Source organism: Psychrobacter sp. YP14, assembly GCF_003209315.1.
GTDB lineage: Bacteria > Pseudomonadota > Gammaproteobacteria > Pseudomonadales > Moraxellaceae > Psychrobacter > Psychrobacter raelei.
Map to the genome: position 1 here is coordinate 2,422,201 of NZ_CP029789.1, position 57,671 is coordinate 2,479,871.

The following is a 57,671-nucleotide window of genomic DNA, read 5'->3' on the forward strand; positions in this document are numbered from 1 at the left end:
AGTAGCGCCCAATAGCCCCAATACCAAACCTATTGCAAGACTTGATAAAGCAAGTTTGATGGTAATCAACGAGCCACTAAGTAAGAGATGTCCAAAACCTTGCAAATCAAACACGTGAGAAGATACCTAAATAATGAGAAGTAGAAGGAAAGAAGCGCTGACAAGAGCCGTTAAACCGAACGCTCATTGACCCGTCTTCAATCTGGCGGCTGTCATTAAGCATGGAGAACACACTGAGACGAGTTTTTCATATAAAAAACATGCAAGCGGCGAATTCTAACATATTCTACTAGGGTTCGTTAAGTATAAGATGCGCTGACGATGGCGCTTATTTGACTGCTTAAGTCAATTTTTGGGCATAAAAAAGCCCCACTGCTTAGTGAGGCTGTCTTTGTTTTATATTAATTGTTCTAAATTAGCCCTAAAGCTTACGCACTTACTTGTCACTTTGGCTATTTATGTCACTGATTATTTGATCGAAAAATGCTTGTCTTTAATTTGATCATAAGTGCCATTGGCTTTAATCGCAGCCAACGCTTCATTGAGCTGCTCTTTTAGTGCATCTTGCTTGCGCACCGCAATGGCAAAGTTATCATCAATTTCGATATCCGCCCCTTTAACTTCAAACTGTGAGTTGTTTTTGCTTAACCATTCTATCGCCGGTAGTTTGTCAGAAATCATAGCATCAACACGATTAGACTCTAAGTCCAAAAAGGCATTGTTAAGGGTGTCATACAGCTGCATATTGGCCTTGGGATAGGTAGACTCTAACCACTGAGATGAGATGGTTGAGCGCTGAGCGGCAATCTTGCTGCTGGTTATATTATCGCTGTGACTGGGATCAAATGTGCTGTCTTTACTGGCAATAAACACCAAGGCATTGGTAAAATAAGGGTCGGTGAAGTCGACTTGTTGTGAGCGCTCTGGAGTCACTGACATGGCGGCCACAATGGCGTCGTATTTTTTGGCTTTTAAACCTGGAATAATGCCTTCCCAATCTTGAGCCTGAATCTCACAGCTCACCTTCATTTGCTCACATAAGGCGTTGGCAATATCGACATCAAATCCTTGTAAATTACCCTCAGCATCGGTGTAATTAAAGGGTGCATAAGCGCCTTCAGTGGCAATGCGCAGCACTTTTTGTTCTTCCTGTGCGCCCACAGCTTTATCGTCCGCTTCAGTCTGTTGATTATTACAACCACTCAAAAGTAGCGACAATGATAGTGTGGCCATGACAGTGGCGGTGCCTTTAAGCAAACGGCTTTTTTTGAATTGAGCCGCGGCAGGTAGTGAGTTAACCATCCTTACGTCCTTATAAAAATCTAAAAAAAGCTGGCCTGAAATCTTATCGCCTTATCTGCCCCATCAAAACCAGATGGCAAATTAAAAACTTACGATTTCAGCCAGCAATACCAGCACCTTGTCATTGCCTTAGGCGCTAACGTGCTTATATTGCTGTCTTACAATAGACAGCAATGGATAGAGATAATGGCCTATTGAGCAGCCGCTTTTTGGGCCGCAGCGGTGTTGCTGGTACCAAAGTAAGGCGCCGAAATCTCATCATATTTACCACTTTCTTTAATCGCGGCTAATGCTTGGTTGAACTTACCGGCCAGCGCATCGCCTTTACGCACAGCGATACCCATCGCATCATCGCTATTGAACTCTTCGCCTTTTTGTTCAAAAGCTTTGCCCTCTTCACTGGTTAACCAATAGGCGGCAGTAACTTTGTCTGAGAACAAGGCACGAATACGACCTGAAGTGAGATCTAGATAAGCATTTTCTTGGGTGTCATATAAGCTTACTTTAGCTTCAGGATGCGACGCTTCGATATACTGAGCGGCGATGGTGGCGCGCTGAGCACCGACTGGAATATTACTAAAATCATCTTTTACGCTAACGTTCTCACCTTTTTTAGCCACTAAGATAAGGCCGTTATTTAGGTAAGGGTCAGTAAAATCGACCTTTTCAAGACGCTCAGGGGTAATAGACATACCAGCGATAATGGCATCGAACTTCTTGGCTTGAAGCCCTGGAATTAAGCCATCCCACTCTTGTGAGCTGATATCACACTTGGCTTTCATCTCATCACATAAGGCATGGATTAAGTCGATCTCGAAGCCGATTAACTTACCATCAGCATCGGTATAGCTAAGAGGCTTATAGCTTGATTCGGTAGCGATACGGATAGTCTGACCTGCGCTATCAGCTGCCTCAGCTGCGCCAGTTTCGGCATCAGCAGGCGCTTGGCTGTTGTTACAAGCGGCCAGCATCAGACCAGATAAGGCCATAGATAATACAGCCCATTTACTTTTTGCTTTTGGGAAAGTTGTCATGATAAGTCCTAACTTTAGATAAAATTTGATAACCGTTTAATGGCTATTTAACAAGTGTCTCATAGCCATTGAATAATCTTTAATGCTCTGCGATAACTAAGTGGCTCAATTATTTGCCAAAATTAGCCGCTTCAATCTCAGCCAATTTGCCATTGCTACGGATGGCTTCAATGGCTTTGTCAAACTCAGCTTTTAGAGGGTCGTTTTTGCGCAGTGCAATCCCTAAGTGATCGTCGTTATCAATCTCTTCACCAATGACGGCGTAGTCAGGATTCTCAGGTAACCAGTCAGCTGCAGATACTTTTTCTGCCAATACGGCATCTACGCGCCCTGATTTTAGGTCAAGGTAGGCATTTTCATAGGTATCATATAAGTTAACCTTGTTGCCATCTTTGCCATCGAAGTTATCTAGCAAATACTCGCCTAAAGTGGTTGAGCGCTGGCTGCCTAAGTCTTTATTGGTCACATCATCAGGGCTAAAACTCCCGTCTTTTTTGGCCAACCAAACCATGGTATTTGAGAAATAAGGCGCACTAAAATCAACCGTTGCCGCGCGCTCTGGTGTGATGGACATACCGGCGATAATGGCATCGTACTTATTGGCCAATAGACCAGGGATAATACCGTCCCAGTCTTGAGCCACGATTTCGCATTTGGCTTTCATCTGTTCACACACAGCATTGGCCACATCAACATCGAAGCCGCCTAAGCTGCCATCATTATTGGTGTAGTTGAACGGAGGGTAGGCCCCTTCTGTCGCAATGCGAATGGTTTTACCTTCTGCTGAAGTGGCTTCGCCCGCTTTGGTATCTTCAGACTTTGAACAGCCCGTTAGCCCCACTACGGCGGCTAAGGCTAAAACAGACAAGCTCGTTCGTGATAACTTTTTTTCAAATAACTTCATGGGTTGTTTCTCCGAAGCCAACATTGGCTTATTGCTTATTTAATTGGCTTAACGTGATTAATTTGGATTAATTAAGCGCTCATCAAGCACGAATTAAGGGGTATCGATTATTAGATATGGATTTAGCCGAACTTATACCACTTGAGCCGTATAAAAAAAATAACTCACGACAAAGCGTATTACCTAGGCCAGATTACTAGATTTTCGTGGTACGACTGTGGTGAGACTGGCTATATAATGAAAAATAGTTGTGTAAAACTTTATAAACAAAAATAATACATGAGCAATGGGCTAAAAACAAATCATTTCGATGCTTTACTTCACTCATTCCAACCCCAGTTATGCCCGCAAAAAAAGCGGATGCGGCGCTCAAGCCTTGTATAAGCCAAAAAAAAGAATGCGCACTTTAAGAAGCACACACTCTTTTTTATTCATCTATCTAAAAAGCTGGGTTTACAGTCTGGGCCAATTAATTTAAAGGCAGCTTATTGGCATCAGCGCGATGTGAGGCCATAAACTCACGAACCCGAGCAGACTTTGGATTATCAAATACCTGCTCTGGTGTACCCGCCTCTTCTATACGGCCTTGATGCAAAAACACCACTTGTGAGGACACGTCACGGGCAAAGCGCATTTCGTGGGTCACAATCAGCATGGTGCGCCCTTCTGCTGCTAAATCACGCATCACTGCTAGCACCTCATTGACCAGCTCAGGATCCAGAGCAGATGTCGGCTCATCGAATAACAAGACTTGCGGGTTCATCGCCAGCGCACGGGCAATGGCCACACGCTGACGCTGACCACCTGATAAGTTGTCAGGGTAGGCATCTTTTTTATCCAGTAACCCAACTTTTTTTAACAGCTGCTCAGCCTCACTAATGGCCTGATCTTTGCTGATTTTTAGCACCTGTGTTGGGCCTTCGATGATGTTTTGAATGATGGTTTTGTGCGGCCATAAGTTGAAGTTTTGGAAAACAAAACCGACGCGCGCACGGAAGCTCTCAAGCTGGGCTCTGTTGGCTGCTTGTAGTTCGCCTGACTTACCCGGTACCAAATTAAGCGACTCACCCCCTAAGGTAATTGTGCCTTGGTTGGGCTTTTCGAGCAGGTTAATACAGCGCAGTAACGTAGACTTGCCTGAGCCTGATGAGCCCAAAATTGAGATGACATCGCCATCATAAGCGGTGAGGGAGACCCCTTTTAATACCTCAAGCGAGCCGTAGCTTTTATGAATATTTTGCAAATCAAGGGCAATGGGTCGATCTGAAGTAGTGTGTGGCATAACAGTGGCACGCATCCAAAATAAGTTTGAGAAGAGATTATAACACTGCAAGGCTTTTGAATAAGCAGATTAATAGACAATCGCCTCAAAAAATACGATGTATTAAAGCCTATAGCAGCTGTGATGATAAAAATGCTCAATTATGGGCGATCAAAATAGCCCAATAAAACTGCATATTGTCGCTTATTAGCCACACATAGGCAAATGTTGTGATGCCTTTATGCGGTGGATTATACCCAAAAATCACTGTCAAGTTTTGTGTGGTCACTTTACTATTAGGGACATCTGCTTTATGTTAAACCTCATCTTATTTTTATAAAAAACAACCCCAATCAATAAGCAAAAAAGCATCAGGAGACAACAATGACACAAGCCATCAGTGATATAAAAGCCTATATGCAGCAAGTTGGTAAACAGGCAAGAGATGCCTCAAGACAGTTAGCCGCCGCTAATACCGGTGACAAAAATGCCGCTTTGTTAATTATTTATGAGCAATTAAAACAGGCCAAAGACGAAATATTAGCCGCCAATAAAATCGATATGGACAAGGGCCGAAGCAACAACTTAGATGCCGCCCTACTTGACCGCTTGGCACTTAATGAATCTCGCTTTGAGGCGATGCTACAAGGCCTAAAAGATGTGGCCGCTTTGCCTGACCCTATTGGTGAAGTCACTGACATGACTTACCGTCCTTCTGGTATTCAGCTGGGTAAAATGCGGGTACCTTTGGGCGTGGTGGGCATGATTTATGAGTCTCGTCCCAATGTGACGTTAGAGGCCGCTTCTTTGGCACTAAAATCTGGCAATGCCATTATTTTACGCGGCGGCTCAGAAGCTTATGAGTCAAACCAAGCGATTGCCAAATATATCTTATCTGGTCTAAAACAGGCCGGTCTGCCTGAGCACGGTGTTCAGGTGTTACAGACCACAGACCGCGCCGCAGTGGGCGAGCTGATTACCTTAACAGAATATGTTGATGTGATTGTGCCACGTGGCGGCAAGGGCCTGATTGCCCGTATTAGCCAAGATGCGCGCGTGCCGGTTATTAAGCATTTAGATGGCAACTGCCACACCTTTATTGACAGTGACGCCGACCCTGAGATTGCTATTAAGGTCAGTGTTAATGCCAAGACGCATCGCTACGGCACCTGTAATACCATGGAAACCTTGTTGGTAGATCAAGCGATTGCTAATGAGTTGTTACCTCAGATAGCCGAGGCCATTGTCGCAGCCGATGACGCCATGCAGCTTCGCTTAGATGCCGCCTCAAAAGCCATTTTACAAGACAATGCTAAGCTTGCCGGCCACTTAAGTGATGCCACAGATAGCGACTGGGATACCGAATACTTAGCACCCATCTTAGCGGTCAAAATTATAGACGGCTTAGATGCCGCCATTGACCACATCAATACCCATGGCAGCCATCACACTGATGTGATTATCACTAATAACTATAGTAAGTCGCAGCGCTTCATTCGCGAAGTGGACTCAGCCAGTGTGATGATTAACGCCTCAAGCCGCTTTGCAGATGGCTTTGAATATGGCTTGGGTGCTGAAATTGGCATCTCAACTGACAAAATCCATGCCCGTGGCCCCGTCGGACTCAATGGCCTTACCTCTCAAAAATGGGTTGTCTATGGTCATGGCGAGGTGCGTAGCTAGGCTAGGATTGCCTAGCCCATTGGCTCAAGGTGGCCATTTTTGGGAGTAATTTGGTTGATAAAAGTGATTATGTTAATCAAACTCCATCAGACCCTTTATCAAAAACGTCAGCGAAATGCTGGCGTTTTTTTATGGCGCAGTTAGGTTAACTGGCTGCGAAATAATCTTATCAAATTCAGCCATTTAAGATCATTTATGACCTAGCTTGGCACTGAGTCTTGTGCGTTAAAATCATCACAAAACCCGCGTAGCTATTTTTTAAAAAGATAATTATGAGATAAAATGCGCCCTCTAAATAACGATCTAAATAAGTTTTAGAGTGATTTACAGCCGCATCTTTAGTAATATAGGCCTATCCTCTACAACCGGCAACGCTGATTGTGTGTAAAAGTGGGTCACGTGATCTGCTTAAGACAGATATTTGGCTTGTCGAACATATAGCTGCAACTCTCCTCAGGGATACCTAAAGTTTGTGGTTATCTTTTGTGGTTATCTACGGTTTACCGCTTCGGTAACATCTATTAGTTAGTGATTTTCTAATCTTTAACCATATACCTAAAGTCTTAATAGTTAGCCAAAAGATGTGGCCCAGTAGCGCTTATCATAAGCCAATAAAGCCCGTGCTCTGGCTAAATTAATGATTATTTTTTAACTACTATTTAAAGTCTAATGCACAAAGCAAACCTTATTTTGGAGCAGCTCATGCTGGAAGTCCAATGAGGGTAACTTTATTTTTATAAAAAGGAGCAACGAATGGAAGTTACTTTAAATGGCTACTATACGCTGATATTAGCCACACTCGTCCTACTCTTGGGACGGTTTTTGGTAAAAAGGCTGAAGTTTTTAGAAGACTTTAACATCCCTGAGCCTGTGGCAGGTGGCTTGGTTGCAGCCGCCATTGTTTATGCACTTAATATCATATGGGGGTATAGTTTTAACTTCCAGCAGGAGCTTCAAACCGCTTGTATGCTGATGTTCTTCGCCTCAATCGGTCTAAGCGCTGACTTTAGCCGCCTAAAAGCCGGTGGTTCCCCTCTACTAATCTTCACCATTGTGGTCTCATTATTTATCATTTTGCAAGACGTGGTGGGTGTGACCATGGCCAGTGTATTGGGGCTTGATCCTCTGCTAGGTCTGGTGACAGGCTCTATTGCGCTGACCGGTGGTCATGGTACTGCAGGCGCTTGGGGTATCACGCTTGAAGAGCAATACGGCGTGGTCGGTGCAACGACCTTGGGTATCGCTGCGGCCACTTACGGTCTTGTTGCCGGTGGTGTGATTGGTGGCCCAGTAGCTCGCCGTTTAATCAACAGATTGGGTGTAAAACCAGGCGAGGTTAACCCCAACCCTACCCCGACTGAAAAGCTGGCCGGTGAGCAATCTTTATATAGCACCAAGCACAATGAAGAAGAAGCTTATCGCAATAAAGAGATCTTTGAGAAACCAGACAACATTCGTCTGATTACTGCCTCCTCGACCATTGAGTCTTTGGCATTATTTGCAGCGTCATTAGCCTTTGCAGATATCATGACTAATTTGGGTCAAGGCACTTGGTTTGAGCTGCCCACCTTCGTTTGGGCATTGGCTGGCGGTGTTATCTTGCGTAACGTATTGACCATGGTGTTTGACTTCCATATGTTTGACCGCGCCATTGACGTGATTGGCAACGCTTCATTAAGCCTATTTTTGGCAATGGCATTGTTGTCACTAAAACTTTGGCAGCTGACCGACCTTGCCGGCCCTGTATTGATTATCTTAGTCGTACAGACCTTAGTTATGATCGGTTATGCCTACTTGGTGACCTTTAGAATTATGGGTAAAGACTATGATTCTGCCGTTTTAGCAGCAGGTCACTGCGGCTTTGGGATGGGTGCGACCCCGACTGCCATTGCCAACATGCAAGCGGTCACCGATCGTTATCAGCCTTCGCACAAAGCTTTCTTAATTGTGCCTATGGTAGGTGCTTTCTTTGTGGATATCGTCAACGCTACCGTATTACAGATTTTCACTAAATTACCGTTTATGTAAGAAAGTTTAGTACACGCTTAAATAACCTAAAAAAGGGGGAGATTTGCTTTAATCTCTCCCTTTTTTTATCTATTACGTTAAATCTATAGCCTGATCGATTAACGTTTCAATAAAGCCAATACTATCAATCAAAGTGGCATTGTCTGTGATGTCCACCCCTATCATATTAGCAAGCTCACTAGGTGTTTTTGAACCACCTGCTCGCAATACAGCCAGCCAATCATCAATCACATCCTCGCCTTGACGCAGCTTTTTAAACAGCTGAGTGGCGATACTTAGACCAGCACTATAGGTGTAAGAATACAAACCTAGATAATAGTGCGGCTGACGCATCCAAGTCAGCGCCGCATCATCATCAATCTCTACCGCATCACCCCAGAACTGCTGCAATGTGGACTGCATCAACTGATGTAAATCCTCAGTACTCAAGTTCTTGCCAGCATCGACCGCACGATATACCTCACGCTGAAAATGCGCTTCTAGATAATGAGTCACAAAATTATGATAATAGGTGTTCGATAACAGTGATGACACCACATAACGCTGAAACGCTTTGTCATCTATGTTTTGCTGTAATAAATGATGGCCGAGTAACAGCTCATTACAAGTAGACGGCGCTTCAATAAAGTACAGTGACGGCTCATAGCTTAAGTAATTTTGATGCTGACCGGCATTATAAAAATGCCCAGCATGTCCAATCTCATGAATTAAGGTAAACACATCACCTAAGTTATGCGTCCAAGACATCAACACATACGAGTGCTCACCATAAGGAGAGGCACAAAATCCGCCCGTGCTCTTACCTTGGTTTTGGGCAAAGTCATACCAGCGCTCATCAAACGAGCGCTTTACCATCTCAGTATAATCGGTGCCCAATAACGATAAAGCATCCACGCAATACTGTTTAGCCTCTTCAATACTCACCTGCGTCACAAAGTTGGCATCCAGCGGCACTTTTAAATCAGCAAAGGTCATTTTGTCGATATCATTAGCCGTTTGCAGCAGCTTGGCGTAACGGCGCATCGGCGGTGCAAGATGCTGCATAACGGTATCGATGTGCTCGTCATACATGGCGCGCGATACTTTTTGATCGTGCAGTAAATAATCAAATACTGAGTCATAGCCACGCATATCGGCCATGATTTTCTCTTTTTTGACTTGGGTTAAATAGTTGCTAGCAATGGTGTGCTGTGATTCACGCAACCGCTTTGAAAACGCCTTAAAAGCATTACGGCGAAACTCGGTATCGACTGCGGTTTCGTATTCATTTTCAAACGCCGAAAAGCTTAACGGATAGGTTTGACCATTGGCCTCAAAATCTGGGAAAGTCATATCAGCTAATTTGCACTGCTCGTAGTTTTGGTACGGCAAGTCTAATACCGGCGATAGCGACATCAGCGCCGTCTCTAACTCTAGGCTTAAGGTATAAGGCTTTTGCTCTAATAAATCAGATAAAAACGCACGATACTTGTCATTATCGGCCATCGCTTGCTTAATCAGCGTTTCATCGGCTTGCTTTAAGGTTTGCGCCACTATCGCAGTCTGGCTGTTTAATCTAGCGACTTTTGAATCAAAATCTCTGGCTCTGATTTGTAGCTCACTGTCACTCATATCCACCGCACTTTGTGCGCCGGCATACGTACCTGCCTTAGATAAAATAGTCAAATAAGCTTCGTAAGTCTGTAGTAGATGTACGATGCTGGCGGCATCAGTGAGACTCAGCATCGACTCCGAAGTTAGTTCATCGGCAAGTTTGCTCGCTTTGTCTAGGTCTGCGTAGAAATCTTCTGGCGTGGCATACAGTGCTGTCATATCCCAAGTCAGATGTACAGGCACGTCTTTACGATGTGGCAGTGACTGACCTTGTTTTTCCGTCGTATCGAGAACTTGAGTCATAAATGTCCTTTAATTTTTTGTCTTTAGTAAGATGATTTAGCGATGATAAGGCTACCATCCTTCTAAATGGCTTTTATATGTTGCTTTGTCATCGCTGGCTTTAATGTTCATAATTTAATAATCATAAATAGTACCACACCCTGCCTGAGCCTTAAGTTATCCTTACGTGCTCTACTCATAAATAATAACTGAGTCAATTATGAAAAATAAAAAGCTATTGCAACTAGATAAAGAAGAGGAAGAGCTTCTGCTCGATGAGCTGCGAGATTATATGAGTGATGAGCTTGATATGGATATGGGCAACCTGCCAACTAAGTTATTACTAGATTATATGGTGAATTTAATTGGACCCAAGATTTACGACCAAGCGATTAATGATGCTGAGCCTTGGCTATATGAGCGCTTTACTGGGATTTTAGAAGACTTGGCTGTTTTAAAAAAAGACTAGCCATTTTTATTCGCATAAAAAAACCGCTTAGCCAAAAGCTAAGCGGTTTTTTTTGGTTTAAGCGTATAAGTACTTACTCACACACCTATAATCAATTAAATCTAAATGTACGACAAGGCAACCGACTGCTAGTACTACGAAAGTAGGCCAAGCGAGGTTAATACAGTCGTACCTTACGATTTAGAAGACTGTAATTACTGATTACGCTCATATACTGGCAACTCTGCACAGATTTTCTCAACTTTAGCACGAGTATCTGCCAATACTTTTTCATCACCACGGCTGTCTAACACATCACAAATCCAGCCCGCTAGATCAGCAGCTTGTGCTTCGTTGAAGCCACGAGTGGTGATGGCTGGTGTACCGATACGGATACCAGAAGTTACGAATGGTGATTTAGGGTCGTTTGGTACGGCGTTTTTGTTCACAGTGATACCCGCGTCGCCCAACCATTTGTCCGCTTCTTTACCCGTCATTTCTTGCTTAACTAGGCTGATTAGCATTAGGTGGTTTTCGGTACCGCCAGAGATGATTTCATAGCCACGCTCTTGGATAACTTTTGCCATTGCTTTGGCATTTTTAACCACTTGCTGCTGGTAGGTTTTGAAGTCGTCCTGAAGCGCTTCTTTAAAGCACACCGCTTTAGCAGCGATAGCGTGCATTAATGGCCCGCCTTGGTTGCCTGGGAATACCGCTGAGTTTAGCTTCTTAGCTAACTTGTCATCACGAGATAGGATGAGACCTGAACGTGGACCACGTAGGGTTTTGTGCGTGGTGGTGGTGACCACATCAGCAAAAGGTACTGGGCTTGGGTATACGCCAGCAGCAACAAGGCCTGCAACGTGTGCCATATCAACAAATAAATAGGCGCCAACGCTGTCTGCGATGTCACGGAAACGCTGCCAATCGACCACTTGTGAGTACGCTGAGAAACCAGCAATGATCATTTTTGGCTTATGCTCTTGAGCCAAACGCTCCACTTCGTCATAGTCAATAAGACCCGTCTCTTCTACAAGACCGTATTGAACCGCATTGTAGTTGATGCCTGAGAAGTTCACGTGTGCGCCGTGAGTCAAGTGACCACCAGCGTCTAAGCTCATGCCCAGTACCGTATCACCCGCTTCTAATAGAGCTAAGAAAACAGCAGAGTTGGCTTGGCTACCTGCATGGGGCTGTACGTTGGCGTACTCAGCACCGAACAATTCTTTAGCACGGTCAATGGCCAATTGCTCAACGATATCCACATACTCACAGCCGCCATAGTAGCGTTTGCCAGGATAACCTTCGGCATATTTGTTAGTTAAATCAGAACCTTGCGCCTCCATTACTGCTTGTGAGCAGTAGTTTTCTGATGCAATAAGCTCGATGTGGCTTTCTTGACGCTTGGTTTCTGACACCATGGCTTGATACAAGTCAGGGTCATAATCTTTAATGCTAATATCTTTAAACATAGTTTTATCCTATTAATCAGTCACATACAACATATAAAAAATACAAGCGCTAAACCAGCCCACCCCTAGGTCTTGTGAAATTTGAAACGACAAACATCAGGCAATGCCATAAAGACATTGTAAGAGGCAGCAACTTCGCACATTAAGCAATAAGTGTAACATGAAATGTCATTGACTATAGCGAAAAAACACCCCAAAAAGCGGATGTTTTTTCAGCTATTTTTGACGCCAATTATAGGATGGATACTTTGCCCTTATTTGACCAAAAAAAGCTCAGGTAAAAAGGTTTCGCTAATAATAAGTGAGCGGCCATGCCAGTCATAAACGGTACTGCGCCGCCAGCCCGCTTTAGTGGGCTCAATAAGGCGCCGATTGGGTAAGGTTTTTTGGCGCTTAAATAGCACATACCCGATGGGCGTACCCTGCAAATGCTGTAAGCGCTTGGCCTCTCCCTTTAGACTTGGTAGCGGAAAAATGCTTTGCGCAGCGACCCATGGCTGCAAGCTATTGCCAAAAAGCAACACCTCACGTACCCACGCCAACATCGGACGATTTAATTTTATACCTTTATAACCCAGCTGTTTTTTTTGCGCCATGCTCAGCAATCTATAGCCCTCAAAAGTACGTTTGACCTGCAGCGGTTGACCAGATTTGGCCTCCAATAGTGCAGTCAACGAACCATCAGAGGTTATCCAAGCTTTTTGGCTTTCATCAAGAGTTTTAAAGGCGGTAAAGGGGATACAATCTTTGGGAAATGCACGCATAAAAAGACAGCTTATAGAAGGTTTGTGCCGGTATTTAGCCTTTAAACGCCGGCATATTATCAATATTAAAAGGCAGGGCTTCATGAGCCTGTTGCCGATACTGCTGCATATAATGACGGTCTTCGGCACAGAAATTGGCTATGGCCGGCTCAAAACGCGGATCATAAATGCGGTGTAATGAGTGAGTCTTGGTTGGCACAAAGCCACGAATCAGTTTGTGCTCGCCTTGGGTACCCGGATCAAAGTACGCCAAACCTTTATCAATAGCAAATTCAATGCCCAGATAATAACACAGCTCAAAGTGTAGGCTATCATACTCCTCTAAGCACCCCCAATAACGGCCGTATAAAGTGGCGTTTTTTTGTTTTGGATCATCATAAAAGAACAAACTACTGGCAATAATATCACCGCCCTCATCTAGAGCCTGCGCCAGCATCAGATGCTCCGGCATACTTTGTGCTATTTGCTCAAAAAACTCTGCGGACAAATAAGGATGGCGACCACGCACTGCGTAAGTCATCGCATAGCATTGGTAAAATATATCCCAGTCATCTGAGCCAATATCATGCCCAGTTTTGATACGGCATGTTAGCTTTTGCTTGGCAATTTTTTTACGCTCAGCTCGAATATTTTTACGCTTTTTGGCGGTAAGCGTCGTCAAAAAATCGTCAAAATCTAAAAATGAGTTGATACCCTGCACCGCCGAGGTGTCCTCTGTGTTGTTATCTGTATGGTTATCCGCGGCGGCAGTCAGCTTTTGATTGTGCCACAAAAACTGACAGCCTTGACGCTCAAGTAGCTGCGGGCTCATTGAAGATAAGGGTTTGGCTGCGGTTATTTGCTGGTGCTGCATAAATAAGCCATGCCAACTTGACGCACCCGTCTGCTTGGCTACCTCATCAATGGCCGCAATCGCTGCTTGCCAAATCTCAGTCGTTAAAGCAGCGCCTTTTGCTAACCAAAACCGCTGGCCGCTTACGGGCGTATAAGGCACAGCGGTGACCAATCTGGGGTAATAGTCTGCCCCATAACGGGCATAAGCCTCGGCCCATGCATGATCAAACACATACTCACCTTGATGATGCCCCTTTATAAATAAAGGCATCACAGCAACTAAGTTCTCAAAAGTATCCGTTTTAGGCAGGTTTTGTGGCAGGTTGTCTTGATAATTATTGGACGCATCCCCATTTTCGTTGTGCCGCGGATTTTTGTAAATCAGCACATACAGCGGCACCCACCCCGACTGTTGCCCAATAGCACCAGTGTCTGTCAGTGCTTGCCAATAGGCATAGGACATAAAAGGGGTATCGGGCTGTTGCCAGTTAATAGCAGACTGCCAAGTTAAGTCTTGAGTTAGGGCATATGAATAGGTCATAAGGTCTATTTATGGTTTTAATGGCTTATTAGATTAGCAAATACAGAGCTTTTTTGCGGTCACAATTTGCAACCAGTTAAATGCGCCGTTTTTTTTCACTACTTAGGTAGGGATTAGTACTTAGGTAGGCATTAATAAGTTATGTAGGCGTTAATAAGCGCTCAAGCAGGCTGCTTTAGGCATAAAAAAAGCCATCTACACGCCCATAGATGACTTATTTTGCTATTTTGTATTTTCAAAAAACAACAATTGTACGTAAGGGATGATATCCACGCCAATCACTGGTAAAATATACCCTAAATAGCTTAATATAATTTGTATACAGAGCATATTGGTAAAAATAGTATACTTAGTTCATCCTATACAATTGACATCATATCGAATTTATAGTTGATCGACTATAATACCTCTGTGAGTCATTAGTTGAAACTGGCTTAAATCAAAGAAAGGTTGAGACCCCTCGTTCAGATTACGCTGTTATGGGTGATAACTGATCGAAAATATCTTGAAAAACTGCCCCATGGGGACTTCCCCCTTTCATAGCTCATTGTTGCCCATCACAATTGAGCTATTTGACAATTTAAGCTTTCTTATTCACTACAGCCTAAAGGAACCTATTACTATAATGTCAAAAATTATTTATACCAAAACCGATGAAGCGCCAGCGCTTGCCACGTTATCACTGCTACCTATTGTTGAAGCCTTTACGAAGACAGCAGGTATTTCTGTTGAAACCAGCGATATTTCAGTTGCTGCGCGTATCCTAGCTGAATTCCCAGACTATCTAACCGAAGAGCAACGTGTTCCAGACAATCTAGCTGAGCTAGGTCGCCTGACCCAAGATCCTAATACCAACATCATCAAACTGCCAAATATCAGTGCCTCAGTACAACAGCTTAAAGCAGCCATTAAAGAGCTTCAAGACAAAGGCTATGCGATTCCTGATTTTCCAGAAGACCCAAAAACTGAAGAAGAAGAAACGCTGCGCAAACGCTATGGTAAAGCTCTTGGTAGTGCCGTAAACCCAGTACTTCGCGAAGGTAACTCAGATCGCCGTGCACCAAAAGCGGTGAAAAACTACGCGCGCAAACATCCGCATTCAATGGGTGAATGGAAGCAGTGGTCAAGTACGCACGTCTCACACATGCACAGTGGTGACTTCTACCACGGTGAGCAGTCTATGACGCTAGACAAGGCGCGTAACGTACGTATGGAGCTACAACTTGACGATGGCTCAACCAAAGTACTTAAGCCTGAGATTGCGTTAAAAGACAAAGAAATTATCGACTTAATGTTCATGAGCAAAAAAGCTTTGCTTGAGTTCTATGAGCGTGAAATGGAAGACTGCCGCGACGCAGGTATCTTGTTCTCTTTACACGTAAAAGCGACCATGATGAAGGTATCTCACCCCATCGTATTTGGTCATGCAGTACGTATTTATTATAAAGAAGCCTTCGAAAAACATGGCGAGCTGTTCGAAGAGCTTGGTATTAACGTAAACAACGGTATGGCCGATCTTTACGAGAAGATCAAAACATTGCCTGCCTCTAAGCGCGAAGAGATCGAACAAGACTTGCATGCCTGCCAAGAACATCGCCCCCGTCTGGCCATGGTAGACTCTTCAAAAGGCATCACCAACTTCCATTCTCCAAGTGACGTTATCGTAGATGCTTCAATGCCTGCTATGATTCGTAACGGCGGTAAAATGTGGGGTGCTGATGGCAAGATGTATGACTGTAAAGCGGTCATGCCTGAGTCAACTTTTGCGCGTATCTATCAAGAGATGATCAACTTCTGTAAATGGCATGGTAACTTTGACCCAACCACTATGGGTACGGTACCAAACGTGGGTCTAATGGCTCAAAAAGCAGAAGAATACGGCTCACATGACAAAACCTTTGAATCAAGTGATGCAGGCATGGCTCGTATTGTCGATAATGAGACAGGTGAAGTACTGCTTGAGCAGCATGTTGAAAAAGGCGATATCTGGCGTATGTGTCAGGTGAAAGATGAGCCTATCCAAGACTGGGTAAAACTTGCCGTTCGCCGCGCTCGTGAGTCAGATACTCCTGTGGTCTTCTGGTTAGACCCTTACCGTCCTCATGAAAATGAGCTGATTAAAAAAGTAAAAACTTACTTAAATGATCATGACACGGAAGGTCTACGCATCGAAATCATGTCACAAGTACGTGCAATGCGTTATACGCTAGAGCGTGTGGCCCGTGGTCTAGACACTATTTCAGCCACAGGTAACATCCTACGCGACTACCTGACTGATTTATTCCCAATTTTAGAGCTGGGCACCAGTGCGAAAATGTTATCCGTGGTACCATTAATGAAGGGCGGCGGTCTATTTGAAACCGGTGCTGGTGGTTCTGCGCCTAAGCACGTTCAGCAATTGCTAGAAGAAAACCACTTACGTTGGGACTCTTTGGGTGAATTCTTAGCGTTAACTGTGTCATTAGAGCACTTGGCCAACAACGATGACAATGCCAAAGCTAAGCTATTGGCAGAGACGCTAGACCGAGCCATTGAGACGCTGTTAATTAACAACAAGTCACCTTCTCGCTCAACGGGTGAGATTGATAACCGTGGCAGTCACTTCTATCTGGCCATGTACTGGGCTCAAGAGCTTGCTGCTCAGGACAAAGATGCTGAGTTAAAAGCTCAATTTACGCCTGTAGCTGAGCAGCTTACCAATAATGAAGCAACCATCATTAAAGAGCTTAATGAAGTACAAGGTAAGCCTGTAGACATTCATGGCTACTATTTTGCTGATGAAGATTTGGCTCAAAAAGTTATGCGCCCAAGCAAAACTTTTAATGAAGCTATCGCTTCTATCTAAGTTTAGGTACTTATTTAAGTATTTTTCACAGCTTAAGGCTAAGCCCATTTAGTTAAAGCGATTCTGCTTTATCTAAAAAAATACCCTAAGAGCAGTCTCTTGGGGTATTTTTTTTGGCTAAAATTTAAAATCACAACCGCTCATAAGTGATGACAGATACGATTTGTAAACTGACTATTAAGTCCGCCTTTTAGTATGATTAAACTTAAGCAGATTAAAACCTTTTGCTCACAACCCCAAAAACAAATCTTTTTTTGAGCCGTCAGAATATCTTTCGCCATAACAAAACACGGCCTCAGTCATAAAACAATAAAAAGGAATGCATACCATCATGTCAAAAATTATATATACCAAAACCGACGAAGCCCCAGCGCTGGCCACGCAGTCATTTTTACCCATTGTACAAGCATTTACGCATAGTGCCGACATTGAAGTTGAAGTCAGTGATATCTCATTAGCCGCCCGTATTTTGGCACTTTTTCCAGAGTATCTAAGCCCCGAGCAGCAAGTGCCTGATGCACTTACCGAGCTTGGCCAATTAGTGCTAAAGCCTGACGCCAATATCATCAAATTACCCAATATCAGCGCCTCTATTCCTCAGCTAAAAGCAGCCATTAAAGAGCTGCAAGACAAAGGCTTTGCGGTGCCTGACTTCCCAGATACCCCCAGCACCGATAAAGAAAAAGAAGTGCGGGCCCGTTTTGATAGAATCAAAGGCAGTGCGGTAAATCCAGTACTACGTGAAGGTAACTCCGATCGCCGCGCCCCAAAAGCGGTTAAGGCCTATGCCCGAGCCAATCCACATGCCATGAAGCCTTGGCGCCGTGACTCAAAAACCCATGTATCTACCATGGCACATTGTGACTTCGTTGATGACGAAAAGTCAGTGACCATCGATAAAGAAACCAAGTACCGTGTGGTCTATACCGATGAGACCGGTACAGCTACCGAGCTTAAATCGCCTGCTCCGCTATTAAAGGGGGAGCTGATGGACACCTCTATCTTATGTTTTGATGTGCTAAGCAATTTCTTACAAGAACAAGTGCAAGATGCCAAGGCACAGGGCCTGTTATTCTCTATTCATCTAAAAGCGACTATGATGAAAGTGTCTGACCCAATCATCTTTGGTGAGGCGGTGCGAGTTTATTTTAAAGACTTGTTTGCCAAACACGGTGAGACTTTTGACAAGCTCGGTGTCAACGTCAACAATGGCTTTGCCCAGCTGCTGTCCAAGATTCAAGAGCTGCCAGATGATCAGCGTCAACAGATAGAGGCAGATATTCAACAGGTATATGATACCAATCCGCCACTGGCCATGGTCGATTCAGACAAAGGCATTACCAACTTGCATGTGCCAAGTGATGTCATTGTCGATGCCTCTATGCCAGCGATGATCCGTAACGGTGGTCAAATGTGGGGCCCTGATGGCAAGCTACATGATGTGAATGCAGTGATCCCCGACAGCAGTTATGCCGCTCTTTATGATGAGACCATCCGCTTTTGTAAAGAGCATGGTGCCTTTGACCCCACCACCATGGGCACTGTACCCAATATTGGCCTTATGGCTCAAAAAGCCGAAGAGTATGGCTCGCATGACACCACTTTTCAGATGCCAGGCAAAGGAAAAATCCAAGTCATCGATGCCGATGGCAACGTGCTGACTGAGCATGCGGTCAAAAAAGATGACATCTGGCGCATGAACCGTGTCAAAGATGCCCCTATCCAAGACTGGGTAAAACTTGCAGTGACCCGTGCCCGAGCCAGCGGCATGCCGGCCGTTTTCTGGCTGGATAAAAACCGGGCTCACCACGCCGCCTTAATCGAAAAAGTCGAGTTGTACCTAAAAGACCATGACACCGAAGGCTTAGAAATTCATATCATGCCCATTCGTGAAGCAACCCGATTTACGCTTGAGCGTCTGATCGCTGGCAAGGATACGCTGTCAGTCACCGGCAACGTATTGCGTGATTATCTGACCGATTTATTTCCCATCCTTGAGCTGGGTACCAGTGCTAAGATGCTATCTATCGTGCCGCTTATGAACGGTGGCGGCCTGTTTGAAACCGGTGCTGGTGGTTCAGCGCCCAAACATGTGCAGCAGCTGCTGGAGGAAAATCATCTACGCTGGGATTCACTGGGAGAGTTTTTGGCATTGACTGTGTCACTTGAGCACGAAGCTGAGCATGGCACCGCACAAAACCCAAAAGCGCAAATCCTAGCCGATACTCTAAGCGATGCCACCGAGAAGCTCCTGCTAAACAACAAGTCACCTTCACGTAAAGTGGGTGAGTTGGACAACCGCGGCAGCCATTTTTACTTGGCCATGTACTGGGCTCAAGCATTGGCCAAGCAAGATCAAGATGCCAGCCTACAACAAAGATTTGCGCCACTGGCTAAAGCACTTGCCGATAATGAGGATACTATCGTCAAAGAGCTTAATGAGGTGCAAGGTCAGCAAGTGGACATTGAGGGTTACTATCTGCCCAATGATGAGGTTGTGAAGCAGGTGATGCGCCCAAGCCAAACCTTCAATAAGATTTTAGCTGCGCTATAAGCACAAGCCATGAAGCCTCATCTGGCTGACATGGCTCGCTACATCGCCCGTTTGATTTTATGTTAATACCTCAGTAGTTTAAACTACTGAGGTATTTTATATTAGGCGCTTTATCATGCTAAAACTAAACACAGCTAGACGCACGCTTATTCTTTTTATTATTGTGGCCACTGTTTGGTATACTTTGACCCGTTTTTTAGCCGATAGCGCTTGGCGCGATAGCGTTATTATTGGCTTTAGCTTCTTATTTTGCGGCGTATTTTTGTGGTCAGTATTTAGCACGTTACAACGCATTTATGGCGACAGTGGCAATCTCTACAAAGAGCTTATACTCTTTAGCTTTAATGTCTTTTTGTTCTTGTTGGTTTTTTCGGCCATGTATTCTCAGATTGGTATTGTGGACACGACCCGTGACGGTAGTCCCCTCACCCATGATTTTTGGCTCAGCTGCTATTATTCTATTATTACTTTTACCTCCACAGGCTATGGTGACTTTCGGCCACAAGGTGTTGGCCGCGTCTTATCAAGTATGCATGCTTTGGTGGGGTATTTGGTGCTTGGCCTTATGGCTTCAACCAGCTTATCGGTTGTTCAGTGGACGGCCAAAGGCAGTGGTATAAACCGCGGCACTGATCCTGATTAGGCACCAAAATCGTTGTTTACTCCCTTTTCATTGATGTATTTGGAACTTCCCTTTTATGGCCACCTCAAGTGTTATCTTATTTAACAAACCCTACGGCGTTCAAAGTCAGTTTAGTGATGATGCCAATAACAAGTTTGCGCCGTTATCCCAGTTTTTCACCGATAAATCGCTCCGAGTGGCCGGACGACTCGATGCAACCAGTGAGGGGCTTTTGCTGCTGACCTCAGATGGCCGGGTCAATAAAGCCATTACCCATCCGCCCAAAGCCAATTCAGGGCGTAAGCAGGGCAAAACTTACTTAGTACAGGTAGAGGGCATCCCCTCAAATGAGCAATTAGAGCAACTGCGTCAAGGGGTGCTGCTAAAAGATGGTCAGACCCTACCCGCTGAGGTAAAACACATTAGTGAAGAGGATTTACCCATGCCACTTTGGCAACGTGATCCACCCATTCGTGAACGCAAAAGTGTGCCTGACTCATGGCTAATGATGACCATTTATGAGGGTAAAAACCGCCAAGTGCGCCGCATGACCGCTCATGTTGGCCTGCCCTGCCTACGCCTGATTCGCTGGTCTGCTGCCGGCTTTGAGCTGGGCAATTTAGCGGTAGGCGAGTTTGTACGGGTACATTTAAATGACAAGCGCTTAAAGGATTTGGGTGTTTTTTAAATCATTAAACAACAGCCTGGTATAGCCGTGCCCTTTTGGCTCGGCTATACCCTATCAATCACTACCGTATAAAATCCGGTGTTAACCAGTGCTCAAAGCCTGAGTCGCCTAAACTTAAACTAATCTTCTCTAAACTTGGATTGGCACTCACCCCTGACTGGGTTTGGTGACTCACCTCAAAGCTCAACAGCTCATCACGGCGAAATGCATGACAGCTCACGCTATCAAGCCCTGACTCCGCCACAGTTTGTAGCTGTTTTTTGGTGGCTTTAATACCGTCAATCGCCACAATGACGTCTTTGGCAGAGAGACCTGCTTCAGCGGCCACACTGTCACGCAGCACTTTGGTGACTTGCAAGCCCTCAGCACTTTCAGTAACGCTAATACCCCACGCTAAGCTGTTGTCTCTGCTGTCTTGAGTTATCTTAATGCCATTAGCCTCTAGCAGCTCATAAATAGGTAACGCCTCTACACCATCGACATAGCGTGCCTTGAACTCTTTCCAAATGGCGTTGTCCATAAATTGGCTGAGGACCGCCTCTAGGTTATCGTTATTCATACCGATACGAATGCGATTGCCCGCTGCGCCTTGAGCCTTGGCCTGCTCATAAAAAGCTTTTACCACATCAAACAAACGATGCTTGCCCCCGCTTTGCTGCATCAGTGTTAAATCCAAACATAAAGCCACCAAGGCCCCTTTGTTATAGTAACTAATACCGGCATTACCCGTATTTTCATCAGCGCGGTATAGCTTAATCCAAGCATCGAAGCTGGACTCTGCCACACTTTGTAAAGCGCGTCCTGGCGTTTGGTTATAGCGGTTAATTTGGTTTTGTAGCAGCTTTAGATAGCTTTGCTGATTGATAACCCCTGAAGCTTGGAGCATAAAGTCATCAATATATGAGGTAAACCCCTCAAATACCCACAGCAGCGGCGTATAAGCCTCACGGCGTAAATCCACAGCCATCATCACATCAGGGCGTACGGTCTTCACCCACCAAGCATGAAAATACTCATGGCTGCACAATCCCAAAAAGCGCTGATAGCTTTCGCTCGGCTCTTGTGGCTCTTGAGCGGACGGTAAATCACTACGCGGGCTCACCAAGCTGGTAGAGTTAATATGCTCAAGGCCGCCGTAATCGTTGCCACTGGCATAGGTCATGAAAGTATAGCCCTCGTAATCCTCACCACTAAAAGGCGCGTCTCCGAGCCAGCTGACATAGCTTTGACAAATCTGAGTCACATCTTGCTGCAAGCGGCCCATGTTGGCGCTGTGCTTACCTGAGATATAAAAATGATGCACCGTGGTATTGTGTTTATTGTCTTGAACAATAAAATCAAACTCAGATTGCGGCGCGATTTCAAAAGGATAGTCGATAAGCTCAGGATAACTCTCAGCACTAAGCTGATAATAATGGACATGATCTGTATGCAGATAGCGATGCTTAAGACCACAGGCAATTTTTACCGAATCTGCACCCTTAGCTTGCGCGTCATAAAAGGCTTGCGGCACGCTTAAAGTCACTGCCACAGGTAACGCCTCTTGTCCCTCTATCGCCAAGGCCAATGAAGTAAAGTTGCCATACAAACGGGTTTGATCAACATAAGCGGTACGTACTGATAAGTCATAGCAGTACACCTCATAGCGCACCTCTACCTTCTCACCAGCCGTAATTTTGGGCAATTGCCACTCGTTTTTACTCAGCTTTTGCGCTCTGTATCTCTCATCTTTGCCAACAACGTGATACTGCACTGCGGTAATATTACGCGCAAATTCACGCATCAAATAACTGCCTGGAATCCAAGCTGGCAGCCACAGCACAGGCGCCGACTTGTCTGCAGTGAAGCTTAAAGTCACCTCGACTAAGTGCTGAGTGAAGCGCTCAAAATCCAAATGGTAATGCACGGCCAAATCTTGATCGTACTGAGTGGTTAAAGCATTATTTGAAGTAGTCATAAAGGTCTGTCATATCCGTGTTAGCGAAAAAAGTAACCCAGTAGTAGCCATCAATACCACCATCAATACTTAGGTAAAGGAGTGGCCAAAACCTTAGGGGCTTTAATTTATAATTAGGGGTACGCATTCAAACTTCAACCACCGTAAAAATTTAGTCAGCAAATATCGACTTTTAGCCCTAAAAAATGAGAATAAACTCATATTTTGTGGTCTTATGGCTGTTTTTTGGGCTATATTTTTAAAAAAATGTAAAAAAACTTCGCAATTTACCAATTAATTTGAGAACATGACTTGAAACTTTTATCTATCATCGCAATCTATTAGACAAGGCAATTAGCAGAGGTGTGGCATCAGTGATTTTTTGCCAACATAAACACCCTTCTTTATTGTATTATTAATTAACATATAGAACGCCTATATTATTCGAGGAATTTTTATGACCACAATCGCAAAAGATACTGCCGTACGTTTCAACTATATCTTAAAAGACGAAAATGGTAACGTTATCGATCAGTCACAAGGTGAGCCTTTAGCTTACTTGCATGGCCATAACAACATCATCCCAGGTCTTGAAAAAGAGCTTGAAGGCAAATCTGCAGGCGATTCATTAACTGCGGTTATTGAACCCGCTGACGCTTACGGCGAATACCAAGAGCAAGCCGTACAAAAAGTACCTCGTGCTAATTTCCAAGGCGTTGAAGACATCCAACCTGGCATGCAGTTCCAGTCTGAAGCAGAAGGTCAAGTTATGCTAGTCACAGTAACTGACGTAAACGATGACACGGTTACTGTCGATGCTAACCATCCTCTAGCTGGCAAAAAACTAAGCTTTGACGTAGAAATCGTTGAAGTACGTGCAGCGACTGAAGATGAGCTAAACCACGGCCATGTACATGGCAACGGCGGCGTTCAGCACTAATTTAGCCGTTAATGTTAGCGACTAACGCTGACATAGCTGACATAAAAGAGCCACTCAAGTTGAGTGGCTCTTTTTTTGAGTGAAATTTGTGCCGATTAAATAACCCTCTGTCACCTATACGCCTATACCGCTATACGTAGTCGCAGCTAGCTGTTTGAGCTGGGCTTATCCTGCAAATCCTGCACGTTGTTATTGTCTGTGACTGGCGGTTTTAACTTAGCAGCCGACTTACTGCTCACCCTCTGATAAATACGGCGTTTGGGGAACAGAACATGAAACTTAGAGCCTTTACCCTCCACTGACTCGATCGTCAGTTTGGCTTCATGTTGATAAAGTACATGCTTGACGATGGCCAATCCTAGACCCGTGCCACCTGTTGAGCGGCTGCGGCCGCCATCTACTCGGTAGAAGCGCTCGGTGAGCCTATCTAGGTGCTCATCAGCAATACCTATGCCATTATCACTTACTGTAAACAGACAGCCCTCTTTAACCTCTTGCCATGTAATACACACTTCCCCCCCTTTGGGGGTATATTTGATGGCATTGGTCACCAAGTTAAGCAGCGCACTGTGCAAGTACCCCTCAGCACCATAAATGTCTTGTTGCGAATCTAGATGCAAATCGATCAAGTGGTTGTAGTCTTTATTATAAGCTTGCGCATCATCGAAGATACGGGTAAGTAGCTTGGGCATATCCACACGCTCACTTTGTATCGACTCTTCGTTCTCCAAACGAGACAACAGCAACAAATCATTGATAATCTGATTCATACGCACGGTTTGCTGAGTCATAAGGCTAAAGCCGCGTCGCCATTTAGGGTCCAAATCTGGCTGGTCTGAGAAGGTTTCGATATAACCCATTATTACTGTAAGCGGGGTTCGCAGCTCGTGTGAAACATTACCCACGAAGTCTTTACGCATCTGCTCTAAATGATGCAAGCGGGTCACGTCATAGATAATCAGTAGCTTCTCTGTGCCAAAATGAGTGACCTCACACTGCAAAAACCGCTCATAATCGCGCCAAGAGCGCATTCTTAGGCCATCGTTAGGAGAGACGGCATCGACATAATACGCTTTAAACTCAGGCGCATCTATTAAGTCTAAGATACTGCGACCTTGGTCTTGTGAGCGTAAAGCCAGTAAGGTTTCGGCTGCCTGATTCCACCACTCCAAGCTGTCATCTTTATCCAGCAAAATAACCGCATCTTGCAAAGCCAGTAATGAGCTGCGGATTTTTTTAATCAGACCCATCATTCTTTGGTGGGTCATTTGCTCTTGTCTTTTGCTCTCATAAAGCTGATTGGCCATAAACGTCATACTGCCTGACAACTCAGGCGGCGGCAGGGTTAACGACTTACTCATCCAGCCATAAAACTGCTGAACCGAGTACAAGCGCCACACATAGTACAGTACCAGTGCCACGATAATCCCCCAAGGCAGCGCATTCATATAGTGACCTAATAAAGCCCCTAGCAAAATTAATATGACCAACCACTTAAAGTCTGACCAGAGCAACGTGGCTCTGGGGTTTTTATTATCGGGCAGTGGCTCTATGATGTTTTTGGAATTAGTGTCGCTAAGGTTCTGATACAGATTACTGTAGGGGTTTTTATAAGGACTGCTTTTGGTTACTTTTTTAAGAGGTGTGGCTGTTGTAGCACCATCAAAGCCATCTATTAAGCGCTCTTTATTCTCCTCGCTTACCGTCACCTGCTCAGAGACAGCCTCCCCGACCTCTAACTGCTGTTGATGAGGCATATCAGACTGACGGCCCAGCTTAGAAGCTGAATTAGACTGTGATTTAGACTGGCTCATGGTGCTCTCAACTTAACAATAATCAATAATAGAGTTGGCCCCAAGATCTTAGTTAACGTCGATATCTGCTTAACCTTTATGGCAGGCAGTAGCAAAGATGCCGTGTAAAAATCGACTTTTAACACCAAGAGCGCCGCCTGATCAGCAGCGTTCAATAGGACAAAAAACCAGTTAATGACTTACAATTAGCCATTACGCTGAGTTGAAAAGCGGTAACCGGTGCCGCGTACCGTTTGGATAAACTCAGCATAGTTATACGGTTCAAGCACTTTACGTAAGCGGCGGATATGCACATCAATGGTTCTGTCTTCGACATAGACGTTGCCACCCCATACTTGGTCTAACAGCTGAGTACGGGTATAAGCCCGCTCTGGATGGCTCATAAAAAATGCCAATAGACGGTATTCGGTCGGACCAATTTCAAGCGGTGTACCATCGGCTGACAACCTTTGGCTGACTGGGTCTAGACTTAAGCCTTCAGCTTCAATAGGCTTGTCACCTGATAAGGCGCTGCTACGGCGCAGTACTGCCTTAATCCGTGAGACCAGCTCGCGGGTGGAGAACGGCTTGGTGATATAATCATCTGCCCCCGCATCTAAGCCTTGTACTTTATTGTCTTCCTCGCCGCGCGCAGTCAGCATAATTATGGGAATCTCAGAGAGCAGCTCATCTTTTTTTAGACGGCGGCACAGATCGATACCGGATTGGTTACCCGGTAACATCCAATCTAATAAAATCATAGCTGGTCTATGGTCTACCACTTGACTGTGCGCTTCACTGACATCTTCGGCCTGCAGACACTCAAAGCCTGCCATTTCTAAGGTAGTGACGATCATCTCGCGAATGGCAGGCTCGTCTTCTACAACTAGTATGGTTTCGATATTCATCTGTTTACTGTCCTATTATTGGCATATCTAATGGCTTATTGGCCACGCACTACAAAGGTAGGCAAATATTACCGTTATATTACAACGTAAAATTATGACAGTTAGATGAAAAAAGTGTAACTGATGAGATTAAGCGCAACCTTGTATTTTATAAACGCCCTTTATTAGGCTTTTTAAACAGACTGTATTATCATACTAATGTATCACCCTTTACATATCATGTGCTGCTAAAGACGTTGTTATTAACTTATCTCCAAAATAAAGTTTAAGGGCCCATCATTGTCTGCCTGAACCAGCATATTGGCACCAAACTCCCCAGTGGCGACCTTATCATGTTGCTGCTTGGCATAATCAATCATCTGCTTAAACAGCTCACTGGCCTGTGCAGGCGGCATTGCCCCACCAAAATCAGGGCGACGCCCCTTATCGGTCTTTGCCATCAACGTAAACTGCGACACCAGCAGCAAGCCACCCGCCACTTGCTGTACATTTTTATCCAGCTTACCGGCGTCATTATCAAATATTCGGTAACCCAAAATTTTATCAATCATCTTTTGGGCACTCTCTAATGTATCTTCTGGGGCCAAACCAATATAGGCCAATATACCCTGCTCAATTTGACCCACAATCTGATTGTCCACACGCACACTGGCGGCGCTGACTCGCTGTATTAAGGCTTTCATAATATCTGCTCCTGTATTTTACTGGCACTCTTTATGTATCTAATGGTTTAGCCGCTATGTTTTATAGTGATTTATAAGCGGCAGGTCTACTTACGGACGACCTTGCTTAATCTTGATTATGCTAAACTAGGTGCTCCTTAACTTTTAGTTTTTATCACTGGCAAGTTTATGTTATCTAAACCAGTGATGATCCCCCATTTTTACAGCTTACGATGATCTCTTTTATGAAAAACTTAATGAAAGCCTCTTTAAAAAAACAAGCCGAGCAGCTGCTCACTCGTGATGGCTTATTTACTGCAGCTCAGCACTTGGTGCCGCAGCAAAAACTCAGTGAAACGGCCGGACGTCTGGCTGCCAGCCAAAACCCTCTGGTCAAAAAAGCCTTTGTGCATACTTTTGCCAAAGCCTATGGAATTAGCTTAGAGGAATACGCGCGCAAGAACTTAGGCGATTTTAAAAGCTTCAATGACTTTTTTACCCGAGAGCTTGCGCAGGACGCCCGCCCCATTGATGACACCACAGACGGTATTGTCTCTCCAGCAGACGGTATGATTTCACAGATTGGCCATATTCAGCAAGGTCAAATCTTGCAGGCTAAAGGCCGTGATTATTCGGTGAGCCATCTGTTAGCAGACACCGATAATAAGCACAGCAGCTACTATGAGGGCGGCAGCTTCGCTACGGTATACTTAGCACCTAGCAACTACCATAGAGTGCATATGCCGTTCGATGGCACCTTAGTTGAGACACGCTATGTACCTGGCAGTTTGTTCTCAGTAAACAATGTCACAGCCGCCAATGTTCCTGATTTATTCGCCCGCAATGAGCGTTTGGTGTGTGTGTTTGATACTGAGTTTGGCCGTGCTGTGGTGGTGCTGGTCGGCGCTATGATTGTGGCGGGTATCGAGACAGTCGCCACGGGTAAAATTGATCGCAGCGACCGTATCCAAACTTTAGAGCATACGCTTAGCTTAAAAAAAGGCGATGAGCTGGGCCGCTTCTATTTGGGCTCAACCGCTATTGTGGTCATGCCAAAGTCTGCAGGCGTCAAGTGGGCACAAGACATGCAGCATGGTGCTGTAGTGCAGATGGGTCGGCTGCTGGGTGTGGCTGACAAAGCCTAATCACCTACGATGAGTCTATGCTTGACAATGTAAAGGTGCAGCGAATGCACCTTTATTTATCGCATTTTTTATTGATAGTTAAGCGTCTAATAACCAGCCCTGCTTGGTCGCATAATCAAGCTGTAGCTCTATCCACTCATGGATAACTGGAAAACTGGTTGCTATAAATGCATGCATACCTGCCACTTGGGAGCGCTTCACCCCATGATCACGCCATGTTTTGCCTTGAGTATTTAGGTTTAATAAAAATGGCAATAAGCGATCTATTGCTTTTAATAACTGAGTCTCAGCACTGCTGCCACTCTCTTGCTCATCCCACACCTCAAGCAAGTTGCTGATGCCATTACCGCTATGTGCCTGCAAACGTACAATCCCTTCTCTCTCCTCAATATGTGCTTCACTGCGACTCTCAGCGTATAAAAACGTATCGCCAGCATCAATCTCACCCAAGTCATGCACCAAAGCCAGTTTTAACAGCTTCTCATGATTGACATCAAGCTGAAATAGCTCAGCGATAGACCAACACGCCATGGCCAAATGCCAAGAATGCTCAGCTGAGTTCTCAAAGCGAGTGGTCTGCGGCACATAGCTACGCCGATCCACGCGTTTTAAGGCATCAAGCTCTAACAAAAACTCAGTAATTTGGGTCATATCCAGCGCTTTATCGCGGTGTGTATTGGGCGGGGTGAGCGGCATAATAAACCTTATATTTTGATAGATAATGTGGGTATAGGCTAATCGAATACAGTGGCTTATACAAGACTGCGCTATGTGCTAAAGCATCTAATAACAGTCATAAAAAAATCCGTGATAAAGGGCATTATCACGGATGAGTTACAGCAAGGCGTAAAGCTTGGATAGTTTATTTAATTAACTGGCTAATGGCCTTAAACGTAGGGTCTTGGCTTGAACGACACAGCTCAAACAAAATGGCTTCGGTAGTGGTAACGACTGCGCCCGCTCTACGCATACGACGAATGGCTTGACGGCGGTCATAAGCATCACGCGAGCCTGTGGCATCCGCAATCACGACTGGCTGCATACCATTATCAAGTAAATCCAGCACTGTTTGTAGCACGCAAACATGGGTCTCTACCCCAAAGACCAGTACAGAAATACGGTTTTGCTGCGCCAAATAATTCCAAGTCTCATCATTGTCACACGCGCTAAAGGTGACTTTTTCGATAATTTTGGCCTTCGAAGTATCTAGCACCTCCATGATCTCAGGCAGCGTCTCACCCAGCCCTTTTTTGTATTGCTCATTGAGCACAATGGGGATGCCAAGTATTTGTAAGCCTTGAATAAGGGTAATGGTCTTTTTGATAATCTCTTCATGACGATAAATGTGCGGGGTAAGCTTTTGTTGCACATCAATGATCATTGCCTGAGTATTTTCGCGCATGATGCGATAAGTTTTATCAGTGGTGATGGTTTGTGACATAACACGCTCCTTGTGTTGTTGGGGACAAAAATACCTGTCTCTATTAAGTCATATTAGTGTCATCGGGTCAAACCCTTTGGTGCACACTTGTTGTAATTTGAAGCAAATTTAGAGTTGCCACTATGCTGAACCTAAAATACAAAGCCGCGTTAATCATCCGCGATACCAACAATACTAATTTGACGCTCATAATAGCCCATATGACCATAATTACCGGCCTTACTAATCACCGCCTTGACTCGGACTCGGTTTAGGGTATAAAAATTATCGACCACCCCTCTTTTTTTGGCCAAGTCGTCCAAGATATGACTTGGGTCTGAGATATGATATTGCACCCCTTGCTCGCTGGTAAAGCTAAATTGCTCCAAGCCTTTGGTCACCTTGCCCACCAATACTTTTGGTGTGATAGCATCTTGACCCGCTTTGTGTGCCACAGTGCTCGATGCCAATTTGGCACTAGATATGAGACTAAGGCCCACGCCCACCGCTGAGATTAAAAATAGCTTGGCAAGCGCTGACTTGCGATAGGGATTTTTATTGTCAGTCATAAGGTATTACCTTTTAGCGAAAGCAGTATGTGTATGGCTTAATGTAAGTCCTAAAAAAGCACCTCTAACATTACGTCAGAGGTGCTTTTTATACAAGACGCTAATGGTTAACGTCTGCTACTGCAAAACAGCCATTTAATCACTTAAAATCAAGGATTAAACACGCTCAATCACAGTAGAGATACCTTGGCCCAGGCCGATACACATAGTGGCCAGACCAATTTCAGTATCCATTTGCTCCATGGCATTTAATAGCGTCACAGTGATACGCGCACCAGAACAACCCAGTGGGTGGCCAAGAGCGATAGCACCACCATTAACGTTGATGATGTCGCGCTTATCAAGTAAGTTTAGCGCTTTAAGTACTGACAGACCTTGAGCGGCGAACGCTTCGTTTAGCTCGATGGTTTGCATGTCTTCAACCGTTAGGCCAGCACGCTTTAATGCTTTTTGAGTGGCAGGCACTGGGCCATAACCCATGATAGCGGCATCACAGCCAGCGATTGCCATGCTGCGGATGCGGGCACGAGGTTTTAAACCTAAGTCTTTGGCTTTTTGAGCGCTCATCACCAGCATCGCAGAAGCACCATCTGATAATGCAGAAGACGTGGCTGCGGTTACTGTACCGTTTGCAGGATCGAATACTGGGCGTAGCTTAGCCAATGACTCCATTGAGGTATCAGGGCGAATCACCTCATCTACGGTACAAAGCTGTAGGCGACCTTCTGCGTCATGACCTTCAATACCGATGATTTCGTTATCAAAACGACCCGCTTGAGTGGCTGCCCAAGCACGGCGATGTGATTCATAACCGAACTCATCTTGCTGCTCACGAGTGATGCCATTCATACGGCCGAGCATTTCAGCGGTTAAGCCCATCATGTTAGACGCTTTTGCATAATGCTTAGAGGCTTCTGGGTTAATATCGATACCATGCATCATGCCCACGTGGCCCATGTGCTCAACACCACCGATGATAAATACATCACCTTGGTTGGTCATGATTTGAGCGGCAGCGGTGTGTAGCGCTTGCATTGATGAGCCACACAGACGGTTAACGGTTTGGCCACCGGCAGTCTTAGGGATATCAGCCAATAAACCGATGTTACGGCCAATGTTCATACCTTGTTCTAGGGTCTGGTTAACACAGCCCCAGATAATGTCTTCTACTTCATTGGTATCAAAGTCATTGCGCTTAACCAAAGCACGTACCAATTCAGCTGACATGCTATCAGCACGAACGTTGCGGAACATACCGTTCTTAGATTTACCCATTGCGGTACGCACGCCATCTACGATGACCACGTCTTTTGGACTTAATGTTGTCATGTAATACTCCTTGAATCTTTATTATTGTTAGGACTTACGCAAATAAATTTAGGTATTAAACTTCTGGCTTTATCTGTCAGACAATGCAAATAAATGGCACTCTGTTGTTAAAGCTATTATTGCCATAAGCCCTAATTAAATTGTTTTAACCGTTTATCGTATTAGGCTTTTGGGTAAAATGTCTCGCCAGCCGCTGCCATATCACGGATTTTCTGCGGCGCTTCATACGCTTTGCCTAGGTGTGCATATTTCTCACATAGCGCTAAGTAGTTATCAAGGCCAACTTGGTCGATGTAACGGCATGGACCACCACGGAATGCAGGGAAGCCAACACCCATAATCATCGCCATGTCGGCTTCGCTTGGCGTCGCAACAATGTTGTCCTCTAAGCAGCGCACGGTTTCGTTACAGAAGGCCAGCATCATACGATCGATGATGGTTTGATCATCGAACTGCTGCGTATCTGTATCAGTGGTGTCTTTAAGCAGTGCATAAGTGGCGTCGTCAGCAGTCTTCTTAGGCTTACCACGGCTGTCTTTTTCGTATTTGTAGAAGCCAACGCCATTTTTCTGACCCAGACGGTTGTTTTCAAACAGATGCTTGATAGCGCCTTTGTAATCTGGCTTCATGCGATCTGGGAAGCCTTCTGCCATCACTTCTGCGCCGTGTACGCCAGTGTCTAGACCCACCACGTCGATTAAGTAGGCAGGACCCATAGGCCAGCCGAATTTCTCCATAACTTTATCAACATGAACAAAGTCAGCGCCTTGTTTTAATAGCAGGTCAAACGCACCGAAGTATGGGAACAATACGCGGTTGACTAAGAAGCCTGGGCAGTCGTTGACCACAACAGGCACTTTGCCCATACGCTGAGCTAACGCAACCGTGGTTGCAATGGCTTCTTCTGATGATTTTTCACCACGGATAACTTCCACTAGCGGCATGCGGTGCACTGGGTTAAAGAAGTGCATACCCACGAAGTTCTCTGGGCGCTCAAGCACAGTGGCTAAGTAGGTGATTGAGATGGTTGAGGTATTAGAGGCAAGAATGGCGTTATCTTTTACTAAGCCTTCTACTTCTTTTAGTACCGCGTGTTTTACTTTTGGATTTTCAACAACCGCTTCGATCACGATGTCAGTTTCACCAAAGTCGCCGTAATTCAAAGTAGGACGGATACGGCTTAGCGTTTCACCCATTTGTGCTGGGGTCATTTTCTTACGCTCAACCATTTTACCTAATAGCTTGCTGGCCTCACCCATACCTAAGTCTAATTGCTCAGACTTGATGTCTTTCATGATAATTGGCAAGCCTTTTGAAGCCGCTTGATAGGCAATACCGCCACCCATGATACCAGCGCCAAGTACCGCCGCTTCATTGATGTCATGTGCATTTTTGGTGTGCTGTTTGGCAAGCTTCTTAACCGTTTGATCATTTAAGAACAGACCCACTAAGCTTTCTGCTTGTGGGGTCTTCGCCGCTTTGGCAAAACCGGCTGCTTCTACTTTAATCGCTTCATCACGGCCTAGATTGACATGCTTTTCGATGGTTTCGATCGCAATGGCGGGCGCTGGGTACTGTTTTGGATTGGCTTTGGCAAAGATGGCCGCTTTAGCAGTGCTAAATGCCATAGTCTGCTCAAGCTGGTTTAGTTTAACCGGCTGAAGCTTCTCTTCACGTTTGGCTTGCCAATCAAGATCGCCTGCGATACATTTTTTGACCAGATCCACGGCCGCTTCTTGTAAGTCATCTTGTGCTACCACAGCATCTACTAGACCCAGCTTCAACGCTTCAGCAGGTTTTTGTGCTTTACCGGTTGCAATCAGCTCTACTGCATTATCAATACCGATAACACGAGGCGTGCGTACGCTACCACCGAAGCCTGGGAAAATACCTAATTGAGTCTCTGGTAGACCGATTTGTGCTTTGTCGCCCATGACACGGTATTCACAAACCAAAGTCATTTCACAGCCGCCGCCCAATGCTGCGCCATTAATGGCCGCAACTTTCGGGAATGGCAGGTCTTCAAAACGGTTAAATACACCGTTGATGTCAACGATCCACTTTTCAATCTCAGCTGCTTCTTTATTAAAATGACTCACGAATTCTGTGATGTCAGCACCCGCGATAAAGACGCCTTTACTTGAGGTAACAATTAAACCTTTTACATTATCTGCTTTTTCTAAGGCACTCACAGCTTCATCGAACTGCTTATTTGTTTCGGCATCAAACTTATTAACACTCTCACCCTCGGCGTTAAATTGCATGTTAGCAATACCTTCGTCTAACAGCGATACCGTAATGCGGTTACCTTGATATATCATGTAAATCTCCTTGTTATTTTATAGCGCTTTTTTTTCAGTCCTGACAGCAAGTGTTTGCTTCAGAATCTAAACTTAGGTCAATGTAGGTCGGGGAATGGATTGAATCATACATGTCTTGATTTTATAGCACTAAACGCGGGGCAGCTGTATTAAATTTCTATTATATGGTTGCCCGTTTCTATCTGCTCCTACAATCTCTACGCCGGTTAGTGTAGGGGATTTAACCCCCCGCTGTCACAGCGCAATGACTGACTCATAGGTCATATATTTTCTATAATGGATGTGCGTGTTACGATTGTCAAAAACTGCTACGTACGGCATTGGTAACTTAACTGCGCCTTATCTGTGCCGTTTTTAATTGTAATTGGTCATGGGTAAAGGCCAGCGGCTACGCTAAATTTCTCCCTCTCATGGTAAACTACGCCTCCTAACCTTCTCTTATCGTCCTAATTTTGTTTATCGGGTCCGCTTTTATGACTAATCAGCACCTCAACTTTGACACTCTCAGCCAACAGGTCATCTCTACCTTACAAGCGGATATCGAGACCCTGCTTAATCATGCCAATCTGCCTAGCCCCTTACATGAGGCCTGCCACTATGCCATGACTGGGCAAGGCAAAAAAGTGCGTCCATTGCTAGTGGCCAGCGGCTATCTTACCGTGCTTGCCGGTAGTCAGGCGGCCACAATCGACACCTTACCCCTCTTTGATGACAACTGTCGCCGTGCCATGTTAGCGGTTGAATTCTTGCACACCTACTCACTAATTCATGATGACCTGCCTTGTATGGATGACGATGACTTGCGCCGTGGCCGTCCCACTTGCCATATTAAGTTTGGTGAGGCGACAGCCCTGCTGGCCGGCGATGTGTTGCAGACCTTGGCTTTTGAAGCTTTAAGCGCTGACTTGCCTGGTTTTGCGCCCATATCAAATGACAAAGCGGCCAGCTTACTTACCCTTTTTGCACCCCGTGCCCGCCGCATGGTGTCAGGTCAGATGCTGGACTTAAATGCTGAGAACAAACAAGTGAGTCAGCCTCAGCTTGAGGCCATTCACCGCGATAAAACTGGGGCGTTAATTGAGGCTGCGGTGTTAATGGGCGCCGCCTGCGCTGATGCCAATGACACTCAGTACCAAGCCCTTACTTCATTTGCCAGTAATGTGGGCTTAGCATTTCAGGTCCAAGACGATATCTTGGATGTCACCTCAAGTACCGATACTTTAGGCAAGCCTACTGGCAGTGATGAGGGACTTAACAAATCGACTTATGTCAAATTGATGGGCGTAGAGGCTGCCACCGACTATGCCAAGTCATTATTTTTGGCGGCAACTCAAGCCATCGATGATAATTTTGATAAAAATAGCAGCTTAATCGACTTAGCACAGTGGTTGTGGCAGCGTCAAAAATAACAAGCTTGATACGCTATCGATACTATTAGCCCCTATCATATTTGATTATAATAGATAACTTATACTGTCAGGTGTTGGGCAGGCTTAGCTTAATCAATAAGCGGCGCTTTTGACTTAACTCTTTATCATAGCAACCGGAAAATTATGCTTTTCTCGCGTAAGTTTGATTCATCTAAAGCGTTAGCCCAAAGGGTCGAAAATCGTTTTCGGGGCGCTCAAGCCCGCTTGCATAATGCCGTTAAATCTAAGTCAACCAAAACAAATCCTGCCCTTAACAGTACGGCCGCCAAACATAGTAAAGCTGCCAAACGCAGCCCTAGTGGGCGCACTCGGCTGTTTAATGGCTTGTCACAGCCTTTTTTTGTCAAGCGCACATCTAACACTTCCTCTTATGATATCGGCCAACCCTTAAATGGCCCTCAAAATGACCGATTAAACCCCACTAAGACCTCTTATGCCGTTTTGCCTGCTGCCAATAGCTTGAGTGCTCGCCAACGCTTTTTAAGGCTATGTATTTTATTGAGTCTGGCCAGCATGGCGACTTTCTCAGTCTCTGCCAATGCCAGTGTGCTTGATCCTATCCGCCGAGTGTTCTCGCCCATTATTAATATTATTGATAGAAAGCCACCTTCTGAGCCGCGAGCAGGAAAATTGGTGACCGAACAGCCCGCTTTAGACCCCGATATCAGCAGTCATCCCATAGAACAAGATAGCAATACCCGGCTGTCCTTAACCAAAGACCGACCTAGCCTGCTCAATGTGATGAATGCCGAGTTTTTGTTAAGTCGCGGCGAGATTGATCAAGCGTTGGCGCTTTATAAACAAGAGTCATTCAAACAAGATGCCACCAGTGTGTTTGAGCGTGCGCTTGAGTTGTCTTTGTTATACGAGACGCCCAGAGAATCCTTAGATTTTGCACTCAAATGGCAGCAGCAAAACCCAGAGCATATTCCTGCTTTATTTTATGTGGCGCATCTGGCACTCAAGGCCAGTGATTATGAGCTGACCGGAAAAGTACTCTCTGAGATATTAAGTTATGATTCTCAAGCCGATTTGAGCGAGATTTTGATCGGTATTTATCCCAATAACGAGGCCGATCAGCGCCGCTTGTTAGAGACCTTGCTGCGACTGCCCAAGCACAACAACCCCTCACTGCTTGTCATGCAGGCTGGACTAATGTCACATTTGGGTCAGCCAGATATTGCTTTGGTCAGTGTCAATCGTGCCTTGAAGTCTCAGCCCAACAACGCCCCCTTTATTGTGCTAAAAGCCGATATCCTAAAGCAGCTAGAACCTGATCGTAAGGTTTTAAAATTTGTCAGTAGCGAGCGCAAACGCTTAAAGAATAATAAAACCTTATATCTTTATGAAATACGCTATCTACTTGAGCTGGGTCAGACCCAAGAAGCTTGGGATTTGTTATTAGTAGCGCATGATTTATTTCATGATGAAGAGGTGACTTTGCTGGCCGCCTTGGTCAGTATCGATATTGAGGCTTATACCAAGGCCGATGAGCTGCTCTCTGAGCTGGCCTCCTCCCCCGCTTATATCGACCAAGCCTATTATTATTTGGGTATCAGCGCCGAACGTCAGCACAAATACGAGCGTGCTGAGCGGTTTTTGTCCAAAGTCATGCAAGAAAACTTAGTGTTAAAAGCACGTCAAAAGCTGGTGTCTATCCAGTTGCTACAGGGTCATGCCGATCAAGCATTGGCCACCTTACAGCAGTTTAGCCATCAATTTGATGTCTATGCGCCCGAAAGTGCCATCATGCAGGCCGATATCTTACGTCAGCAAGGTAAATTGCCTGAAGCGCAGCAGTTGTTGGCCGACGCCAATGCGCGTGCGCCCGATGATACCAAGCTACTTTTTGCCCGCGCACAACTGTTAGATAATGAAAAAGATACCGCGCTCAAACACGAACTGCTGGACCATCTGCTGCTGATTAACCCAGAAAACCCGGATTATATTTTGGCATTGGCGGTATTGTTATTTGAGCAAGGTGACGAGACAGAGGTGGCAAAGTCGCTTACTTTGGCGCAGTCAATATTAGAGATTCCTTTTGACTCACCTATGTTTAAGCAAAACAATTATTTGGCTGCTTTAAATATCTTAGCCGCTGATGCTCTATCAAAACAGCAATATCAAGCAGTGGTCGAATATTTAGAGGGGCCTTATGACATCTCGCCCACCCTAGACTCAGGAATTATTTTGCTGCGCGCTTATCAAGGCTTAGATGAGCAGGATAAAGTGCTGAGCTTATTTAATGATATTCAGCAGCGCTTTGCGGTCGGTCAGCAAGATTTAAGTGATCGCTTGCAGTCGTATTAGTATGAATGTGTCGTGCAGCTGTCAATCTATCCTAATTATAAATCGACAAAGCTTATAAATTTGGCCGCCGCCGATACCGTGAAAATCACAAAAACCGAACCATCTAGATGCTTACAGATGATAAAGCTTTGCTAAACTTAGCGCTTATTGGCTGTTTTTAGCGCCCAGTTTTATCTTTTTATTATCATTGTTATACACTTGCTTCAATTTTGGATTTATTTTTAAGACTTATTTATTAAGGACAATTATGACCCTACTGTTTTCAAGCCGTGCGGCTACTGTTACTCAGCGCCCTAGTGACGCTATGATTGACACTGGTATTACCGCTACTAAGCCTACCAATACCCCTCGCATGACCAAAGCTTGGGCAGGTTTAGCCCTAGCCGCTTGTGCTGTGGCAATCACGGGCTGCCAGACCACTCAGACGTTAGGGGGCGCTAATACCACACAGGTCGTCACCGCAGGCGATGCTCAGTATCCTGACTTGCTAAAAAGCTTTAGCATTCGCGGTAAAATTGGGGTTACCACGCCTAAGACACAAACTGCCGCTGCACAATCTGGCAGTGCCTTTTATGTGTGGGCACAAGAAGATGAGCGCTTTGCCATTGATATCACTGGCGCACTGGGCATCGGCCACACTGTGATTGAATATGATGGTAATACCGCAACCTTAGTCAGCGACCGTACTGGTGAGATTAGTGCCGCCTCACCAGAGGAATTATTGCAGCAAGCCACAGGCTGGCAAGCCCCGATCTCTCAGCTGCGCCACTGGATTTCTGGTCGCCCTGCGCCTACTGATAGCAACAGTGAGCTCGACGCACAAGGGCGCCTACAGACCTCACAAAATGGCGACTGGATAGCCCGCTTCGATTATAAAGACAGCGCAGCACAAACCCGTCGCCCCAATAAAATCACTGTGATGCGTAACGATGGTCACCGAGTTATCTTGACCATAGCGCACGATAAATAACCAATAAAGTTGCGTCCAATTCACTGTTAAAGCAGATACGTTAATAGCCTTTTGTAAGAAGACTGTATTATGACCTCGTATGCCAAGCTTAGTTTATTTTCACCGGCGAAAATCAATCTGTTTTTGCACATTACCGGTAAAAGAGCAGATGGCTATCATAACTTGCAGACGGTGTTTCGTTTGCTAGACTGGGGTGATACCCTAGAGTTCTTGGTCACCCAAGACAGCTTCGATCCTACAGCGCCGATTAATGAGCAGCACTTACCGGTTCGCTTAAGTAGCACAGTGGCCATCACCGCACAGGTGATGGACAACTTGGTCATCAAAGCGGCTGTGGCGCTGCTACAGGCATGGCAAAACAGTGCCCTCGCACGGTCATCTGACCCAGCGGTAACCCCTCACCTGCCGGTTATCGAAGTGACGCTCAACAAAGTTCTACCGACTGGCGCAGGCCTTGGTGGCGGCTCCTCAAATGCAGCCACTACCTTAATAGCGCTAAATAAGCTATGGGGCTTTCATTATGACATCGAGGCTTTAATCAAGATTGGCGCAACGGTTGGCGCTGATGTGCCAATTTTTGTGCTTGGGCAAGATGCCATTGCTGAGGGCATCGGCGAGCGGCTAACCCCCATCAAGTTGCCACAGCATCAATATTTGCTATTAAATCCTGCAGCTCATGCAGCAACCCAAGCCCTATTTGCCCACCCTGACTTGCAGCGCAATGTGCCCGCATTAAGCATAGATGAGATAAAAGCGGCACAATCTTGCTACTTACAGCAGCTTAATGCGCCATTTAGCAATGTATTTGAGCCGGTGGTGACCAAGTTGGTGCCTGAGGTGAATCAGGCACTCAATTATCTTAGACAGCTTGAGGCGCTCACCGGCACCCAAGCACGTATGACCGGTACCGGCAGCAGTGTATTTTTGCCAATACCTACTGACAAAATCAGCCTCATAACACATCACCTTAGCAATGCTGGGGCGCCTTGTGATTATGTACTGACCCAAAGTTTAGATAAAAACGGACAAAACCCTGAATAATTTGGCAAAATTGCTACTTAAAGGCTGCCTAAAGACTACCTAAATGCAGGGCACCCTGCTACTTTAAACCCTGGTAATTTCCATCAAAAATAATATCTTTTAAATTAGTATTGAAAAACTATTGCAATCGAAAAATTCTTGTGTATAATAACTCGCCCATAAAGGGGTATAGCCAAGTTGGTAAGGCATCAGGTTTTGATCCTGACATCCGTTGGTTCGAGTCCAGCTACCCCTGCCATATTCGTCAAAGGCTTAGCCAGGTATTTATAAAATTAAATGGCTTAGTTTATTGACATATCTAGTTAGTTTTCGGTATAGTTCGCGTCGAACGCAACCGAGAAGACAGTAAGTAAAAAGTATCAAAATGTTGATAAATTATAAATATTTTGATAGTAAATTATCAAGAGACATGCTACTTTAACAGCAGCACATGAGTTCTTGATAAAGTTTGTCTGTTACAGGGGTATAGCCAAGTTGGTAAGGCATCAGGTTTTGATCCTGACATCCGTTGGTTCGAGTCCAGCTACCCCTGCCATTTTCTAAACGTTCAACTTTCTTCTTTATTTGTGCAGTCTCTACTGCTCCTCTCCTAAGTCAAATAAATAGGACTTGAACCATGCCATATCTGGCGATTTTTACGGGTAATGCCCACCCTGAGCTGGCAAAAACTGTCGCAGATCACTTACACATTCCTCTTGGCCGTGCTGATGTCACGCGCTTCTCTGACGGTGAAATCGCTGTTGAGATTAAAGAGCACGTACGTGGTAAAGACGTCTTCATTCTACAACCTACTTGCGCCCCTACCAACGATAACTTGATGGAAATCATGGTGATGGCTGATGCACTGCGTCGTTCAAGTGCCGGTCGTATCACTGCGGTTATGCCCTACTTCGGCTATGCCCGTCAGGATCGTCGTCCCCGTTCAGCGCGTGTGCCTATTTCGGCAAAAGTAGTGGCAGACATGCTAAACATCGTTAGCATTGATCGTGTGATGACTGTCGATTTGCACTCTGACCAAATTCAAGGTTTCTTTGACATTCCAGTAGATAACATCTACGGTACGCCAGTATTGTTAAAAGACCTTAGAAAGCAAGGCTACGACAACCTAATGGTTGTGTCACCAGACGTAGGTGGTGTTGTTCGTGCGCGTGCTATGGCCAAAGAGCTTGGCGGTAACACCGAGCTTGCCATCATCGACAAGCGTCGTGCTCGTGCTAATGAATCACAAGTTATGCATATCATTGGTGATGTAAAAGACCGTGATTGTGTGATTGTTGATGACATGGTAGATACCGCAGGCACGCTATGTAAAGCCGCCCAAGCCCTTAAAGACAATGGCGCCCGTCGCGTATTAGGTTATATCACTCACCCTGTATTATCGGGTAATGCGATTAAAACCATTGGCGAATCTGTGTTGGATGAGCTGGTCGTAACGGACAGTATTCCTTTGTCTGATGAAGCTAAGGCTTGCAGCAAAATTCGTCAAGTGACCATTGCTTCACTATTGGCCGAAAGCTTACGCCGTATCAACAATGAAGAGTCTATCAGTGCAATGTTTGAGTCTATCGACTAATCACTGCAGCCTGATGACTAACAAAAAAACCGCCCGCTAATGCCGGGCGGTTTTTTTGTGCTAGATTTTAATGCCCATTACCCGTATAATACGGCCTTTGTATCTGTATCAACCTCAAGTTGAGGCTATTTTGGGTACAAAAACTACGATGTTTGTCTGGCCACGTTGGTCGCAAGCGTAGCTTGAAGACAGCATCAAACCAAATTATTTAATCAAGGATACTCTCATGAGTGATATTTTATACACGGTAAACGGCATCGCTCGTACCGAAGATCAGCAGGGCAAAGGTGCGAGCCGCCGCCTGCGTAAGCAAAATCTTGTACCAGCCATTATCTATGGTGGTAACGAAGAGCCTACAGCTATCGCTATCAAAAAAAATGAGCTATGGAAACTTCTTGAAAACGAAGCTTTCTTCTCAAACATTTTGACCATCAACCTTGAAGGCGAAGAGCATCTAGCGGTTATTAAAGACCTACAGCGCCATCCTTCTAAAGGCTTTGCAATGCACGCTGACTTCCAGCGCATCGTTAAAGGTCAGAAGATCAACATGCAGATTCCATTGCACTTCACAGGTCGTGAAGAAGCGCCAGGTATCAAAGCAGGCGGTATCTTATCTACGCTAGTGACTGACATCGAAATCGTATGTCTACCTTCTAACCTACCAGAATTCCTAGAAGTAGATGTGTCTAACCTAGAAATCGGTGAGTCTCTACACTTAACAGACATCAAACTTCCTGAAGGTGTTGTTATCTTCGAACTTGACGTTGATGAGCCAGTTGACCGCACTGTGGTTAACATGCAGGCCCCAACTGTTGAAGAAGTTGACACTGATGCTGAAGAAGTTGACGCAGCTGACGTTCCAGCTACCGAACAAGGTAGTGAAGAAGACAAAGGCGAATAATTTTCGCCCGCCACTCACAACCGATACGCCTTGTGCTATCAGTTATGGGTGGCCCTCCTTACTTACTAGACAGTGAGAACGCTATGTCCCAACTTAAACTTATTGTTGGGCTTGGCAACCCAGGTCAGCAGTATGTCGAAACCCGACATAATGCTGGCTTTTGGTTTGTGGCCCTGATTGCCGATCAATTTAATATTGAATTGGCAGCTGACAAGAAGTTCAATGGCTTAACTGGACGCGGACGTATCTTTGGTACCGATGTTCGCCTGTTGTTGCCGATGACTTTTATGAATAAGTCAGGTCAATCGGTTGTGCCTATGGCGAAATACTATGACATTAAACCTGAAGAGCTCCTTATCGCTCATGATGAGCTTGATATTGCAGCAGGTAGTATTAAGCTAAAAACTGGCGGTGGTCATGGCGGTCATAATGGCCTACGTGATATCACGCCCCATTTAGGCAATGACTTTCACCGCTTACGTATAGGCATTGGCCATCCTGGTCATAAATCTAAAGTAAGTGGCCATGTCCTATCTAAACCCTCTCCTGAAGATCAAATTGCTATTGAAGCTGCTTTAGACGCCGCTATGTCCTCATTAAAGTTGATGGTAACTGGCGATATTGAAAAAGCACGCAGTCAAATTAATGGCTTTAAACTTCCCAATTGATAGACATTAACTTAAGGCGGCTATTGATTTTTTGATATTTGCCGCTATTAAGTTACTACCCCTTCCGTATTTTTCTTTTTGCGAATTTATTCAAAAAATAGCAGAATAGTGCTGTTTTTATGAGTATAATTTGCTCTCACGTTTTTTGCGTACAATTTTTCCGGCCCATTATTTCAAGGAATCCTCTATGTTATTGACCTTATTAAAAGGCAAATTACACCGTGCCCGCGTTACCCATGCAGATTTGCACTATGAAGGCTCTTGTGGGATAGATGGCGACTTATTGGATCTAGCTGGTATTCGTGAAAACGAATCCATTGATATCTACAACGTCAGCAATGGCAAGCGCTTTCGCACTTATGCCATCCGTGCTGAAGCCGGCTCTGGTATTATTTCATTAAATGGTGCTGCCGCTTATATGGCAGACTTAGGCGACATCGTTATCATTTGTGCTTACGCTCAGATGGATGAGCAAGAAGCCGATACGCATAAACCAAAACTAGTCTATTGTAATGAAGACAATACTGTAAAAGATACGGCCAATATCATTCCGGTCCAAGTGTCTTAATCCCTACCCTTTATTTCCCCTTTTAGTAAATGCTAAGCGATTCACTTTGCTTAGCATTTTTTATTTTTATTATCCTATTATTTTTATTAATCCGTATGGGAGTGTTTTATGGGCCTAGCGATTGTCGCTGTTGTCCTTGGATTGGCCATTTTAGTTTGGAGTGCAGACACCTTTATTGATGGTGCCACCAGCTTGGCTGTGCGCTTTAATATGCCAAGCTTTTTGATTGGGGTCATTATCTTAGGCATTGGTACTTCAGCGCCCGAGCTTGTGGTATCTGCCTTGGCAGCGTTTGCTGGTAGTCCGGATTTGGCGCTGGGTAACGCTTATGGCTCTAATATTATCAATATTACCTTAGTACTTGGCGTGACCGCGTTAATTAGCCCCATCTTGATCCGTAGCGATGTGATTCGATACGACTTAATGCTGTTACTGGCGGTCACTGCTTTGGCAGCTATTCAGTTGGTCGATGGCAATTTATCTCGGCTCGATGGCATTGTGCTTGTTGTCGCCTTAGTGGCGGTGTTACTGATACAGATTCTGTTAAGTCTACGAAGTAACAAGGACAAAGTAGAGTTACCAGAGCAATTGGCAGCCAAAGAGCAGGTTAATGTTTTCAAATCCTTTGGCACATTAATCCTGGGCTTGAGTTTATTAATCGCCAGCTCACGAGCCATCGTTTGGGGTGCGGTTGAATTAGCCACACTGTGGGGCATGAGTGAGCTGCTTATCGGTCTAACCATCTTGGCCATTGGCACCTCATTACCCGAGCTGGTAGCCAGTGTGGCAGCCGCTAGACGCGGTGAGCATGACATGGCACTGGGCAATGTCATTGGCTCAAATTTATTTAATACATTAGGTGTGGTAGGGCTGGCTGCCATCATTAAACCCATGCAACACATTGACCCTCAGATTTTGTCTCGCGATGTGATGATGGTGGGCATGGTCAGCGTGCTACTTTTTATATTGGCAATTATAGCCTTTAAGCGCCAAGGTGAGATGAAGCATGGCAGTGGCGTGGTGCTCATTTTAACCTTTATCTTCTATTCAGTGTTGTTGGCGAAATCTGCCGCCTAGCTGCTGCACGTAGCTTTTAGCCAGATAAGCCATTGTTGTCGCAAAACCAAAAAAAAGAGGCCGTTAACGGCCTCTTTTTTTTATGTCTGATTATGATTAAGCTATGAGCTGGCGTTATAGTCTAGCAGCAAGCTCAGCCCCATCACGTATCGCCCGTTTGGCATCAAGCTCTGCTGCTAATTTCGCACCGCCAATAATATGGTATTCAGTTTTACCTAGTTTGGTACTGGCTTTGGCATCTGTTAAGGCCGGCATAAGTTCATTGACTGACTCTTGCCCTGCACAGACCACAATGGTATCAACACGAAGTAACTGACTGTGGCCTTGCGGCGTGGTGACCCATAAGCCCTCATTGGTTACCTTGTCATAAGTCACACCAGGCATTTGTAGCACACCATGAGACTTAATATGGGCACGGTGCACCCAGCCGGTGGTTTTGTTCAGCCCCTTGCCCAGACGACCATCACGGCGCTGTAGCAAATACACACGGCGAGCCGGAACAATCTTCTCAGGACGAGTTAAGCCGCCATCGGTCTGATAATCCGCTTGAGTATTCACCCCCCACTCTTGCTTCCAGTCAGTCACAGACTGCGGCTCAGGGCGGTAGCTTGGGTCTTTTAAGGTCTCAGGGCCCAATTCATGTAGTGGCTGGCCATGACGGGCAGTCAAGTACTCACTGACATCGAAGCCAATACCGCCAGCCCCAATCACCGCTACGCTCTCACCCACAGCTTTTTCGCCAGATAGCAGCTCAGCATAACTAATCACCTTAGCATTATCCGCCCCTTCAAGCTTGCCTTCTAAGCTGCGTGGCACTACCCCTGTGGCGATAATGACGTGGTCATAGTCAGCCTCGTCCAACATCTCTTTGGTCACTTTGGTATTGAGCTTAATGGCAACGTTTTGATAGTTTAATTCGTTGAGATAATAGCGGGTGGTTTCAAAGAACTCTTCTTTACCCGGAATCACTTTGGCGTAGTTGAACTGGCCGCCTAAGATGTCTTTGGCCTCATAAAGGGTGACATCATGGCCACGTTTGGCAGCAATGGTCGCCGCTGACATGCCTGCCACACCGCCACCAACCACAGCAATTTTCTTCGGCTTTTTGGTAGGCTCATAGCTAAGCTCAGTCTCATAGCAGGCTCTGGGGTTGACCAAACAGGTGGATCGCTTGTTTTCAAAAGTATGGTCTAAGCAGGCCTGATTACAAGCAATACAGGTATTGATGCGATCGGTTTGACCATTTTTGGCCTTATTGACCCAGTCTGGATCTGCTAAAAAGGGGCGCGCCATCTGAATTAAATCAGCTTGCCCATTCGCCAAGATTTGCTCTGCTGTCTGTGGCATATTGATGCGGTTGGCTGCCATCACAGGGATGGACACATGTTTTTTGACCTCTGCAGTATAATCCACGAAAGCGGCACGTGGGACACTGGTGACAATGGTCGGTACACGGGCTTCGTGCCAGCCGATACCTGTATTAAAGATACTCACCCCAGCCGCCTCTAATGCCTTGGCGACCGTGATGACTTCATCCATAACATTGCCATCTTCGACCAAGTCAATCATGGATAAACGAAATATAATAATAAAGTCTTCACCCACCGCTTCACGTATTGCCTCGACTACTTCGACTGCAAACTTCATACGCCCATTGATATCACCACCATATTCATCGGTGCGCTGGTTCACATGACGCGATAAAAACTGGTTCAGTAAGTAGCCTTCTGAGCCCATCACCTCTACCCCATCGTAGCCAGCTTGTTTGGCAAGACTAGCAGAGCGCGCATAATCAGCAATGGTACTTTTGATATTTTTAATGCTCATTTGGCGCGGTTTAAAGGGGGATATTGGCGACTTAAAGGGACTGGCAGATACCACAAATGGATGATAACCATAACGACCACTGTGCAAAATTTGCATAATGATTTTACTGTCATGGCGATGTACCGCACGGGTTAACCGCTGATGATTAATCACATCCGCTTTAGTATTCATACTACCACCTGCCGGCAGCAGCCACCCTTCACGGTTGGGTGAAATACCACCGGTAATCATCATCGCCACGCCGCCTTTAGCACGCTCAGCAAAATAAGCTGCCAGCTTACCGTAGTTATAAAAGCGATCTTCTAATCCGGTGTGCATCGACCCCATGACAATACGATTTTTTAAGCTGGTGTGGCCCAAATCTAAAGGCTCAAAAATATGTGGATAGGCCATATTGGTCACAGAAATATTCTGTGCATTATCGACCGAGATGGAAGGTTGGGCTGAGGTAGCGGCAGCTGCCATAAAAAATATCCTTATCAATATACAATGACTTAAAGGGAAAATTATCTAAATGGTTAGGTAACAGATGGGTAGCGGGTTCTCTACCGATAACATTGCTTAACTTAACTGAACTAATAATTAGCTCTTATAAAGGGCTGCGGACTAAAGCGGCAACTCAATCATAAAAAAAATTATTTATTAACTTATACTTAGCCGGTATATTGGGTAATACAAATTTGATATTGGTAGTTGACCAACTAATTTGAGTTAACATATACTCACTCATTGTCATCACAATAAAAATGACAAACTATCTGTATCATAAGCTTATTTAGAGGGGTCGTGCAAAGGGTATGCAATGACCGCTTAGACATTCATGCTCAGATACCTAACTCAACATTTCTGATAAAGGACTATCTTTTATGACCGATTATACTACCGGTTTAGGCAAAACCGAGGCCAATCACCAGCCGCTCACGCCCTTACAATTCCTCACTCGCGCCGCTTCGGTCTATCCTCATAAAACCTCTATCATTTATGATGATTTAGTCAACACGCCCATTACCTATACCTGGTCTCAAACCTTTGAGCGCTGCCGTAAATTGGCCCACGCCCTGCGCAAGCTTGGTATTGGCAAAGAAGATACTGTGGCCATTATGGCACCCAATACACCGGCCATGGTGGAAGCCGCTTTTGGAGTACCTATGTCGCAAGGGGTACTGTGTACTCTAAATACGCGTTTAGACATCAATGCCCTCACCTTTTGTTTGCAGCACTCCGAAGCCAAAGTGTTGATCATTGACAGCGAATACGCTCATCATGTAGAGCTTATACAAGAAACCTTCCCCAACTTAATCCTCATTCACGCCACCGACATGACGCTGCCTGATGTGCCTGCTTTCGGCAAAATGAGCTATGAGGCACTCTTACAAAGCGGTGAGTTTGACTCTGATGAGGCAATCAGAGCCTTTGATGGCACCATCTATCCCACCGATGAGTGGGATGCCATTGCTCTCAATTACACTTCAGGTACCACCGGCAAGCCCAAAGGCGTGGTCTATCATCACCGCGGCGCTACTTTGAATGCGTTGTCAAATATTTTAGATTGGGACATGCCCAAGCATACCACCTACTTATGGACCTTGCCCTTGTTCCATTGTAACGGTTGGTGTTTTCCTTGGACAGTCGCTGAGCGTGCTGGTATTAACGTCTGCTTACGTCAAATCGATGCCAATTTAATCCTAAAACTGATTGCCAAATATCAGATTACTCATTACTGCGCCGCCCCCATTGTGCATAATATGATCGCGGCAGGTGATAGCCAGTTACAGCAAGCCATTAACCATAATGTGAAAGGCTTTGTGGCCGGTGCGCCGCCTTCTGAAGCCATGCTCGAGAAGATGGAGGCGATGAACTTTAATGTCACTCATGTGTATGGTCTCACTGAGGTCTACGGGCCGGTGACCATCTGTGCTGAGCATGATGAATGGCAACAGCTTTCGGTGTCAGAACGTGCTGCCAAAAAATCGCGTCAAGGTGTGGTGTCACACTTAATGAGCGGCTTTGAGGTATTCAAACAAGGCACCACCGAGCCGGTTGCTGCTGATGCAACTGAGATGGGCGAGCTGGCCTTAAAGGGCAACATGGTTATGAAAGGCTATTTAAAAAACCCCAAAGCGACCAAAGAGGCGTTTGCAGGCGGCTGGTTCCGTACCGGAGACTTGGGCGTCAAATACCCAGATGGCTATATCAAAATTATGGATCGCCTAAAAGATATTATTATCTCAGGAGGCGAGAACATCTCAAGTATTGAGATTGAAAACACCTTATACAAAATGCCTGAGGTGAGTAGCTGCGGCGTGGTGGCAGCCTCCAATGATAAGTGGGGAGAGGTGCCTGTGGCCTTCATCGAAATAGCTGAGGGCGCAACTTTGACCCGTGATCAGGTTATTGAGCATTGTCGTCAGCATCTGGCCAAGTTTAAAGTGCCCAAACATGTGATTTTCTGTGAAATTCCTAAAACCAGCACCGGAAAAATCCAAAAGTTTGAGCTGCGTAATGCCGCCCAATCTATGGCCAATGAAGAGCCCAAGGTAAAGTCTTAGGCAGTATCCATACTTTATAGCCGCCTTGACTTCCTCCCCTCGCTAAACCGAGGGGATTCCTACAGCTAGACGGTCAAGCCCGACCGCAAGGATGTTCTTGGCAGCATTGATATCTCTATCATGCCATGTGCCACACTCAGCACACCTCCATCCTCTTATTCCAAGACCTGCTCTACCTTTTGGACTACTACCGCTTATTTTAAGGCAGCACGAGCAGGTCTGGGTAGTGTAACTCTCATCCACTATCTCAAGCTGACAACCTGCATACTTGCATTTATATTCCAGTTGTCTTTTGAGTTCAAACCATCCTGCATCGTATGTTGATTTAGCCAGTTTGGTTCTCTTACTTGTGAATGATCGGGATTTAACATCACCAACCACAATTAAGGCATTATCCTTAACTAATTGGGTGGTGAATTTATGAATTAAGTCTAATCTTGTGTTTTTGATTTTGGCGTGGATTGCTTTCACACGCTTTTTATTATTTGCTCGTTGAGCAACAGCGAGCTTTTTCGCCCACTTTTGTGTTTGCTTAATCGTTAATTTATCACCATTTGATGTGGTAGCAGACTGCTTTAAGCCTAAGTCAATACCAACGCTGCCTTTGCCACTTGCTTGTCTAGGAAAATCTTTGACGGTAATACAGGCATACCAACGATTACGGCTGTCTTGCACTATCTCAAGCGTATTGATTTGATACAAAGATAGATTATAGCTATCAAAGAGGTCTATGATAATCTTTTGACCTTTACAGAGCGATAGCTGTATGGTTGATTTAAGTGCTTTCTTCCCCGTTTGTCTGGTATGTAGATACTTGATAGCAGACTTTTTAAAAGGTATCCAACCTAAGCTTTTTCGTTTGGCATCGGGTCGGTTGGTTCGCCAATTAAGTTTGGCTTTTTTAAACTGCTTACGAGATTTGGCATGAGTTTCGTTGATGGCTTGCAGAGTTTGCGAGTGCAAGCCTAAATACTCACCACTACCTTTGGTGTATTGGCTTAAATCATAGGCCCAAAAGTACTTACCTGTGCGTCTTAAATGCTCAAAGCTTAACGCATTAACATAGTTCCACGCATAGTTAACACTCCCAGCTAGTTTGTTTAGCTGGTTTGCATGTTTGTCTTTGATGCGTAGCTTGAGGGTTTTCATAGGGTTAGTATGGCGAGGTTAATTTTAACTTGCAATACTTTAAGTACTGATCACGACAGTGTGTGTCGCCTTATATCCACCCCTGAAGTGGGTGGTTTTACGGCGACCGGTGATAAAAAACGCCAACGAGGAATGATTCGCTGGCGTTTTTTTAACTCTTACAATCAGCCAATTAAGCAGCAGGCTGCACCTTATCTAGCACTTGCTTAAAGCGTGCCACGGCCCCATCGATATCGATCAATTTATCTAAGCCAAACAGACCTAAGCGGAAGGTCTTAAAGCCATCAGGCTCACCCACTTGTAGCGGCACACCGGCGGCAATTTGCATACCTTGAGCAGCAAAAGCACGGCCTTTGTGCATCTCTTCATCTTGGGTGTAGCACACCACCACACCTGGTGCTTGATAGCCTTCGGCAGCAACGCTTTGGATACCGCGGTCTTCTAGCAAGTCGCGGATACGATTGCCAAGCTCCCACTGCGCCTGCTTTAATTCCTCAAAGCCGATTTCTTTGGCTTCTAGCATCACATCACGGAACATACGTAGGCCATCGGTGGGCATAGTGGCATGATAGGCATGTCCACCATTTTCATAGGCACGCATGATATTAAGCCACTGCTTTAAGTCTAAGCTAAAGCTGTCAGACTCAGTCGCCTCTACTTGGGCGACCGCATTTTCGCTGAGCATAACAAGACCGGCACAAGGGGTACTACTCCACCCTTTTTGCGGCGCAGAAACCAGAACATCAATACCTAACTGCTTCATATCCAGCCAGATACAGCCTGAAGCAATACAGTCGATAACCAGTAATCCACCCACACTATGTACAGCCTCTGCTAACTGCTTGATGTAGTCATCAGATAAAATCATACCTGAGGCGGTCTCAACATGCGGCGCAAATACCACAGCAGGCTTTTTGTCTTTAATGGCAGCCACAGCGTCTTCGATGGCCACAGGTGCAAATGGATTGGGCGCGCCTTGTTCTGACTCACCTTCTACTTGCTGGGCCTTTAGCGCTTCTACAGATTTGGCAATTTTGCCTTTTTCTAAAATCTGGGTCCAGCGATAACTAAACCAGCCATTGCGTATCACCAAACAGTCTTTATCTGTGGCCAATTGGCGAGCAATCGCTTCCATAGCATAGGTGCCTGAGCCTGGTACAATGGCCACAGCATCGGCAGCATAAACTTGCTTTAGATTGCTGGATAAGTCAGTCATGACTTGCTGAAATACTTTTGACATGTGGTTTAAAGCACGATCGGTATAAACTACTGAATACTCTAACAAACCATCAGGATCAACATCGGAACGTAATGCAGGCATAGCTACTCCTATTTTTTATTAAAATCATACTTGGGGGGTGACACTAGTTATACCACAAATACTACCTTGCGTTTTTAGTATAGCTGTAACCTGCTGATGAGTACAACTTAACTCATGACTGAGCAGAATTAACAAAAAAAAGACCCACTTATGACTAAGCGGGTCTTTGGCAAAGACTACAAAGGTAATAGCGAGATAACGTATTACTCATCTTCGATTTTGGCTTGGATATAATTCTCAATACCCATAGCTTCAATCAAGTCTTTTTGAGTATCTAACCAATCCACATAATCTTCATTACCGTCTTTTAGATCCAGTAGCAGCTTGCGAGACACGTAATCTTGCTTTTGCTCACACAGTGTAATTGATTCGGTAATGGTATCAAATTTTTGATTTTCTAAAAGTACGTTGCACTCAATCATCTCGGCCACATTTTCACCGATGAACAGCTTGCCATAATCTTGCAAATTAGGCAGACCTTCTAGTAATAAGATGCGTTCAATCAGCGCATCTGACCATTTCATCTCAGCGATAGATTGTTTATAAAACGCCTCATTTAACTCTTCAATACCCCAGTTTTTGGCAATACGGGCATGCAAAAAATACTGGTTGATTGCGATTAATGACTGGCCAAGCACCTTGTTTAAGGCACGAATAACGTCTTTGTCACCCTGCATAACTTTCTCCTAATCCTGCTGTTGACTTCATGGCGGCTAAAATTGTGTACTCATAGCAAATGAGGCTTATTCTGAAATCTCGCCCATTTGGCTCTGTAAGTAGTTTGGTAGACCTACCATGTCAATCAATCGAAGCTGCTGCTCTAACCAGTGCGCATGATCTTCTTCAGTATCCTCTAACTGAGCCACCAAAATATCACGGGTGACATAGTCGTGCTCTTGTTCACACAGCGCGATGCCCTGTTTTAGATGTTGCTGTACTTTGTATTCTAGCTCTAAGTCTAGCTTCAGCATCTCAGGTACTGTGCTACCTATATTGATAGGATCTACAGTCATGTTAGGTTTGCCACCTAGCATTAATAGACGGCGGATAATGGCTTGGGCATGTAAGGTTTCATCTTCCATTTCATGATGAATACGATCATATAACTTACCGTAATGCCATTCACCATACATCTCTGAATGGATAAAGTACTGATCGCGGGCCCCTAACTCACCCCCGAGCAAGAAGTTTAAGTAATCAATGACTTTTTGGCTGCCTTTCATGGTAGTTACCTTTTATTTAACATTTTATTTATAAGTGACGCCCTATCATTTTCAATGTGGCTACGTCTTTAAACCCATAACTCTTTGTATAACCATAACTCTTTGTATAAATAATATAGTAGCAAATTCACAGTATTAAGACAGTTGTTTTTAGAACTGAGAATGGAGGGACAAATGCAAATGAGAACGTATCAAACAAAAAAAAGTGAACCTGAATTTATCATGGCTCACTTTCACTATATTGTCTTTTATATTGTATCTACGCTTTAGGCTGTTTTGCTTTTAATCCACTAAGGTTAAAGGCAAGCTAAACGGCATAAGCCAATTGACTTACCAATTCACTATCGTAGCTCATGGCATGATGCTCTTCTAGGTAGTCGTTGACCATAGGTTCACAGCAGCCGCAGCAAGTAGCCACATCTAAGGCCTCTTTTAAGGCATCCATAGAGTCCACGCCCGAAGCAAGTGCCGCTTTAATTTGGCGGTCCTTAACATTATTGCATATGCAAACGATCATTTTAACACCCTCAGTTATTGGCTTGCCAAAGCACCTAAGATTAGTAAGTTACTGCTTATGATAACGATAATAATTCTTATTCACAACAGTTATTTTTATCTAATTCGCCATATTTACAAAATAATCACCTTCAGAAAAACTTGATTAACGCCACTATTTGCATTAGTGATAACACCTAAAAATCACCTACCTATATAGCTTTTAGCCAAAAAAAAAGACTGAGCTTAAGCTCAGTCTTAATTGTCTTAGGATAATAAGTAGCGGTAATCAAAAATCAAACCACGACATAAAAGCTTGGCTATTTACCCGCTTTCATATCCATACGTACTTTTTTGACTAAGTAATCCACCACTTTTGGCACCTTACCATCTTCACCTTGTACCACGTATTTACCATGTACCACTACCGCAGGCACACCAGTAATTTGATAACGCATAGCACCTGCTTTAGAGCGCGCTACTTTGGTACTTACCGCAAATGAATTGTATAGCTTGTTAAACTCTTTTTGGTCTAAGCCTTGGCTTGCATACCATTTAGATAAAGAAGCTTGATCAAACAGACGCTTGTTGTCTTTATGGATGGCATCAAATAGCTTAGTGTGAGTTTGCGGTAGATATCCCATAAGTTGAGCGGCATAGAATCCTCGGGCATTTGTTTCCCACATAGGATTAAGCGCAGCAGGCGACTGCATGAAGATGACGTCGCTTGGCTTGTTTTTCGCCCATTTAAGCATATAAGGGTCTAGATTGTAACAATGAGGGCAACCGTACCAGAAGAACTCACGTACAATAATGTTGTCACCGCTGATGGTTTCGGGATTGTCCAATACTATATAGTCTTTACCGGCCACATAATCTGCAGCAAATGCTGGCATAGAAGCCAAACCAACGGCAGCAGCTAAAGAGGCCAAAGCAAAACCTCGTTGAGAATAAAACTTCATCGTAATTCCTTAAGAATATTTAGGAGGTGATTGGGGTCTATATTATAAGTGGCTTGTATTCAACATAGAGCTTACAGCGACAGCGAGTTCAAACAACCCTGATCTTGATATCTTTAGTAGATTGTCGCCTGCTACTTTACTTTTTTTAAGATTGCCTATGATACCGCATTTGCCCAGTCTGTGTGAACCGTCAGCATTGCTAAAACCTTAACCAATGGTTAAATAAGCGTTAGTAATTCTCATTTAGATCTTATATTCTGATTTTTTTCAGCCAACAACCTTAAAATAATGGCGTAGTCATCGTAGCAAAATATTATCAAAGATGCCCTATTTTATGAAGCATGGTAAGATAGGATTTACGAAGCATGGTAAGATAGACCATCTCATAATAAGGCATTTTAAGCCCAGTATCGGGTATCAGCCTTATATTATCTTCCCCTATTAACCCCCCTAATATTTTAAGGTTTAGGACAGCTCATGACTCAGACCCATACCGACGCAATCTCTAACACTGCTGCCACTGATAATACCGCCTCTAATCTGGGTAATAATGTTGATATGAGTGAAGTGGGTAAATTTACTCAACTCGCCAGCCAATGGTGGGACAAACAAGGTCCTTTTGCAACCTTGCATCAGATTAACCCGCTTCGTTTGAACTGGATAGAAGAGAACGTCATTCGTTACACAGGCACAGGGCTCACCGGAAAAACAGTATTGGATGTGGGCTGTGGCGGCGGTATTTTAACCGAATCTATGGCCCGCCGAGGCGCTGATGCTACCGGTGTGGACTTGGGACTTGAAAATCTACAGGCCGCGACCATACATGCTGAGCAAAGCGGCTTAACCGACCGCCTAAGATACAAGCACATTGCTATTGAACAATTGGCCGCTGAGCAGCCACAGAGCTATGATGTCATCACTTGTATGGAGATGCTAGAGCACGTACCTGACCCCAGCCAAATCGTGCAAGCCTGCTATGATTTACTAAAACCGGGCGGGGTGTGTGTGCTATCGACCATTAACCGCAACCCTAAGTCTTATCTGTTCGCCATTATTGGTGCTGAATATGTGCTGCGTCTACTTGACCGTGGTACCCACGATTATGCCAAATTGATCACGCCTGCTGAGTTAGACAAGATGGCAATTAATGCCGGCTTCAACCGTCAAGACTTAATCGGTCTACACTACAACCCCATCACCAAACGCTACTGGTTGGCACAGAATGTTGATGTCAACTACATGATGGCCGTCGTAAAACCCGCTTAATTGCCCATTTAGCGCTCTATTTAATGGGCCACTGAGCTTAAGTTTAGCGTTATAAACACACCTTTTAAAAAGTACAACATTATGTCAACAAATTATGTCAAAGCCGTCTTATTTGATTTAGATGGTACTCTCATTGATACCGCCGCTGATTTTATCCGTATTATCAAGCGTATGTCAGAGCAAAATGGCTGGCAAGTACCGCCAAGTCAAGCCATTCGTGAGCAAGTATCGGCCGGTGCAGGTGCTATGGTGAGCCTAATGCTCAAGCACAATGAGCAGCCGCTTACTGAAGAGCAGATTCAGCACTACCGCCAGCAATTTTTGGATGAGTATGAGGCCGATATCTGTGTTGACAGCCAGGTGTTTACAGAGCTTGAGCCACTGCTAAGCTTTTATGAAAAAAGCGGCATTCCTTGGGGAATTGTCACCAATAAGCCGCGCTATTTGTCCACCAAATTATTACAAAGCCTTGCTCTCGATGAGCGCTGCTCAGTGCTGGTCTGCCCCGATGATGTGAGCAATACCAAGCCTGACCCTGAGCCTATGTATTTGGCATTAGAGAAGTTAGAATTGCCACGCGGTATTGCCAACAGTGTGATTTATATCGGGGATCATATCCGTGATGTGCAAGCAGGTAGTGCAGCAGGCATGACGACGGTTCTGGCCAGCTATGGCTATATCCCGCCAGAGGACCAAGATGACTTGGAAGCTTGGGGCGCCGATTATATTGCCGACACGCCCAAGGCCTTGGTGAAACTACTGCGCTCAAAGCAGTTTGATTATTTATAACTTAGTACTTATAACTTAGTATTTATCACTTAACAGTTATCACTTAGTATTTACCATTTAATAAAACCTCTACCAAAATAGTAGTGACCTTATGACTCAACCTGTTTTAACTCATGAAGCGATACGCACCTTTAACCCTGAGCCCAATTGTCTAGAGGGTAAAACCATCTTAGTCACTGGCGCTGGTGACGGCATTGGCCGCGTGGCTGCTTTAACCTATGCCAAATATGGCGCCACTGTATTACTGCTTGGCAAAACGTTAAGCAAGCTTGAGGCGGTCTATGATGAAATAGAAGCCGCTGGTGGTAAGCAGCCAGCCATCATGCCGATGAACCTAGAATCAGCCAGCTATAGCGATATGCAGCAATTGGCCAATCTCATCCAAAGTGAGATTGGTACGCTGCATGGCGTGTTACACAATGCTGGTATATTGGGTGCCCTAACCCCGCTTGAGATGTATGATGTGGTGACCTTCGAGCAGGTAATGCGAGTGAATACCACTGCCACCTTTATGCTCACTCAAGTGCTTATGCCCTTGGTCAAATCTGTAGATAACGGCTCATTTGTGTTCACAAGCAGCTCAGTGGGTACGCATCCTCGCGCATTCTGGGGCGCGTATGCCTTATCAAAACAGGCGGTGGAAGGCATGAGTGACATATTCACTCAAGAAACCCAAAATACCACCAGCCTACGCTTTAACTGTATCAATCCTGGCGCCACCCGCACCAACATGCGCGCCCATGCCTTTCCCGGCGAGAACCCTATGTCATTAAAGACTGCTGAGGACTTAATGCCGGCATATGTCTGCTTAATGAGCGATGCCAGTATTGGGGTTAGAGGTCAAGTTATTGCATTACAACCTAAATAAAGCTGACACCTGCTAACTGTGTTTTAAACCAGTGCCCTGTCATCAAGGCTAAGTACATCAGGTCGCCTAACTCGTATAGGTGGCCTTTTTTGTGACATTTTTGTGCTATGCGTGTTACCAATCCTATTTACTCTGGCTTGATAACAGGCGGCTTGAGCCTCATATATTAAGGATAGCGCCCTGATTACCGGGTGCATCTGCATAATAAAAAGGAGTCAATTATGGCCGGAGGATGGGCGCGTGATGGCGCAGAACACGAACAAATGGACGCCACAGTGAATGATGCTCTAGAGCGGGCTCGCAGGGCGTTGCCAAGTGGTGAAAGCCTGCTGTATTGTGATGAGTGTGGAGAAAAAATACCCAAAGCACGTAGGCTAGCGCTGCCTGGTGTCGAGCACTGCGTAAAATGCCAAAGTGAAATAGAAGCTCATAGCAAGAGCCAAGAGCTTTATAACCGCCGTGGTAGTAAAGACAGTCAGCTACGTTAGCCAAGCAGACAATAAAAAAGGCGCTTAGTCCCAAGGGCTAAGCGCCTTTTTTATTGGCTTGTGTCTTTGATGAGCCATGTCTTATTAGATGCGTTAATTGGTAAAAAGGAGTACTGTCACCTATCAACACCCTAACAAATACCTACTAATAGATACCTACTAATAAATACCTACATGCAGGCTAGGCCTCTTCTTCATCAGGAACAAATACGTACCCCACACCCCAGACTGTCTGGATATAACGAGCCTGTGAAGGATTATCTTCGATCAGGCGGCGTAGACGCGATACCTGCACATCGATTGAGCGCTCCATAGCAC

At 45.1% G+C, this 57,671-nt stretch carries 49 protein-coding genes and 2 tRNA genes (2 of these 51 only partly in view); 25 read left to right on the forward strand and 26 right to left on the reverse strand.

Translation table 11 applies throughout. The annotated features are described in order from the left end of the window. From DLE54_RS09890 to DLE54_RS09910, 5 genes are all read right to left on the reverse strand, one after another. A protein-coding gene (locus tag DLE54_RS09890; protein ID WP_011961286.1) for an ABC transporter permease crosses the window boundary here: on the reverse strand, positions 1-114 show its start. Its footprint begins 627 nt before the window's first position; only the first 114 of its 741 coding nucleotides appear in the window; its start codon is at positions 112-114; the stop codon falls past the left edge of the window. Positions 115-468: 354 nt separating this feature from the next. Next, entirely contained in the window at positions 469-1,302 is an 834-nt protein-coding gene (locus DLE54_RS09895; RefSeq protein WP_110817040.1) for an ABC transporter substrate-binding protein, read from the reverse strand. 191 nt (positions 1,303-1,493) lie between these two features. After that, positions 1,494-2,336, reverse strand: coding sequence for an ABC transporter substrate-binding protein (locus DLE54_RS09900; RefSeq protein WP_011961288.1), 843 nt, complete (start codon positions 2,334-2,336; stop codon positions 1,494-1,496). A gap of 109 nt (positions 2,337-2,445) precedes the next feature. After that, entirely contained in the window at positions 2,446-3,240 is a 795-nt protein-coding gene (locus DLE54_RS09905) for a transporter substrate-binding domain-containing protein (RefSeq protein ID WP_110817041.1), read from the reverse strand. A gap of 469 nt (positions 3,241-3,709) precedes the next feature. Further along, entirely contained in the window at positions 3,710-4,522 is an 813-nt protein-coding gene (locus DLE54_RS09910; protein WP_041773361.1) for an ABC transporter ATP-binding protein, read from the reverse strand. A gap of 363 nt (positions 4,523-4,885) precedes the next feature. Here DLE54_RS09910 and DLE54_RS09915 point away from each other — a divergent pair, with 363 nt between their 5' ends. Beyond that, positions 4,886-6,184 (forward strand): glutamate-5-semialdehyde dehydrogenase, encoded by a 1,299-nt coding sequence (locus DLE54_RS09915; RefSeq protein WP_110817042.1) that lies wholly within the window; start codon positions 4,886-4,888, stop codon positions 6,182-6,184. Between the two features lie 753 nt (positions 6,185-6,937). Further along, positions 6,938-8,212: a sodium/glutamate symporter gene (gene gltS, locus DLE54_RS09920; protein WP_110817043.1), complete on the forward strand. Its 1,275-nt coding sequence runs from the start codon at positions 6,938-6,940 to the stop codon at positions 8,210-8,212. 72 nt (positions 8,213-8,284) lie between these two features. On the opposite strand, the gene pepF is transcribed toward gltS, so the two are convergent. Further along, positions 8,285-10,108, reverse strand: a complete 1,824-nt coding sequence (gene pepF, locus DLE54_RS09925) for an oligoendopeptidase F (protein ID WP_110817044.1) — start codon at positions 10,106-10,108, stop codon at positions 8,285-8,287. Positions 10,109-10,307: 199 nt separating this feature from the next. Between pepF and DLE54_RS09930 the strand changes: the two genes are divergently transcribed. Beyond that, complete coding sequence (locus DLE54_RS09930; RefSeq protein WP_110817045.1) at positions 10,308-10,556, forward strand: DUF2164 family protein; 249 nt, start codon at positions 10,308-10,310, stop codon at positions 10,554-10,556. A 194-nt stretch (positions 10,557-10,750) separates the two neighbouring features. Here DLE54_RS09930 and glyA read toward each other — a convergent pair whose 3' ends face one another. The 3 genes from glyA to DLE54_RS09945 form a co-directional block, all read right to left on the reverse strand. Continuing rightward, positions 10,751-12,007 carry a serine hydroxymethyltransferase gene (glyA, locus tag DLE54_RS09935; RefSeq protein WP_011961296.1) on the reverse strand — a complete coding sequence of 419 codons (1,257 nt, stop codon included), beginning with the start codon at positions 12,005-12,007 and terminating at the stop codon, positions 10,751-10,753. Positions 12,008-12,261: 254 nt separating this feature from the next. After that, entirely contained in the window at positions 12,262-12,771 is a 510-nt protein-coding gene (locus DLE54_RS09940; RefSeq protein ID WP_227535252.1) for a chorismate--pyruvate lyase family protein, read from the reverse strand. Between the two features lie 34 nt (positions 12,772-12,805). After that, positions 12,806-14,146, reverse strand: a complete 1,341-nt coding sequence (locus tag DLE54_RS09945; RefSeq protein ID WP_110817046.1) for a GNAT family N-acetyltransferase — start codon at positions 14,144-14,146, stop codon at positions 12,806-12,808. A 625-nt stretch (positions 14,147-14,771) separates the two neighbouring features. Here DLE54_RS09945 and DLE54_RS09950 point away from each other — a divergent pair. The 4 genes from DLE54_RS09950 (at position 14,772) to DLE54_RS09965 (ending at position 20,855) form a co-directional block, all read left to right on the forward strand. Beyond that, positions 14,772-16,991, forward strand: coding sequence for an NADP-dependent isocitrate dehydrogenase (locus DLE54_RS09950; RefSeq protein WP_110817047.1), 2,220 nt, complete (start codon positions 14,772-14,774; stop codon positions 16,989-16,991). A gap of 331 nt (positions 16,992-17,322) precedes the next feature. After that, the gene (locus DLE54_RS09955) at positions 17,323-19,545 is read left to right on the forward strand and encodes an NADP-dependent isocitrate dehydrogenase (protein WP_110817048.1); all 2,223 of its coding nucleotides are present in this window, start codon (positions 17,323-17,325) and stop codon (positions 19,543-19,545) included. Positions 19,546-19,660: 115 nt separating this feature from the next. After that, positions 19,661-20,188, forward strand: a complete 528-nt coding sequence (locus DLE54_RS09960; RefSeq protein WP_011961301.1) for an ion channel — start codon at positions 19,661-19,663, stop codon at positions 20,186-20,188. Between the two features lie 55 nt (positions 20,189-20,243). After that, positions 20,244-20,855, forward strand: coding sequence for a pseudouridine synthase (locus DLE54_RS09965; protein WP_110817049.1), 612 nt, complete (start codon positions 20,244-20,246; stop codon positions 20,853-20,855). 61 nt (positions 20,856-20,916) lie between these two features. On the opposite strand, the gene DLE54_RS09970 is transcribed toward DLE54_RS09965, so the two are convergent. Then, a complete protein-coding gene (locus DLE54_RS09970; RefSeq protein WP_110817050.1) occupies positions 20,917-22,812 on the reverse strand; it encodes a M61 family metallopeptidase in 1,896 nt (631 codons plus the stop codon). A gap of 436 nt (positions 22,813-23,248) precedes the next feature. Here DLE54_RS09970 and DLE54_RS09975 point away from each other — a divergent pair, with 436 nt between their 5' ends. Further along, positions 23,249-23,731 (forward strand): FKBP-type peptidyl-prolyl cis-trans isomerase, encoded by a 483-nt coding sequence (locus DLE54_RS09975; RefSeq protein WP_011961304.1) that lies wholly within the window; start codon positions 23,249-23,251, stop codon positions 23,729-23,731. A 146-nt stretch (positions 23,732-23,877) separates the two neighbouring features. Here the strand turns inward: DLE54_RS09975 and phoR are convergent, their stop codons facing one another. The 3 genes from phoR to dtd form a co-directional block, all read right to left on the reverse strand. Next, positions 23,878-25,545 (reverse strand): phosphate regulon sensor histidine kinase PhoR, encoded by a 1,668-nt coding sequence (phoR, locus tag DLE54_RS09980; protein ID WP_110817051.1) that lies wholly within the window; start codon positions 25,543-25,545, stop codon positions 23,878-23,880. Positions 25,546-25,730: 185 nt separating this feature from the next. Then, positions 25,731-26,432 (reverse strand): phosphate regulon transcriptional regulator PhoB, encoded by a 702-nt coding sequence (gene phoB / locus DLE54_RS09985; protein WP_110817052.1) that lies wholly within the window; start codon positions 26,430-26,432, stop codon positions 25,731-25,733. Between the two features lie 242 nt (positions 26,433-26,674). After that, positions 26,675-27,115 carry a D-aminoacyl-tRNA deacylase gene (gene dtd / locus DLE54_RS09990; protein WP_110817053.1) on the reverse strand — a complete coding sequence of 147 codons (441 nt, stop codon included), beginning with the start codon at positions 27,113-27,115 and terminating at the stop codon, positions 26,675-26,677. A gap of 236 nt (positions 27,116-27,351) precedes the next feature. Between dtd and asd the strand changes: the two genes are divergently transcribed. Next, a complete protein-coding gene (gene asd, locus DLE54_RS09995) occupies positions 27,352-28,239 on the forward strand; it encodes an archaetidylserine decarboxylase (RefSeq protein WP_110817386.1) in 888 nt (295 codons plus the stop codon). Positions 28,240-28,317: 78 nt separating this feature from the next. Here the strand turns inward: asd and DLE54_RS10000 are convergent, their stop codons facing one another. From DLE54_RS10000 to fadB, 5 genes are all read right to left on the reverse strand, one after another. Continuing rightward, the gene (locus DLE54_RS10000; RefSeq protein ID WP_110817054.1) at positions 28,318-28,935 is read right to left on the reverse strand and encodes an HD domain-containing protein; all 618 of its coding nucleotides are present in this window, start codon (positions 28,933-28,935) and stop codon (positions 28,318-28,320) included. 166 nt (positions 28,936-29,101) lie between these two features. Further along, positions 29,102-29,680: an isochorismatase family protein gene (locus tag DLE54_RS10005; protein WP_011961310.1), complete on the reverse strand. Its 579-nt coding sequence runs from the start codon at positions 29,678-29,680 to the stop codon at positions 29,102-29,104. Positions 29,681-29,829: 149 nt separating this feature from the next. After that, positions 29,830-30,228: a hypothetical protein gene (locus DLE54_RS10010; RefSeq protein WP_011961311.1), complete on the reverse strand. Its 399-nt coding sequence runs from the start codon at positions 30,226-30,228 to the stop codon at positions 29,830-29,832. A 156-nt stretch (positions 30,229-30,384) separates the two neighbouring features. Then, positions 30,385-31,557: an acetyl-CoA C-acyltransferase FadA gene (fadA, locus tag DLE54_RS10015; protein ID WP_011961312.1), complete on the reverse strand. Its 1,173-nt coding sequence runs from the start codon at positions 31,555-31,557 to the stop codon at positions 30,385-30,387. Positions 31,558-31,718: 161 nt separating this feature from the next. After that, on the reverse strand, positions 31,719-33,878 hold the full coding sequence (gene fadB, locus DLE54_RS10020) for a fatty acid oxidation complex subunit alpha FadB (RefSeq protein WP_110817055.1): 2,160 nt from the start codon (positions 33,876-33,878) through the stop codon (positions 31,719-31,721). A 473-nt stretch (positions 33,879-34,351) separates the two neighbouring features. Here fadB and DLE54_RS10025 point away from each other — a divergent pair, with 473 nt between their 5' ends. From DLE54_RS10025 to DLE54_RS10075, 11 genes are all read left to right on the forward strand, one after another. Beyond that, on the forward strand, positions 34,352-35,287 hold the full coding sequence (locus DLE54_RS10025) for a polyprenyl synthetase family protein (RefSeq protein WP_110817056.1): 936 nt from the start codon (positions 34,352-34,354) through the stop codon (positions 35,285-35,287). Between the two features lie 144 nt (positions 35,288-35,431). Further along, complete coding sequence (locus DLE54_RS10030) at positions 35,432-37,618, forward strand: tetratricopeptide repeat protein (protein ID WP_110817057.1); 2,187 nt, start codon at positions 35,432-35,434, stop codon at positions 37,616-37,618. Between the two features lie 247 nt (positions 37,619-37,865). Beyond that, positions 37,866-38,588: a lipoprotein insertase outer membrane protein LolB gene (lolB, locus tag DLE54_RS10035; RefSeq protein ID WP_110817058.1), complete on the forward strand. Its 723-nt coding sequence runs from the start codon at positions 37,866-37,868 to the stop codon at positions 38,586-38,588. A gap of 69 nt (positions 38,589-38,657) precedes the next feature. Next, a complete protein-coding gene (ispE, locus tag DLE54_RS10040) occupies positions 38,658-39,629 on the forward strand; it encodes a 4-(cytidine 5'-diphospho)-2-C-methyl-D-erythritol kinase (RefSeq protein WP_110817059.1) in 972 nt (323 codons plus the stop codon). A gap of 162 nt (positions 39,630-39,791) precedes the next feature. After that, positions 39,792-39,867 (forward strand) — tRNA-Gln (locus tag DLE54_RS10045). Between the two features lie 221 nt (positions 39,868-40,088). Then, a tRNA-Gln gene (locus DLE54_RS10050) sits at positions 40,089-40,164 on the forward strand. A gap of 81 nt (positions 40,165-40,245) precedes the next feature. Continuing rightward, positions 40,246-41,202: a ribose-phosphate pyrophosphokinase gene (locus DLE54_RS10055; RefSeq protein ID WP_011961318.1), complete on the forward strand. Its 957-nt coding sequence runs from the start codon at positions 40,246-40,248 to the stop codon at positions 41,200-41,202. 226 nt (positions 41,203-41,428) lie between these two features. Continuing rightward, positions 41,429-42,103, forward strand: a complete 675-nt coding sequence (locus DLE54_RS10060) for a 50S ribosomal protein L25/general stress protein Ctc (protein WP_110817060.1) — start codon at positions 41,429-41,431, stop codon at positions 42,101-42,103. An 83-nt stretch (positions 42,104-42,186) separates the two neighbouring features. Further along, entirely contained in the window at positions 42,187-42,771 is a 585-nt protein-coding gene (gene pth, locus DLE54_RS10065; RefSeq protein ID WP_041773826.1) for an aminoacyl-tRNA hydrolase, read from the forward strand. Positions 42,772-42,958: 187 nt separating this feature from the next. Beyond that, positions 42,959-43,339 (forward strand): aspartate 1-decarboxylase, encoded by a 381-nt coding sequence (panD, locus tag DLE54_RS10070; RefSeq protein ID WP_011961321.1) that lies wholly within the window; start codon positions 42,959-42,961, stop codon positions 43,337-43,339. Positions 43,340-43,447: 108 nt separating this feature from the next. After that, positions 43,448-44,416 (forward strand): calcium/sodium antiporter, encoded by a 969-nt coding sequence (locus tag DLE54_RS10075; RefSeq protein WP_110817061.1) that lies wholly within the window; start codon positions 43,448-43,450, stop codon positions 44,414-44,416. A 114-nt stretch (positions 44,417-44,530) separates the two neighbouring features. Here the strand turns inward: DLE54_RS10075 and DLE54_RS10080 are convergent, their stop codons facing one another. Next, positions 44,531-46,636: an NADPH-dependent 2,4-dienoyl-CoA reductase gene (locus DLE54_RS10080; RefSeq protein ID WP_110817387.1), complete on the reverse strand. Its 2,106-nt coding sequence runs from the start codon at positions 46,634-46,636 to the stop codon at positions 44,531-44,533. A 473-nt stretch (positions 46,637-47,109) separates the two neighbouring features. On the opposite strand from DLE54_RS10080, the gene DLE54_RS10085 reads away from it, so the two are divergent. Further along, entirely contained in the window at positions 47,110-48,792 is a 1,683-nt protein-coding gene (locus DLE54_RS10085) for an AMP-binding protein (protein ID WP_110817062.1), read from the forward strand. A 42-nt stretch (positions 48,793-48,834) separates the two neighbouring features. Here the strand turns inward: DLE54_RS10085 and DLE54_RS10090 are convergent, their stop codons facing one another. The 6 genes from DLE54_RS10090 to DLE54_RS10115 form a co-directional block, all read right to left on the reverse strand. After that, a complete protein-coding gene (locus DLE54_RS10090; protein WP_110817063.1) occupies positions 48,835-49,941 on the reverse strand; it encodes an RNA-guided endonuclease InsQ/TnpB family protein in 1,107 nt (368 codons plus the stop codon). A gap of 172 nt (positions 49,942-50,113) precedes the next feature. Then, positions 50,114-51,262, reverse strand: coding sequence for an aminotransferase class V-fold PLP-dependent enzyme (locus DLE54_RS10095; RefSeq protein ID WP_011961325.1), 1,149 nt, complete (start codon positions 51,260-51,262; stop codon positions 50,114-50,116). A 203-nt stretch (positions 51,263-51,465) separates the two neighbouring features. Then, positions 51,466-51,939, reverse strand: coding sequence for a bacterioferritin (bfr, locus tag DLE54_RS10100; protein ID WP_110817064.1), 474 nt, complete (start codon positions 51,937-51,939; stop codon positions 51,466-51,468). A 66-nt stretch (positions 51,940-52,005) separates the two neighbouring features. Next, positions 52,006-52,485 (reverse strand): bacterioferritin, encoded by a 480-nt coding sequence (bfr, locus tag DLE54_RS10105; RefSeq protein ID WP_011961327.1) that lies wholly within the window; start codon positions 52,483-52,485, stop codon positions 52,006-52,008. A gap of 307 nt (positions 52,486-52,792) precedes the next feature. Next, positions 52,793-53,002, reverse strand: a complete 210-nt coding sequence (locus DLE54_RS10110) for a bacterioferritin-associated ferredoxin (protein ID WP_011961328.1) — start codon at positions 53,000-53,002, stop codon at positions 52,793-52,795. 298 nt (positions 53,003-53,300) lie between these two features. Continuing rightward, positions 53,301-53,942 carry a thiol:disulfide interchange protein DsbA/DsbL gene (locus tag DLE54_RS10115; protein ID WP_110817065.1) on the reverse strand — a complete coding sequence of 214 codons (642 nt, stop codon included), beginning with the start codon at positions 53,940-53,942 and terminating at the stop codon, positions 53,301-53,303. Between the two features lie 477 nt (positions 53,943-54,419). On the opposite strand from DLE54_RS10115, the gene ubiG reads away from it, so the two are divergent. The 4 genes from ubiG (at position 54,420) to DLE54_RS10135 (ending at position 57,353) form a co-directional block, all read left to right on the forward strand. Continuing rightward, positions 54,420-55,208 carry a bifunctional 2-polyprenyl-6-hydroxyphenol methylase/3-demethylubiquinol 3-O-methyltransferase UbiG gene (gene ubiG, locus DLE54_RS10120; protein WP_110817066.1) on the forward strand — a complete coding sequence of 263 codons (789 nt, stop codon included), beginning with the start codon at positions 54,420-54,422 and terminating at the stop codon, positions 55,206-55,208. 81 nt (positions 55,209-55,289) lie between these two features. Then, positions 55,290-55,997 (forward strand): HAD family hydrolase, encoded by a 708-nt coding sequence (locus DLE54_RS10125; protein WP_110817067.1) that lies wholly within the window; start codon positions 55,290-55,292, stop codon positions 55,995-55,997. Positions 55,998-56,088: 91 nt separating this feature from the next. Then, positions 56,089-56,865, forward strand: a complete 777-nt coding sequence (locus DLE54_RS10130) for a YciK family oxidoreductase (protein WP_011961332.1) — start codon at positions 56,089-56,091, stop codon at positions 56,863-56,865. A 221-nt stretch (positions 56,866-57,086) separates the two neighbouring features. Beyond that, positions 57,087-57,353 carry a DksA/TraR family C4-type zinc finger protein gene (locus DLE54_RS10135; RefSeq protein ID WP_011961333.1) on the forward strand — a complete coding sequence of 89 codons (267 nt, stop codon included), beginning with the start codon at positions 57,087-57,089 and terminating at the stop codon, positions 57,351-57,353. A 181-nt stretch (positions 57,354-57,534) separates the two neighbouring features. Here the strand turns inward: DLE54_RS10135 and ompR are convergent, their stop codons facing one another. Continuing rightward, a protein-coding gene (gene ompR / locus DLE54_RS10140) for a two-component system response regulator OmpR (RefSeq protein WP_011961334.1) crosses the window boundary here: on the reverse strand, positions 57,535-57,671 show its 3' end. 610 nt of this gene lie beyond the right edge of the window; 137 of the gene's 747 nt are visible here — the last part of the coding sequence; the start codon falls outside the window, past its right edge; the stop codon is at positions 57,535-57,537.

Excerpts from the sequence above, each read along its gene's own strand:
- DLE54_RS09895 (WP_110817040.1), bottom strand. The coding sequence starts at position 1,302 with ATGGTTAACTCACTACCTGCCGCGGCTCAATTCAAAAAAAGCCGTTTG.
- DLE54_RS09900 (WP_011961288.1), bottom strand. The coding sequence starts at position 2,336 with ATGACAACTTTCCCAAAAGCAAAAAGTAAATGGGCTGTATTATCTATG.
- DLE54_RS09905 (WP_110817041.1), bottom strand. The coding sequence starts at position 3,240 with ATGAAGTTATTTGAAAAAAAGTTATCACGAACGAGCTTGTCTGTTTTA.
- DLE54_RS09910 (WP_041773361.1), bottom strand. The coding sequence starts at position 4,522 with ATGCCACACACTACTTCAGATCGACCCATTGCCCTTGATTTGCAAAAT.
- DLE54_RS09915 (WP_110817042.1), top strand. The coding sequence starts at position 4,886 with ATGACACAAGCCATCAGTGATATAAAAGCCTATATGCAGCAAGTTGGT.
- gltS (WP_110817043.1), top strand. The coding sequence starts at position 6,938 with ATGGAAGTTACTTTAAATGGCTACTATACGCTGATATTAGCCACACTC.
- pepF (WP_110817044.1), bottom strand. The coding sequence starts at position 10,108 with ATGACTCAAGTTCTCGATACGACGGAAAAACAAGGTCAGTCACTGCCA.
- DLE54_RS09930 (WP_110817045.1), top strand. The coding sequence starts at position 10,308 with ATGAAAAATAAAAAGCTATTGCAACTAGATAAAGAAGAGGAAGAGCTT.
- glyA (WP_011961296.1), bottom strand. The coding sequence starts at position 12,007 with ATGTTTAAAGATATTAGCATTAAAGATTATGACCCTGACTTGTATCAA.
- DLE54_RS09940 (WP_227535252.1), bottom strand. The coding sequence starts at position 12,771 with ATGCGTGCATTTCCCAAAGATTGTATCCCCTTTACCGCCTTTAAAACT.
- DLE54_RS09945 (WP_110817046.1), bottom strand. The coding sequence starts at position 14,146 with ATGACCTATTCATATGCCCTAACTCAAGACTTAACTTGGCAGTCTGCT.
- DLE54_RS09950 (WP_110817047.1), top strand. The coding sequence starts at position 14,772 with ATGTCAAAAATTATTTATACCAAAACCGATGAAGCGCCAGCGCTTGCC.
- DLE54_RS09955 (WP_110817048.1), top strand. The coding sequence starts at position 17,323 with ATGTCAAAAATTATATATACCAAAACCGACGAAGCCCCAGCGCTGGCC.
- DLE54_RS09960 (WP_011961301.1), top strand. The coding sequence starts at position 19,661 with ATGCTAAAACTAAACACAGCTAGACGCACGCTTATTCTTTTTATTATT.
- DLE54_RS09965 (WP_110817049.1), top strand. The coding sequence starts at position 20,244 with ATGGCCACCTCAAGTGTTATCTTATTTAACAAACCCTACGGCGTTCAA.
- DLE54_RS09970 (WP_110817050.1), bottom strand. The coding sequence starts at position 22,812 with ATGACTACTTCAAATAATGCTTTAACCACTCAGTACGATCAAGATTTG.
- DLE54_RS09975 (WP_011961304.1), top strand. The coding sequence starts at position 23,249 with ATGACCACAATCGCAAAAGATACTGCCGTACGTTTCAACTATATCTTA.
- phoR (WP_110817051.1), bottom strand. The coding sequence starts at position 25,545 with ATGAGCCAGTCTAAATCACAGTCTAATTCAGCTTCTAAGCTGGGCCGT.
- phoB (WP_110817052.1), bottom strand. The coding sequence starts at position 26,432 with ATGAATATCGAAACCATACTAGTTGTAGAAGACGAGCCTGCCATTCGC.
- dtd (WP_110817053.1), bottom strand. The coding sequence starts at position 27,115 with ATGAAAGCCTTAATACAGCGAGTCAGCGCCGCCAGTGTGCGTGTGGAC.
- asd (WP_110817386.1), top strand. The coding sequence starts at position 27,352 with ATGAAAGCCTCTTTAAAAAAACAAGCCGAGCAGCTGCTCACTCGTGAT.
- DLE54_RS10000 (WP_110817054.1), bottom strand. The coding sequence starts at position 28,935 with ATGCCGCTCACCCCGCCCAATACACACCGCGATAAAGCGCTGGATATG.
- DLE54_RS10005 (WP_011961310.1), bottom strand. The coding sequence starts at position 29,680 with ATGTCACAAACCATCACCACTGATAAAACTTATCGCATCATGCGCGAA.
- DLE54_RS10010 (WP_011961311.1), bottom strand. The coding sequence starts at position 30,228 with ATGACTGACAATAAAAATCCCTATCGCAAGTCAGCGCTTGCCAAGCTA.
- fadA (WP_011961312.1), bottom strand. The coding sequence starts at position 31,557 with ATGACAACATTAAGTCCAAAAGACGTGGTCATCGTAGATGGCGTGCGT.
- fadB (WP_110817055.1), bottom strand. The coding sequence starts at position 33,878 with ATGATATATCAAGGTAACCGCATTACGGTATCGCTGTTAGACGAAGGT.
- DLE54_RS10025 (WP_110817056.1), top strand. The coding sequence starts at position 34,352 with ATGACTAATCAGCACCTCAACTTTGACACTCTCAGCCAACAGGTCATC.
- DLE54_RS10030 (WP_110817057.1), top strand. The coding sequence starts at position 35,432 with ATGCTTTTCTCGCGTAAGTTTGATTCATCTAAAGCGTTAGCCCAAAGG.
- lolB (WP_110817058.1), top strand. The coding sequence starts at position 37,866 with ATGACCCTACTGTTTTCAAGCCGTGCGGCTACTGTTACTCAGCGCCCT.
- ispE (WP_110817059.1), top strand. The coding sequence starts at position 38,658 with ATGACCTCGTATGCCAAGCTTAGTTTATTTTCACCGGCGAAAATCAAT.
- DLE54_RS10055 (WP_011961318.1), top strand. The coding sequence starts at position 40,246 with ATGCCATATCTGGCGATTTTTACGGGTAATGCCCACCCTGAGCTGGCA.
- DLE54_RS10060 (WP_110817060.1), top strand. The coding sequence starts at position 41,429 with ATGAGTGATATTTTATACACGGTAAACGGCATCGCTCGTACCGAAGAT.
- pth (WP_041773826.1), top strand. The coding sequence starts at position 42,187 with ATGTCCCAACTTAAACTTATTGTTGGGCTTGGCAACCCAGGTCAGCAG.
- panD (WP_011961321.1), top strand. The coding sequence starts at position 42,959 with ATGTTATTGACCTTATTAAAAGGCAAATTACACCGTGCCCGCGTTACC.
- DLE54_RS10075 (WP_110817061.1), top strand. The coding sequence starts at position 43,448 with ATGGGCCTAGCGATTGTCGCTGTTGTCCTTGGATTGGCCATTTTAGTT.
- DLE54_RS10080 (WP_110817387.1), bottom strand. The coding sequence starts at position 46,636 with ATGGCCTATCCACATATTTTTGAGCCTTTAGATTTGGGCCACACCAGC.
- DLE54_RS10085 (WP_110817062.1), top strand. The coding sequence starts at position 47,110 with ATGACCGATTATACTACCGGTTTAGGCAAAACCGAGGCCAATCACCAG.
- DLE54_RS10090 (WP_110817063.1), bottom strand. The coding sequence starts at position 49,941 with ATGAAAACCCTCAAGCTACGCATCAAAGACAAACATGCAAACCAGCTA.
- DLE54_RS10095 (WP_011961325.1), bottom strand. The coding sequence starts at position 51,262 with ATGCCTGCATTACGTTCCGATGTTGATCCTGATGGTTTGTTAGAGTAT.
- bfr (WP_110817064.1), bottom strand. The coding sequence starts at position 51,939 with ATGCAGGGTGACAAAGACGTTATTCGTGCCTTAAACAAGGTGCTTGGC.
- bfr (WP_011961327.1), bottom strand. The coding sequence starts at position 52,485 with ATGAAAGGCAGCCAAAAAGTCATTGATTACTTAAACTTCTTGCTCGGG.
- DLE54_RS10110 (WP_011961328.1), bottom strand. The coding sequence starts at position 53,002 with ATGATCGTTTGCATATGCAATAATGTTAAGGACCGCCAAATTAAAGCG.
- DLE54_RS10115 (WP_110817065.1), bottom strand. The coding sequence starts at position 53,942 with ATGAAGTTTTATTCTCAACGAGGTTTTGCTTTGGCCTCTTTAGCTGCT.
- ubiG (WP_110817066.1), top strand. The coding sequence starts at position 54,420 with ATGACTCAGACCCATACCGACGCAATCTCTAACACTGCTGCCACTGAT.
- DLE54_RS10125 (WP_110817067.1), top strand. The coding sequence starts at position 55,290 with ATGTCAACAAATTATGTCAAAGCCGTCTTATTTGATTTAGATGGTACT.
- DLE54_RS10130 (WP_011961332.1), top strand. The coding sequence starts at position 56,089 with ATGACTCAACCTGTTTTAACTCATGAAGCGATACGCACCTTTAACCCT.
- DLE54_RS10135 (WP_011961333.1), top strand. The coding sequence starts at position 57,087 with ATGGCCGGAGGATGGGCGCGTGATGGCGCAGAACACGAACAAATGGAC.